We start from the raw sequence: 46,884 nt of genomic DNA on the forward strand, positions 1-46,884 counted from the left end.
GCATCGCCACCCGCTACGACAAGACCCCTGAGAGCTACATCGCCGGCCTCCACCTTCGTGGCGCGATGATTTGGATCAAAGACCTCACACGACCCACCCCTTGATCACAACCCAATACACGCCCTAGCCGTAAACGACACTACCGGCCAAGTCGGCCGGGAGCGCTACCTGCCCTTCGGCCAGCGGCGCGGCGGCGATGACCTGCCCTTCACCGATCGCGGATTCCTGGGCAAGACCGAGGACGGCTCCACCGGCTTGTCCTACCTACAGGCCCGCTACTACGACCCGGCCATCGCCAAGTTCATCAGTGCGGACCCCTGCTGGACCTGACCACACCCGAGTGGGCGAATCCGTACTCCTATGCGGGCAATGACCCCATCGGCCAGTCCGACCCCGACGGGCTGCGCCCCGACTGGTGCGGGGACGGATCGGGCCGCAAGGAATGCGCGACCACGATCCAGCAGAAGTTCGCCCAGCGCCAGCCGTTGACCAAGGCCGAGGTCGCCGAGCACGTCTACAACACCCACTACAGCAATCTCAGCAAGGAGCGTAAGCGCACGGTCTGGATGGCGTGGAAGGCCCAGACCGACCCGGACGCAGTCAACGCCTGGGTGAAGAAGACGCTCGCGGAGCGTAACGAGCAGGCCATGACCATGGTCAGGGACTTCCTCTGGGCGCTTTTTATCGACGACTACCCCGAATGCGCCCGTGGGGACGCCATCGCGTGCGCCGGCATCATTCCATGGGGCAAGGCGATCGGCCTTCCGGCCAAGGTGATCAGGAAGCTCGTCAGCAAGGCTGATGACACGGTGGACTCGGCGCGCAAATCCAGAAAGAATCCGAAGCCGACCGGGGATCACTACCTGCTGGGTCTGAGCGATCAAGGGCTGACCGGACTCGCCAAGAAGCTCGGCCTGAAGCACTTCATGAATCTCAACGCGGAAGAAGCCGCCAAGGCTTTCGAGGAGGCAGTGAAACGCGGCGCGAAGTTCACCTTCAACCTGGATGGCTTCGTACCAAAGGGAAAGACCGTGAAGCAGGCGATCGAGGAGGCCATGGAGGGGGCGGGAGAAATAGGACCCAGGTACGGCAATGTAACCAACTGGGAGCTCTATATACTGCATAAGTACGGGCGACTCGGTGAGGTGACCTTCATCCTCGACGGCAAGAAGGTGAAGAATCCGTTCCGATGAGCCAACGCGATCTGCCTCCTGCTCCCCGTCCCACGGGGAGCAGGAGGCAGCACGGAGGGGAACCATACGTGCAATTTGATATAGCTTACCCGGCGCGCAAATTCCGGCTGTGGAGTTATGTTCCTTCACACTCCAGACTGCTGCTGCGCAGCGGCCGGGAAACTTCCGGCACAACTCGTATAGATATTGCCTTCGGCGACGTCTCGGCCGTGAGTCTGCCCGTATCAATGGATGGCCTTACCATCGAGCAGCCTGATGCGCGATCGACTCGCACCGTGGCCGCACAACTCGGACCTCATGCGGACCTCGACAACTTGCTGATCGTACGCGGGCGCGGCTATCACGGATACGTCCTGGCAAGCCTGGTAGAAACAGACGAAGCTGACCGCCCTCTTTGGGAGCCGGACAAATGGGGAATTAGTTCGTCTGGCTGAAAGCAGCTGCACACCTAGAGCGAGGCCCCAAAGCGCAGACCTGCGGTGTTCCGATCAGATCCTCAGACGGAACCGCACCTGAAGAGCGGGACCGACGTGCGAGGCTCCCGCCGTGAGTATCGCGTTCACCAGGCAAACGCCCGACGAACGATGGACGGTAGGAGGTGCCGGCTGAGACGCCAATACACGCCGAGCAACAACCACATATGGCCCAAAAGGATACCGAACCCCATTCGCCTCGAGCTCTTCCAAACGGGTGCCGCAGATTCGAATCCTGCCGGGGACACTTGCCTAGATCGGCATATCAGGCCACCGACCTGCGGTCTCACAGCCGCGAGCCTTTTGTTTTGCGCCCTTGGCAGGCAGCCGGTGGTGCCCGCATGCAGCCGTAAGACCATGATCAGGAGATGCTCGGGATGATCTTGGCGAGACATTAGGCGGTGCGCCCCGTATGTAACGTGGGTGCACGCGTAGGCGAGTCCGTGGTACGCCACACCCCGGCCTCCCCAGGTAAGCCGTGTCCGCCGCCCTGTGGCGCCAGGCGGGGTGGATGGTCCTGGTCGGCGTAGGGTTGGCGTCCCGCGTGCCGAGGGCACTTCGCGGACTGTCCGACATCAGGGTTGCGCCCGTACGGCGGCGATGACGATCTCACCGCTGACGGCATGGACCGCGACCATGGGCGCCACCACGCTGTCCACAATCACCGTGGCCTGGCCAGCCGATCCGGATGTGTAGCTCACGCCGTCCACCACCGCGGCCTCCACAACGACCACCGGCCCCTCGGAGCCGTTCCTGCGGCCAGGCACGTGGATGAGCTGAACCCGTTCCCCTCGCTGCAGGTCATAGGGCGCCTGGCCCGGCTTGAGCGCCAGCCCCAGCCTCACAGCCCTTCCCGCGACCCCTCTGCCGTCACCACCCACAACCATCGGCCGGGTGAGCAACGTCCCCGCAGCACCGTGACCGTCGCCACGGCCGCCGCTACCTGATCACGCTGCGACCAGGACCAGTACGCAGCTCCGTCATCAGCGATACGCGCCTCCTGCAGCACACCGCGACTCAAGGGCTGCCCGGCGCTTACGCCCGGTGACACGAATGACGGACCTACGCTCCTCGGCGCGCATCACCAGCAGCGCCGTGGCCAGCGCACCACCGAGCACCAGCAGCACGGCGAGCGCGGCAAGCCCCGGACTGCGTTGACGGGGAGCACTGCGGCAGCCCACGGGAAGCGACTCCAGTCAGCACGCCCGCACCTCCAGTCCTCCACGAGAATGGGCCCCTTCGGGGCCCGGGGCTTAGAAAGTACGTGCTGAATCACACCAGCGCAGTGAGCCACCCTCAGGATCGACGTCCGGGCCGTAGCAGAATGCGGCCCGCTCAATGGAGCCGAAGAGCACTGAATCCAGAACGCATCCGCGCTTCGGCCGTGCCTGCAGGAGGATTGTCCGGCCGATCGTCGTCCGGTACTCCACGGCCACCTTGTTCATCATCGAGGCGATCACACAGCGCAACGTCTTTCCGGTCGCTGCTAATCTCCACATCCCGACTCAGCCGTACCCATCGTTCCATGGCTGTCCGGATGCCCACACGGCCCCGGATATCATCAGCGATGCAGTCAGCATTCCCGTTGCTATCACCACCCGGCGTGGCATCACCTCTCCCTTCCGGTCACGAGACCACGTTTTGTCACTATCTGCAATTGGCCACGACCGGAACGTAGCTACAGGTAAAGGCATGATCCGCTGACCAGCGGACACGCTGGTGATGGCCACCGTCAACGCGCTGAGGCTGACGCGAGTCGAGCTCCCACGTCACGATGGAATCGGGAAGCCGCCGTCACGCAGGATGTGGACGAGGTCGGTCACCAGGATCTCGGACGCGTCCGGCTTCAGCTCCCGCCACAATTTGACGAAGGGAGCAGCCTCAGCAGCATCGCATCCATTCAGGAACCCGGCTCACGCAGCCGTCGAGCAACGCTTTACGCAGCGCGCGGCCCGTCCTGGTCAGCTCGACCAACTCGCCGATGACGGTGCGATCGCCTTCCCGGCCTGAACTCCAGTTCAGCCCTCCCGCCACGCCCGCCGCCTGGAACAGGGACAGCAGCATGTGATCGAGCAACCGGTCATCGGCGAGCACCGAAGTCGCGTTGCTCATCCAATGCCGCTCGACGATCCGCAACACCCACCCGGACACGAACGCGTCGTTCTCCGGAGGCACAACGCCCGTTTCGATCACCAGCACCGCAGCCAGATCCCAAGCTCTCAGGCCACGGGTCGCCCCTCGCCGGCCGCCCAGATGCCGGACCTCTGCCCGCCTCCGACATGGTCTTCATCCCGTGGAGGGCGACGCCACGTTCGACTACATCGTGGCCTGGCGCACCGACCGTCTCATGACCATCGCCAGGGTCTCTCCCCACCACGCCACCCCGCCGGCTGGCGGCTGAGCATGAGCCGACCGCCTACCCGGGGGCCAGGATCTCCGGGAGAGCAGGGGCGCGAGCAGCAACCGCCGGTCAGTGGCGATAGCGAGTCGGGATAAACGTCCCGCGTGTAGAGCCGCCCTTTCCGCCGCCTTTGACTGGCCGACTCGGGCGGGCGAGCGGACTCGGACCGCGGCGAAGCCTCCCGGAGACCTCGCGGGGGTGAAGCCAGTGGTGCAACCGCTCGCTACGCCTGCCGGTCCGCTTCGACGAAGACCACGACATCCGTAAGCTATGTGGCTCAGGTATCGGATGCGACTTAAGGGGCATAAGTGACCGGCCTTTCCCGCAGAACCCTCCTCGCGGCGTCGCCGGCGGTGCTGATCGCCGGGCGGCCGGCACAGGCGGCGCCACCCGCCCCTGTGGTACGCACGTCGGGAACCGCGCCGACGCAACTGGCGGGGTACGACAACCTGCTCAAGAAGTTCGTGCTGGATCGCCAGATCAGGGCCGCGCAACTGGCCATCATGAAGAACGGCAAGATCCTGCTCGCGCGCGGCTACACCTACGACGACTACTCCAGGCTGCCCTCCGTCCCGTCGCCGACGTCGTTGTTCCGGATCGCCAGCCTGAGCAAGAACATCACCTCGGCCGCCGTCATGCGCCTGGTGCAGGACGGCAAGCTGAGCCTGTCGGCCAAGGTCACCCAGTTGCTCGGCCTCACCCCGGCCGACGCCCGGATGGAGCAGGTCACCGTGCTCCGCCTCATGCAGCACCTCGGCGGCTGGGACCGCGACGTCTCCAAGGACCAGCTCTGGCTGGACCACACCATCTCGGCCGCGCTCGACGTACCGCTGCCGATCGGGCACGACGACATCATCCGGTACGCCACCGCCCGCCCGCTCGACCACGCCCCGGGCACCAAGATGGTCTACAGCAACTACGGGTACCTGCTGCTCGGCCGGATCATCGAGAAGGTCTCGGGACAGCCCTACGAGACGTACGTCAAGACCAAGCTGCTCCAGCCGCTCGGCATCACCCGCATGAGGCTCGGCAAGAGCCTCAGGAGCGAGGCCGCGGCCGGCGAGGTCCGCTACGAGTCGCAGTACACGAACAAAACCGTGCTGGACACCTCCGGCACCGTCGTCCCGTACCCCTACGGCGGCTTCAACATGCCCAACCAGGACGCCAACGGCGGCTGGCTGGCCTCCGCCGTGGACCTGGTCCGCTGGACCCTCGCCTTCGACCGGCCGGGCACCGTGCTGAGCTCGTCCTCGATCGCCAAGCTGGTGGCCAAGCCGGAGATCGGCGCCAACGAGTACGGCACCTGGTACGGCGGCGGCTGGTGGTGCCGCCAGGTCACCGGCCACCTCAACACCTGGCACAACGGCTCGATGCCGGGCACGTACACGTACCTGGCGCGGCTGCAGAACGGGTTCAGTTACGCCCTGCTGCTCAACCGGCGCGAGGAGAGCGGGTCGCTCGACTACGACGGGATCGACGACGACATGAACAAGGTGACCGTGTCCTCCTGGCCCACCACCGACCTGACCTCGAAGTACTTCTGAGCTGCGCGATCACTTGTCTCGGTCCTCCCCGGAGAATGTGGGCTGATCATCGTCGGCACCCCACTTGCGAGAGGAAATCGAGAATGAAGAAGGCAGTAAAGGTCCTGGTCGCGACGGCTACGGTCGTCGGCACGCTGTCCGGTGGGACCGCCCAGGCCGCCGCCCTCGACGGCGCGAGCCAGGCCAAGGCGCAATCCCCATACCGCACCAGTCTCGCGTGCAAGGCGCCCAAGAAGGCGAAGAGCAATTACTCGTGGGGGGACGGGCGGAGCAGCGTCACGGTCTATTTCAACAACCATTGCGAGCACAAGGTGCATGCGAGATTGCACATCAAGAACTCGATCGGCGGAAACTTCACGAAGTGCCTGGTGACCAATGGCGGCACCAAGGGCAAGAAGAAGTTCCACATCGGACTCGCGAGCACCCTGACAAGGATCACGCTCGGCTGCGGCTGAGAGTGAGAGTCTGACGGCGGGTCGGCCACGTAGGAGGTTGACGACTACCGGCTGACCTCGTCTGACGCGGTGGCGACACAGTCCCGCACGAGGCGTCTCCACGGGTGTTGACGTGCAGGTGCAGGCGCCGATGCAGGTGGACGTGGTTGCGCATGATCCAGGGCGGGGAGGCAGGGCGCCACCTGGCGCACGTCGAGTCCGGGCGGATCGGCGCAGGCGGTCAGCTCGTCTCCGGCGACTTCACCGTGGCACGGCGACAGCGAAAAGAAGCCCTGGACACAGGGAAGACCCCGCTCCAGCCGTGGCTGGGCATCTCATCATGTGTCGCGATGACGGCCGTTACCTCGGCCACGTGCACGAGAACAGTTCGATGGCGAACGCCGGGGAGCGCGTTCCGGACGAGTCCGTCGCCGGTACGGCCCACGGCTGAGGTTCACCTTCACATTCCCCCGGCAGGGCGGGCGTGAGCGAGCGCTGCCGGCCAGGGAGCTGCACGACATCCTCGGCCACTCGGTGACCACGATGATGGTCGACGCCGAGGCCGGCGCGGGCACCCGGGACGACATTATTCGGGCGGCGCGGTATTCGGCCTGTTCCCCTGGGGGCCGTCCCGCTGGAGCACGCCTCGCCGCTGCCGGTGATCTGGTCGTCCTGAAGGGAGTTCTCCAGGAGGACCTCAAAGAATCGGACGCCTGGCGGGCGCAGGTAACTTTCACGGACGAGGCGCGAGGAGCGACCGTTCGCAGCGCGCCGACGACCGTTCGCCGCACTCCTGCCCGTCTGCGGCCGTACGTGCGGCCCGGCACTTTAACGTCCCCATCGCCAACGCCCCATTGCCGCGATCCGGTGGGCACCGGGCCGGGCGGCAGGCGTTCCCCTTCGTTCGTCTCGGTCGGCAAAGGAGTGGACAGTGCACGTCTTATGGTGGTGGAGATTACGGAGCGCGGCCATCGTCCCGGTGGCTCTCGTGGCTGCCCTCGCTGCGGCGAGCCTGGCCGCGCCGCAGGCGCGGGCGTCGGCGGGCACCAGCGCCCCCGGCCGCGCCTGCTCCGGCTACGTGGGGCTGACCTTCGACGACGGGCCCACCCCCGGCAACACCCCCGCCCTGCTCTCCGCCCTCAGAAACGCCGGGCTGCGCGCCACCATGTTCAACGTCGGCCAGAACGTGGAGGCGTACCCGGACCTGACGAGAGAGCAGGTCGCGGCCGGCATGTGGATCGGCGACCACAGCTGGGACCACCCCCACATGACGCAGCTCACCGCCGAGCAGCAGGACGCGCAGATCTCCCGGACTCAGGACGTCATCGCGCGGGTCACCGGCGCCACGCCCCGCCTGTTCCGCCCGCCCTACCTGGAGACCGACGACGGGCTGCGCGCGGTGGAGCTCCGGCACGGCCTCACCGAGATCAACGCCGACGTGGACTCCCAGGACTGGAACAACGCCACCGCCGACCAGATCGCGGCGAAGGCCGGACAGCTGCGGTCCGGCGACGTGATCCTCATGCACGACTGGCCCGCGAACACCGTCCAGGCCATCCCGCGAATCGCCGCTGACCTGCGCGAACGCGGCCTGTGCGCCGGGAGGATCTCGCCGGTCACCGGCCGGGCGGTCGCCCCCGGCAACACGTGCGCCGCCGCGTACCGGACGATCGCCGCCCGCGACGGCGCCTTCCGCGGCGAGGTCGTCGTGACCAACACCGGCACCACCCCGCTCGACGGCTGGCGCGTCACGCTGACCCTGCCCGCCGGGGTACGGATCAGCGCCCTGTGGAACGGCGTCGCCACCGGCGCCACGGGGACGGTGACCGTCACCGGTACCCACCACAACAGCGCCGTCGGGCCCGGCAGGTCCACCGCGTTCGGTCTCACCGGCACCGGGGACGGAACCGTCGCGGGCGCCACGTGCGCCGACCCGTCCGGCGACACCCTGGCCCGCGCCCGTACCGCCGGCCGGGTCGAGAACCTGGGCGACAGCGTGCGCTACACCTGGCCGGGCATCACCTTCGAGGGCCGCTTCCAGGGCACCGGGGTCGGGATCGAGCTGAACGACACCGCCAACGACTACGACGTCCAGATCGACGGTGCCGCCCCGGTCACGCTGCGGACACCCGGCAGGACCACGCACTGGGTGACCGGCCTCGGCGGCGGCGTGCACACCGTACGCCTCGTCAAGCGGACCGAGAGCCCGTGGACGCCCGGCGAGTTCGGCGGGTTCGTCGCCGCGCCCGGGGGCCGCGTCCTCGCCCCGCCCGCCGCCCGCACCCGGCAGATCGAGTTCATCGGCGACTCCTGGACCGCCGGCTACGGCAACATGTCGACCAGCCGCGACTGCTCGGCGAGCGGCGGGATCAACCCCAACTCCAACGCCGACCAGACCTTCGGCGCCCTCACCGCCCGCGCGCTGAACGCCGACCACCAGCTCACGGCCTGGTCCGGGATGGGCATGGTACGCAACTACAACGGCAGCAGCCCCGGCACCGACTTCCGCACGTACTACGACCGCACCCTCCAGGCGGCCGGCACCGCGGCCTGGCAGCCGCCCAAGACCTGGAGGCCGCAGGTCGTCGTGGTCGGCCTCGGCATCAACGACTTCTCCACCCCGCTCAACCCCGGCGAGCAGTGGGCCGACACCGCCGCGCTCGCCGCCGACTTCCGGGCCGCCTACCTGGATTTCCTGGCCAAGCTCCGCCTCCGGTACGGCCCCGGCACGTCCATCGTGCTGACCTACCCGACGATGTCCGGCACCCCGCTGGCGGACAGCGTCGAGCAGGTCGTCCGGGAGCGCAACAGCCAGGGCGACAGGCGGGTGTCGGCGCTCCACTACGACAACGACGCCCTCGGGTTCGACCTGCTCGGCTGCGACTGGCACCCGTCGCTGCACGACCACCGGCTTCTGGCAGGCGCGCTCGGCCGCTTCATCGGGACGCTGCCCGTGCGGTGGTGACGGTCCGGCCGTCCTGGTGGCGTTCCAGGACGGCCGCAACCCGCCCCAAGAGCCGTCGTCGGCCGCGTTGATCACGTGAACCGGGCGGGGAGCGAGGGCAGGCCGAGCCCGAACGGCAAGAGGAAGATCCTCACGACGGCAGGGCTGCTGGTCGCCGATGGCGGATGTCGCGGCGAAGGCGGCGTCTGAAACCCGCCAGCATGGTCGCCGTCGGTCGGGCGAGAGTCCGCGTGATGTACGGTGCGGTGCTCGATGCCGAGGGGTCTCGGATCGAGGTCGGGGAGGCGTCGGTGATCTGCGAGAACGCAGGTTGGGCGGGTCCGCGGTCGCCGGCGATCAGCCGGTGCTCGTCGGCGACCACGTCTTCGTGGGACCGCACGCCACGCTGCTGGGCTGCGAGGTCGGCAGGTGCAGCCATGTGGCGACCGCCGCGACCGTCCTGCTGCTGCTTCAGGAACAGCAGCGGGGCGCCGGCGTGACACCCGGCCTTCCAGGTCACGGGGTCGGCTCCCTCGGTGGTGGAGGAGAAGGTGACGGTGACGGGCTTGTCGCCCTGGTCGACGAGGTAAACGCCGCACTGCTGGACGCTCTTGCCCGGCTGCACCATGCCGTAGGGCACGGCGGATCGGCAGCCCTTGGGGCCGTTGCTGCCGATCGCGATGAGGGTGAGCTTGCGCAGGGTCTGTCCGCTCTCGGTACGCAGGGAGACCGCCTCGTCCATGCCCGGGTACAGCTTGGACGTGCCGTTGTTGCGGTACGAGAGCGTGACGAAGTACACCGTGGCGGCCTTCTGCCTGGCGTTCAGCTTGTAGTCGGCGAGCGCTCCGGCGCCGGCCTTGCGCACGCTCTTCAGCGTGACGGTCAGCGGCACGTCCTTGTCATTCGTGTCCTTCCACGTCACCTTGGCCGGCTTGCCCGCGGCCAGCACGCCGCCGCCGACCTCGCCGCCCTCCACCTTCCACGTCCTGGTGACGGACTCGTCACTGTAGGAGACGGTGGCGGGCTTGGCGTCCTCGGGCAGCATCACGACCCGGCACTCGGTCGCCGCCTGGCCGGCCGTCAAGGTTTTCGGAGCCCTCGTACCGACGCACGTCTCCAGCGGGCCGGTGCCGGGCGAGGCCAGGGGGTTGCCGCTGAAGAACGAGACGGCCTTGCCCGCGGTGCCGTCGGCGAGCGCCACGCGGAAGTTCCTGACGGCCATGGCGGGCTCGACCGTACCGGTACCGGCGTTGGCGATCGACACGGTGAGATAGTGCGGCACCATCCCGCGCATGTCGTCGTCGAGCCGCACCCCGTCGAGGTCGTCCACCGAACCCCGTGTGAGCAGGGTCGGGTTGAGCGTCAGCTGGTGCACCTTCTCGTCGCGGCCGGTGTAGCTCACCCGCCGCGGTGCGGTGTCGAGCGTCAGCGGCGTACCGGGGGACGCGGGCTTGTCCGCCGCCTTCGCCGTCTCCACCGCCTCCGGCTTCTCGCCGCCGGCACTCTCGCTGGTGCCGGCGCCTCCACAACCGGCCAGGAGCAGTGCGAGAACACCCGCCCCAGCGATGGTGCTGATCCGTCGGCTGACGCGCTGCACTACAAACCCCCGTCGTTCCTGACTCTCGTTGCAAAGGACCACCCTAGAGGTGACGCGCACCGCTCCTCCGACTGGTGCGGACACACGCCCGTGCTTGCTGAGCGTCCGCCGATGCCGGGCCGACGCCGCGGTTCGAGCCGCCACGCTCGGCGGCCAATCCGCTGCATCGGCGATGCTGTAACCAACGTCCGTGGTCAGTACAACCAGGCGCGCGGCTTCGGGGCCGGGGTGCCGGCCGTGGCTCCGGGCGGCGAAGCCGGCTCGGCGCCTGCGGCAGCGCAACCCGGACAGCTCAGCCGAGCGCCGACGGACTGGATCCGGCCGCCGGTCGGTCGGCCGGGCCGGCCGGTCGCCAGGGCTCAGGCCCCGGCGACCGGACCATCGTCCTCCTGCTGCCCTCCCGGGATCGCTCTCCCGTCCCGGCGTCAGCCGGGCCTCCGCCCCCCGGTGGTCAGCTGATCCAGACCGAGGCGTACACGCCGTCCTCGACGTTCACCTGCACCGGGCGCAGGCCGCGCGCCACCAGGCTGTCGAACCTGCGCTGGTAGGCGGAGGCGGAGGTGTCGATGTAGTGGTACCAGGGCTGGACACCGTCCTTGCGGTACACCGCGGCGAACCGCGTCCCTCCCGGGCCCACCGCGACGGCCGTCGGGCGGTATCCCTCGGCGGTGCGCTCGTTGAAGAACTTCTTGTGCCCGGCGGCCGACTTTCCGTACGAGTAGTACCATCCGCCTCCCTCGCTCTGCCGCCAGACCGCGACGTACCGGGGATCCGACGGCGTGCCGTACACATCAATCGAGACCGGTACGTACCCGTCCGCGTGGGCCTTCCGGTTGTGAGCGGCGAACTCAGCCCCGGTGAGCCCCATGCGGGAGAAGAACCGTTCGGAGCGCTTCTCCCACAGCGCGGCGAACGTCGCACGGCCGGCCGGACCCGTCGCGGACACCGATATCGGCTGATATCCCTGTGCGAGGTACTCGTCGAACCGCGTCTTGAACCCCGCTTCCGACAACCCGCTCCGAGAGATCCAGGCTGTGCCCCCGCCCTTGACCCAGACAGCCGCATACCTCGGTCCTTTCGAGACGCTCACCGTGATCGGCCGGTAACCCCGGCCGCGCAGGCTCTCGAACTGGGCCTGGTGCGTGCTTGGGCTCGCGCCGGAGTACGCGCGGAAGGCCACCCCCGTCGCGGCGTGCGCCGGCGCCGCGACGCCGCACCATCCCATGGCGACCGCGACCGCCGCCGCGAACATCGTCCTCACTCATGCCTCCTCAGACGGCCGACTTGTTCAGCACGGCTCATCCTTGTCACGCTTTGATTGATCACCACCGATCAGTCGTCTGATCAACGAGGCAGGGCGAATGGGCAGGCCAGAACGGAAACTCGATCCCGAGGGCGGGTTGATCGAACGCTTCGCGCACGACTTGCGCCAGTTGCGCGTCGCGGCGGGACAACCGACGTACCGGATCATGGGCTCGCGGGTCGGCTGCTCGCCGAGCAAGCTCTCAGAAGCCGCGAAGGGGCTCCGGCTGCCCAGCCTGTCGGCGGCCCTCGATTACGTACGCGCCTGCGGCGTGACGGACACCGCCGAGTGGGAGCGGCGCTGGCACGAGATCAACGACCAGGTCAAGCAGCATGCCCAGGCCGCCGGCGAACCCGCGCGCATCGAGCCGGACGCGGTGGACGCGACGGATGGGGTGGACGGGGCGGACGCGACCGACGCGACGGACGAAGTCCGTGGCCGGGAGCGCCGGCCACGCGTTCTCTGGAAGGTCGCGGCGGTCGCCGGTACGGCGCTGACGCTCCTCGCGGCCCACGCGGCGTTCATCTGGGCCTCGGGCGACGCCGTGCCGGACGCACCCACGCGGTGCCGTTCGCCGCACGCGACGGCGCGCGTGCCGATATCGATGCAACCGTGTGTCGCGGTGACCGACGGCGCCGTGGTCGCGTCCCTCGACCTGCGCGCGGTCCGAGCGGTCGACGGCGCGGTCGCCTATGTCTGGCTGCACAACGTCAAATCCCGCGCGCCGCTGGCGAAAACCCTCCGTACGTGCGAGTTCGGTGCGCTGGCAGCAGGGCAGGCGCGCGCATGCGGACCGTTCTCGCACGAAGTGCCGCCCGGCCGCTACACCACCGCGGTCGCGGTGGAGCTCGGCCCGCGCCAGAGCGAACCGCCGCTGTGGCGCCGCGGCGCCACAGGAACGCAGAGCCAACAGATCGACACCGCGCCCTGAACCGCCGATGAGCGCCGTCACGTCCTTCTCACAGCAGTTCCGGAAGGAGCTGATCGCCCGCTTCCCCGCTAGGTTCACCGCGTTGAAGCGGGCGCGGAAGCGGCTGCTGCGCAACCAACGTGTATCAACCAGCGGACTTCCTGCTCCACGAAGGCTGTACGTCGTCAGATGTCTCAGCGGCTCCCGGCGGCCAGCAGCAGGTTGGCGTTGACCCGGGCGAGGCCGGAGGTGTTCCTGCCGCCTTCGGTGTACCCGGCCTTGCGCTTCCATCGCCGCCCGTCGTAGTGCAACAGCGTGACCTCGGATGTCACGTCCTGCTCGTAGCCCACTGCCCACACGTCGTCCTCACCGACGGCGGCGACGCCGTACAGCGAGCCCTTCCACTTGGGCGGGTTGACCTGCGTCCAAAAGCTGCCGTTCCAGTGCAGGCCCCAGACGATCCACAAGTTCGGCTCGACAAGTGGAGCCGAACGAAACCGTCCTGGCCATGCATACCCCTACGAATATCGAACCCGGCCCGGCAGCCGGACCGCGCTCCCCGAACCGGCCGGTAATCGCGCTGTCCCTGCTCAGGAGCTCTCGCTGCTCAGAGCAGATCTGCCCCAGGCAGATCGTGTCGACGCCGGTCCGGATCGCCTCACAAGATGGACGCATGAGCGAAGAATCGAAACTTCCGCTGTTCAACCCACGAATCAGACGCGAACTCTATGAGCAGCGTGTTCTCGTTCTCGACGGCCCTCTCGACGACGACAATGGGACACTGCTGGCCACCCAGCTGATGGCACTCGCCACGCAGGATGCGTCGTCCGATATCGCCTTGTGGATTCATTCCCCAGGTGGCTCGGTCCCGTCGATGCTTGCGATCCGCGACATCATGCGCCTCATTCCCTGTGACGTATCGACCCTCGTCCTGGGTATCGCTTACAGCGCCGGGCAGTTCTTGCTGTCGTCGGGGGCCCGCGGGAAGCGCCGCGCTCTACCGCACTCACGCGTCCTGATGCACCAAGGCTCGGCGGGAATCGGTGGCACCGCGGTCGACATCGAACTGCAGGCCGGCGACCTTCGGCATACGCGCGACACGGTGCTCGGTCTGATTGCCGAGGACACAGGTCAGCCTGTCGAGCGCATATTCGAGGATTCTCTGCACGATCGTTGGTACACGGCACAGGAAGCGCTGGACTACGGCTTCATCGACGCCATCGTGCAGAACTTCGACGAAATCGCGCCACAAAACCGCCCACGGCTCGGATTCGGCGTCACCCAAGGAGTCGGCCAGTGACCACATATACGATCCCGAACGTCATCGCCTCGAACCCTCGTGGCGAGCGGATCATGGATGTCTACTCGCACCTGCTCACCGAGCGGATCGTCTACCTGGGCACGGCAATCGACGCGGGCGTCGCGAATGCGCTCATCGCGCAGCTGATTTTTCTGGACTCAGACAACCCCGAGGCGGAGATCCAGTTCTATATCAACTGCGAAGGCGGAGACCCGAGCGCGATGCTCGCGATCTACGACACCATGCGCCATATCCGCCCGCGGGTTTCGACGACCTGTGTGGGACAGGCCGTCGCGGTGGGTGCCGTACTTCTCGCCGCGGGCGCCGAAGGCAAACGTGCCGCTCTCCCACACGCGCGGATCATCCTGCACCAGCCGGCAGCCCAGGGGCGCGGAACGATCCCCGATCTCATCTTGCAGGCCGACGAGGTCGTACGTGTCCGGGCGGACATCGAGCGCATACTTTCACGGCACACCGGCCAGACGGTCGAGACCCTGCGCGCCGACACCGATCACGATCGCGTGTTCACCGCTACCGCGGCCTTGGAGTACGGGCTCCTCGATCAGATCATCGAGGAGCGTTCATAGGCCCGTGGACAACCCCGGCAAGCCGCGCTACGCGGCCAGAGCATACGCCGCCGAGCAGGTGGCACCTCTCGACGCGCCCTGCTGAGCAGGCCGCAAACTCTCGGCAACGGCAAGGGTCAGATCGACCAGGGTCACATCCAGCGCCCCGGCGACCGCGGCGATCATTTCGCTCGACGGCTCCTTGACGCCTCGTTCGATCTCGGAGAGATATTGCGGCGAGACTCCGGCGCGGCTTGCCGTCTCGCTCAACTTCTCGCCCCGCTCATGGCGAAGCCCTCTCAAGCGCTCACCGAGCACCTGCCGCCACAGCGGCTCGCGGGCCGGAGACGGCTCGGGGGCAGTCCGATTGATCGCTGGACGCGACGGCATGGATGAGGCCATACCTCACCATAGGTCGATGGCGCGTTCGAGTTCTGCCGGCTTCGCGCAGAGCAGAACCGTCTCCGCCTCCCCTTGCCCAGCCGGAGGCCATTCGCGCGCTCACCGAGCGGTCGTCGCGGCGGCGACCACTCGGTGAAGCCGAAGACCAGTTACGTGAGCACCGCTTGCGCAGGTGGTGTTCCTTCATGATGAGGATCCGGTCGAGTCCTGCCGGAGCTGAGCCGCCGAACGCAGCGAACCCAGATCAAACCCTGTGACCCACTATTCGGCTCGCCGGTGTGGCGGCTGCGGCACGGGCTGTTCCAAGGGATCGGCACACCCGGCGAGGTGTACGACGCGGCCCCGTACCTGGTGCCGTACCTGCTGGAGGTCGCGAGGATCGCGCGAGCCCCACCGCGGGCTGGTCGTGGACCTGATGACCGGCATCGCGTCGGCTCAGCCGCATCGTGACGTGTTCCGGGATCCTGCCTCCGGACCCGAGCCCGACCACGCGGCACCCGCGCGGGCGGCCATGACCGCCGACGTCGACGCGACACAAGCTGCCCGCTCAAATCCAAGTCGTCGCTGGTTTCGCGTGTCACCCCGGGCACCGTCCACGTGGGCAAACCACGCGGACAACTCCGGAACGGACGCCACCTTCAGAGCGCCGCCTCGGCTCTGATGTGATCGGCTGGAGCAGCGCCGAATCTGGGAGAAGCGCACCGACCGCCTTGGACCAGCCGCCACCGGCGGGAAGGAGCGCAAACAGTGGATTTCGGGGCCGGGCCGATAATGGGCCGATGAAGGTACGTATCGGGATAGCGCCGCCACCTGGAGACACCCCCGACCACCTCGCCGGGCTCGCGGAGCGGGCCGAGGCTCTCGGGATCGACTCGCTGTGGCTGTCGGAGATCGTCCACGGGCCGTCCGTCGAGCCCATCGTCGGCATGGCCTACACGCTGGCCGCCACCCGCCGGCTGAAGGTCGGCACGGGGGTGGCGATCCTGCCGGGCCGCCACCCGGTGCGGGTGGCCAAGCAACTCGCATCGCTGGCCGCGCTCGCCCCCAGGCGCGTGCTGCCGGCCTTCGGGCTGACGCCGGCCAGGCCCGCCGAACGGGAGGCGTTCCCTGTTCCGGGGCCACGCGGCGCGGTGTTCGACGAGTCGCTCGAACTGCTCAGATTGCTCCTGCGGCAGGAGAAGGTGACCTTCCGCGGCGAGTTCTTCACGGTGGAGAACGCCGAGGTCGGCCCGCTGCCGGCCAAGCCGCTCGACATCTGGGTCGGCGGCAGCGGGGAGCGCGCCCTGCGCCGCGCCGGCCGGCTCGCCGACGGCTGGCTGGCCAGCTTCCTCACCCCTGACCAGGCCGCCGCCGGCCGTACGGCGATCGCGGCACACGCGGCCGAGGCCGGCCGCGAGATCGAGGCCGACCACTACGGCATCAGCCTCGCGGTGGCCGCGACCGAGATCCCCGCCACCGCGATCAACGCCATCGCCCGGCGCAACCCCGGCGCAGACCCCGCCGAGATCGTCCCCGTCGGCTGGGCCGCCGCCCGCCACCTGATCGGGCGCTTCGTCGAAGCCGGGATCACCAAGTTCGTCGTACGGCCCGCCACGCCCGTGTCCTCGGCCGAGCGCTGGCTCGACGAGTTCGCCGACCACCTCATGCCGCTGCAGAACTGAGCACAACCCTGACCGTCGTGCTCTGAACTAGGGGCTTGCTGCATGATCGCAGCAGCGGCTGCGACCATCGCCCGGTGTCGCTGTCGCTTGTCCACCGGTCGGTGGAGGGCTTGTTCGACCTGCTGACAGTGCTTGTCCACCCAGGTGTGTCCAAAGACGTTGAGGTACTGGTGCTCAGCCACGAGAACAGGCACTCGGCCGTCAACGCGGTGGCCGGCCACTGAACCGCCCCGGCTTTGATGGAGACCTTGGTGTGCCCCGGGTCGGCGTGAACGCAGGATTCGTCGCACGGTCGCCTCACTGACCTGCATGCCGAGGCTGACCAGTTCGCCGTGGACCCGCCGATACCCCCACCTCGGGTTCTCTCGTGCCAGGCGTATAACCAACTCCCGGACCTCCTTGCTCATCGCAGGACGGCCGGCGCGGTGCGGGTAGGTCCACGAGCGTTTGATCAGACGCCGATGCGCGGCCAACAAGGTACCCGGGGTGACCAGCCGATGAGCTCGGGGCACCTCGGCAGGAAGCGGACCAACGCCGCCAAGAGCGCCCGATCGGCCCAGTCCGGCTTCGGCCGGGCGACCTGGCGCTTCCATGCGGCACCCGCATGCCGGAGCACCATGATCTCGACGTCCTCGAATGCCTGTCCACGCCCCGGCAACACGAGCCAGCCAAACACCCGAATCAAGGTCAGATACAGCAGACGAACAGACACAAGCCCCGATCTTGCCCTACCGCCTTCGGTGGTCAAACCCGCAGATCAAGCACCACGCGAGGAGTCATGAAACGGCACAGGGTCCGCGCTGGCCACTCTCCGCTCCCGGGACTACGCGTGGGCGTTCAGCTCGCGGGCGGTAATGTTCCTCGGCTGCTTCGCCGTCTCCTCGTTCGGCCTCTCCATCCTCAGCGACTACATCCGGCTGCCCGCCGGGCTGGCCCCGGCCGAGGCGCTGATGCTGCAGATCACGGTCCAGACGGCCTTCCTGGCCCTCGGGACGATCGTCGCGGGCCCGCTGGCGGACCGGGCTGAACCGGCACAAGCTGTTCGTGCTCATCTCCTCACTGACGCTCATGGTCCTGCGGGTGCGGAGCAGCCGGTAGAACCCCGTACGCGCCGCCTCCTCCGCCCCGAAGTGACGCGGAGGAGACGCGCGTCGCGGGTGAAGGTCAGCGGTGCAGCGTGAGCGGCAGGCTGCTCCACCCGTGCGCGATGAACGACGGCACGTGTCCCACCTCACTCGCGTCCACGGCCAGCTGAAGGTCAGGGAACCGGGCGAACAGGGCGGGCAGGGCGGCCAGCGCCTCCTGGCGGGCGAGCGGGGCCCCGATGCAGCGGTGCACGCCGATGCCGAAGGCCAGGTGCTCGGCGCTCTGCCTGGTCGGGTCGAACCGGTCGGCGTCCTCGCCGTGCTGGTCGGGGTCGTGCCCGGCCGCCAGGTAGCTGGTGATGATCGCGTCGCCCGCCTCGATCCGGACGCCGCCGATCTCGATCGGCTCGATGGCGAAGCGCAGCGGCAGGTTGGCGATCGACGGCGCCCAGCGCAGCGTCTCCTCGATCACCGCGTCCCAGGAGATCTCCCCGGCCAGCACCCGGCCGAGGTGGTCCGGATGGGTGAGCAGGGCGTGCACGGCATTGCCGATCAGGTTGACCGTGGTCTCGTGCCCGGCCGCGATCAGCAGCAGCAGGGTGTCGCACAGCTCGGTCTCGCTGAGCGAGTCACCGCTGTCACGGACGTTGATCAGTTCGGTGGTCAGGTCGTCACCCTGGTGCTCGCGCTTGTAGGCGACCAGGGCGGGCAGCACCGTGGCGATCTTGGCGGCCGTGGCCGCCGCCTGCTCCGGGGTGGCGGTGGTGTCCATGATGGCCTCCATGACCTGGGCCATCTCCTCCCGCATGTGCGCGGGAACGCCGAACAGCTCGCAGATCACCCGCATCGGCAGCGGGTGGGCGTAGGCGGCGCGCAGGTCGACGGGCTGACCGGGCGGCTGCGCGGCCATCGCGTCCAGCAGCTCCGCGACGATCTGCTCGACGATCGGCTGCATGGCCTTGCTGCGGCGCGCGGTGAAGCTGGGGGCGATCAGCTTGCGCAGCCGGCGGTGTTCGTCGCCGTACGCGCTCAGCATGTTGGACACGCCGATCCAGGTGATGATCCAGGACCAGCCCGGCGTGGCGAACGCCCGCTCCAGCTGCCCCCAGTGCCGCTTGTCCTTGCTCACCCGTGGATCGAGGATGAGCTGCTTGAGCAGGTCGTGCCGGGTGACCGCCCAGGCCGGGATGCCTCCGGCGAGCTCTACGAGGACCAGGGGGCCGAGGTCGCGTAGTCGCCGGACCTCCCCGGGGAGGTCGGTGCCGAAGGGGTCGAGGACGACGGGGGCTGAACTGCCCAAGGGGATTCTCCTGGCTGATCAGGTCGAATGGGAGTGAAACGCACCGGCAGATGCGCCAGCGCGCGGTGGAACGGGCCCGGCCGCCACGAGAGCTCCTCGCGCGGCACGGTCAGTTCCAGGTCACACAGGTGAGAGGTCAGGCGCTCGATCGCGGTCATCGCGATGATCATGGCCGGGTCGCTGGCCGGGCAGCGGTGCGCCCCGGCGCCGAAGCCCAGGTACGCGCCGCCGTCGGAACGCAGTTCCTCGGGCACGTTGGTGGGCTCGGTGTTGGCCGCGGCGTAGGAGACGAGGACCAGTTCGGCCGGCTGGATCCAGGTGCCGTGGAAGTGCACGGGCTGACGGACGAAATAGGGCCCGTAGTTCGACATGGCGGGCTCGGCGCGCAGGGCTTCCATCAGGGCGTCGTACGTGCCGAGCGCGCCGTTGGTCAGCGAGCTGTAGTAGCGGTCGTCGCTGACCATCCGGGAGATCGTGTTGGAGATCAGGTTGGCCGTGGGCTCGTACGCGGCGGCCATCACGAGCACGAGGGTCTCGGCCAGCTCGTTGGGCTGGAGCGCGGCCGGATGGTCGATGAACCAGGACGTCAGGTCGTCGCCCCGCTGGGCGTGCTTGGACTGGACCAGCTCGCCGATGTAGCGGCTGAACGCGTCGCTGCCCCGCTTGCCCCTCTCGCCGTCGGCCTCCATCAGGTCCGCCATGGCCTTGATCAGGCCGGCGCTGTCGGAGTCGGGCCGGCCGAAGAGCGAGTTGAAGATGCGGGCCGGGATGGGCTGGGCGAACTCGGAGACCAGGTCCGCCTCGCCCTTCGCGGCGAACTGGCTGATCAACGAGTCCGACACCTCGATCACCATCTGGCGCAGCCTGTGCGGCTGGACCAGGTCGAAGCAGTCGGAGATCACCTTACGGAACCGGGCGTGCTCGGCCCCGTCCGACATCAGCGCGTTCGGCCGGTAGCCGAGCATGGCGACGGGTCCCGCGGCCTCGGGGGTGTCGGGGAGCCGCGCCTGCCAGGCACTGCCGTTCTTGATCCAGACGCCGCCGACGTTGGTGAGCACGTCGAGCGCGGCCTGGTAGCCGATCACCAGGTGGGCCTCGATGCCGGGGGCGATCTCCACGGGCGCGACCGCGCCGTGCCGCCGGCGCAGCTCCGCGTAGACGGCCTGCGGGTCCCTGGCGTACTCCGGCCCGTAGAGGCGGCCCGCGTCGGGCATGTAGCGCAGAGTCATGACAGCACCAGCTCTCTGATGTGCTCCACCAGCGCGATCAGCGAGGCACGGGCGGAGACGGGGTCGCGTGCGTCGCACACCACCAGCGGCGTGCTCGGCTGGAGGTCCAGCGCCTGGCGCAGCACGTCCGGCGGGTAGTCCGGCGAGTCGGGGAAGTGGTTGACGGCCACCGCGTAACGCAGGCCGGCACTCTCCACCAGGTCGAGGACGGCGAAGCTGTCGTCGATCCTGCGGGTGTCGGCCAGCACCAGGACCCCCAGCGCGCCACGGACCAGCTCGTTCCACAAGACCTGGAACCGGGTCTGCCCCGGCGCGCCGAACAGGTACAGCACCACCCCGGGCATGGTGAGGCGGCCGAAGTCGATCGCGGTGGTCGTGGTCGTCTTCTCGTTCACCCCGGTGAGGTCGTCCACCAGCGTGCCCGCCTGGGTGAGCACCTCCTCGGTGTTGAGGGGCTTGATCTCCGAGAGAGCGCCCACCAGGGTCGTCTTGCCCACGCCGAACGGCCCGGCGATGACCAGCTTGACCGGTATGTGTTCGGTACTGATACGGCTTTCAGAGAGCGCGGAGGCCACTGAGCACCAACTCCAAGATCTCAATGTCGGGCAGATCGGTGGCCGGCGGATCGCGGGTCAGCAGCGTTCCGCTTCCGACCAGCCCTGCGACCAGCAACCGCACCACGCAGTACGGCAGGCCCAGGTGCGCGGCGCACTCGTACACCGACAGCGGCCCGTCCCGCAGCAGAGTCAGCAGATGAGACCCCGGGGGGTCGAGCCCGTTGGTGGCGGCGTCGGGCGCGATGTAGACCAGGGTCGTGCGCTCGACGTGGATGTGCTCGGGTACGGTCAGTCGCGCGGCGGCCATGTAGTCAGGGACGACCCGCCGCCGTTGTCGTCCGGAGGTCATGCCCGGACGCCTGGCGTCCTGGCCGCGCTGGCCTCGTCGAGAGCCTTGATCAGTTTCTGCACCTGGAGCTGCACCTCGTAGGCCAGCGTGCCGATGTTGACGCCGCCGGTGGCGGCGACCACGATGGCGGCGCGGTCGCCGGCCGGGGCAACGTAGTAGTAGCCGTTGCCGGCGGAGATGACGATGTCCACCACCTCGTCGTCGGCGCCGTTGCCGAGGCCCGCGCACAGGGCTCGCGCGGCCCCGAGCACGGAGCTGGTCATGGCGGCGGCCCGCTCGCCGCTCTCGGTGGTCACGTTGGCCGAGCCGCCGAGGATCAGCCCGTCACGGCTCAGCACCACGCCGCTGGCGACACCGGGCAGCGCGAGCAGGGGTGAAAGGACCCAGGACACGTCGAGGGGCAACGGGCGACCCTTGGCCTGGACCCTGCCGGAAGCGCTGTGAGCGTCCATGGAACGGTCATTTCCCTTCGGTTGCGTCGTGCTGCTCGGTGGGGAGCGCTTCGCGGCGACCCGCTTCGGCTCCGGCCTGGAAGTCGCCCCATCGTTTCTGGGCCTCTTCCGGGGTGGTGAGCAACCTGCCGCCCGTACCGCCGGAACCGCTGCCCGTGGTGGCCGGCGGAGGGCTGGTGTCACGCGGCTGCTGGCGGCGGCGCTGTGGCAGCGGCGCCAGTTCCTCCGCCGACCGCTGCAGGGGCGCCGTGACGGGCTGAGACCGTGCCGAAGAGGTGGCCGGCTCGGGCCGCGCGGCTGAGGCGACCGGCTCGGGCCGGGGGGCCGCCGTCGGCTCCCGACGGGCGGTGGGAACGGACACGGGCTCCGGCCGGGCGGCCAAGGCGGCGGGAATGGGATCCCGGCGGATGGCCGTGGCGGCGGTCGGGGCGGCCGCGCGCACCGGCTCGGGCGCGAGCACCGACGGCCGGCTGTCCTCCGGCATCTCCACCAGCAGCGCGGTGGGGATGTTCAGCACGGCCTGCACCCCGCCGAAGGCGCTCTTCTTGACCGTGACCTGCATGCCGTAGTGCGCGACCTGGCGGCCGATCGCCGCCCAGCCGGTGCGGGGCGGGTTGCCCAGGTCGACCAGGCGGACCGGATGGTTGCCGCTGAGCAGGCGGCTTGCGCGGGCGTACTGGTCCTCGTTGAGGCCGACGCCGGCGTCGTCGATGACGATGGCGGCGCCGTTGTTGGTCTCGTGCACGGCGATGGTCACCTTGAGCGTGCCGTGGGAGTGGTGCACCGCGTTGGCCAGCAGCTCGGCGGTGATGAACAGGATCGACTCCGCGGCGCGGGCGGCGACCCCGATCCGGCGGCGCAGGTGGTTGGCCGGGCCCTCGATGCGCAGCTCGAAGTTCTCCACCCGCGAGACGGCGCCCACCACCAGGTCCACCAGGTAGGTGTCGTCACGCGACAGGCCGGGGGTGGCGCCGCAGGCGATGCCGGTGACCTGCATCCGGCGGATGATCAGCTCGTTGAACATGTCGAGTCCCAGCACCTCGCGCAGCAGCGCCGTGTGCTCGTCGCCGCTGTAACGCTGCTGCACGCCGGCGAGCAGGTCCTGGGCGCGCAGGGCCTGGCTCTGCACGCGGGACATGGCGCCTCTGATGACGGCCTGGGCGCTCTCGTCGATGCGTTCGGCCTCCTCGCGGATGCCGCGGGCGAGGGCGTCGAGGACGGCGCGGTGCTGCCGGTCGATGTCCGTGCCGGCGAGCGCCTGGTTCTGCATGCCGGGCACGATCACGTGCGGGGCGCGCAGGTGGGACAGCAGGGCGGGGATCCGCTTGTTGATCAGATGGTCGGTCTCGGCGCGTACGAGGTCGTGCTGGGCGCGGGCGTCGCGCACCTGGTCCGCGTTCTCCTGGACCTTGCGCTCCGCCTGAAGCAGGCGCTGGCTCCAGGCACTGGACTCTCGGGTCAGGCGGTCCTGTACCTGACGGTTCTGCGCGAGTTGCCCGCGGGCCTGGGCGAGCCGGCCGCGTACGCGCAGGTAGAGGATCAGGACGCCCGCGAGGGCGAGCACGAGGACGGCGATGCCGATCACCGTCGGGACGCTGAAGGAGTCTGGCGGCATGAAAGTCCTGGGGTCGGGGGGTGTCGTCGGGATCTGTCGACCGCCGCGAAAGGCACGCGCTAGCGGTGAGTGCCGGTCCCGTCCGGTGGCCGGTCGGGGCCGCGCCGATCTGGCGCGTGCCCTTCGGCGTCGTCGGCGTCGCTGGAAGCCTGGTGCGGCTCTGCCCGGTGCGGCTTCGCCTGGTACGGCTCCGCCTGGCGTGGCTCTGCCTGATTCGGCTGTGCCTGATACGGCTCCGCCTGAGGCATCGCGACGCCGAACGACGACATGGGAATCCTCGTCTCACTAGAACGACGGCCCAATCGGGTGACCAGTATTCCGCTTAAGTCGCGTTAGTCAACTGTGTGTAGTTCCGCCACTCCGCTCACAGCACCTCGGCGGACGGGTGCGGCGCTCCGCCCCGCATGCGCCACCCGCTCACGACCTGCGCCTCCTCGCCAGGCGGGCACGACCGGACGCCAACTGCCAACCTGACCGGATGTTGTGGCACCAGTTCGCGAAACCCCGCCGCGGAAGACGCCCTCGGGGCTGTGCGCCGCCGGCGCCGCCTCGATCGCGCCGTGCAGAGTGGCGTCGTCGGGCAGCCGGAGGCGATGCTCGTCCGGCTCGTCGTAGAAGGACAGATCGAGCCGGGCCGACCGGTGCCGGCGGCGCCGGCCGCGGCGGCCTTCACCTGCTCTCGGTCTCGTCCTGGAAGATACGGTCAAGGGCGTGCTGCTACGGGTCCCGGATGCCTTCACCGGACCAGAGCTGGAGGCGGCAGCCCGCATGACCGAGGTGAGTGGGGATCCTCGATGGGCCGAAGCTGTAGGGCAGGCCAGGACCGGGGCGGTGATCCAGTATGTGGCCGGTGGGCCGGCACTGATCGGGCGCTACCAGAATGCCTCCCCCGCGGCCCAAGCCCTGTTGCACGCGGCCATGGACGCCCGCCGACTCGGTCACTGGGTGGCGCTGCCCCGGCTCTTGCTAGAACAGGCCGCCGCCGGCCTACCTGAGTGACGACCAGCGGGACCCGCTGGCCGATGACTGGCTGGAACAGGCCTTCATCTACCTGACCGACCCCCGGTCCTGCCGGGGAGCCTTGCCACCCTTGACCCGCATCCGGTCCCGCGCCGGCATCAGTAGCGCCCGACTCGAGCGCGAAGAACCGTCCTACCGGCTGGCGGACTATTGGGAACAACACGGCACCCGCACGCGCCGCCTGATCTGTCCACCGGCGGAATTCTGGGATGCCGCCACCCGGCATGCCGCCACCGCTGACGATCATGTCGCCCTGGCCCAGGCCGCCTTTGACCGAGTCCGCTTTCGGGATGCTTTCGACCTCTGGCAATGGCCTGCTGATGCCGGCGACACCTGGGCACTGCGGATGTTGGTCTGGCTGCGGGAGAAGGCAGGAAACCTGGAGGAGACCGAACGTCTCATCCGCGCCGCCGCCGACATGCTGGACCGCTCGACCGCCGACCCCGAGCACGCCCGGACATTTCCCGTTGACGGTCACCGGCAGCGGCTCACCGGCGCGTTCCAGCAGAGTGGCGGCCGCGCTCAGCAGGCGCGGCAGCGAGCGATCAGGGCTAGTCATGGCCCTTCCTCTCACAGCGCGTGTGATGGCCAAGCGGAGCGAGCAACTGCACCGGACGGTAGTGTGCGGGGCGAGTGTGATCCCAAACGCGCGTTTCTGACGCCGGTATTGGCAAGCGGTCCGGCACGGGACCATGGTCGACAATGGCCCCGCCCGGGCGCTCACCGCAGCGCCGAACCCCGCCGCCTTGACGGGGCTGTCATGCGGCCCCCGCGCGGGAAGGCCGATGCCGCGCTGCACGTGTTGGCCTCCGGCGAGCCCTTCCCGCGTGGGGTCGGCCCGCACGAAATGACGGCTTCTGTCCGCCGGGCGGGGCGGCGCGAGACGCGCCTTGCCACACATACCGAACGCCTGACGGCCTTCCGCCGCTCCGCTCCGAGGGGCGCGACTTGCGAGCCTGGTGCGCGGGCGGAGGCACGAGAGCGGTTGCGGTGCCACCGCTCCGCCGCCCAGCAGGCTCAGCCGCCTTCAGCCACCCCCGCCCCCGGCGCGGCGGCGACGTCTCCAACCCCACACCGCGCATCCGGAAAGCGCCCGCTCATGACCACGGATACGGCCGTGCCGGGCCCCTGTGGCTGGCGGGACGAATATTACGGTCCTTGGTGATTCTCGACCCAGAGTAGCGGAGATATCACGCTAGCCCGCGCGTGGTCGGGGCTCGTGTGTCCCAACTGCTCGACGCCTGCAAGGGCGGCCGTTCCTCGCTGACTCGCGCCGCCGTCTCCGCCGAACGGCGGCGGCATGCACGTGGTTGTTCCCGCCTCGCGGAAACATCGACGCGGGAGTTCAGCGGCCCAAGGAATAAGGAGAAGACCATGGCCGACCCGATTCTGCTGTGGAACAAAGTCGCCCTCGAAGCCGACCGTGTCAGTCACACCAACGGACAAGGAGAGCAGACCGGCCCTACGCGCAGCTCGCGCTCGCTGGCGATCGTACATCTGGCGATGTACGACGCGTTTGCCGGGATCACCAACGATTCGGCGCAGTTGCCGCGCTACATCAACGATCCGCCGTCCCCCGGAGGAGCGACGCCGGAGGCCCTGAGCGTAGCCGTCGCGGCGGCGGCGTACACGGCACTCGTGAAGCTCTATCCGAGCCAGAAGCCGTTCTTCGATGGCATCTTCGAAGGAGAGGGCGATCCCGCTTCCACCGCACACAAATTCGGCGAGGCGGTTGGACGGGCGATTCTCGCCGACCGCGAGATGGACCCCGGCGCCGGCGGCGACTACAAGCCTTCACCACTGCCGGGCAAGCACCGCCCCGACCCCGACAACGCGGGACAAGGCTTCTACGCGCCCCACTACGGGGCAGCGTCGAAAGGCTTCGGCATCACAGCGCGCCACGAGCTCGCGGCTCCGCCCTTCGAAAGCAATGCCTACCTCGACGCGGTCAAGGAAGTCCGAGGGAAGGGCATCGCCCCCGAACTCGCCGGGACGCTTCCCGGACATCTCGACAAGCGCACACCTGACGAGACGGTCGTCGGGATCTACTGGGGCTATGACGGCGCGTTGGAGATCGGGACGCCGCCGCGCCTCTACAATCAGATCGTCCGTAAAGTTGCGATCGCGCAGAACAACACGCCCGCCGCCAATGCCCGGCTCTTCGCGTTCGTGAACGTCGCCATGGCGGACGCGGGTATCCTCGCGTGGGACCAGAAGTACATACACAATTTCTGGCGGCCGGTGGTCGGCATCCGGGAGCACGATGCGTTCTTCGGGCCTGCGGCGCCTCAGGCCGGCCATGACATCAGCAACGACGCTGACCCGCAGTGGCGGCCGCTCGGTGCTCAGAACACGAACCGGATGGGTTCGAAGGATTTCACGCCGAACTTCCCGGCGTACCCGTCCGGCCATGCGACGTTCGGCGCCGCGGCATTCCATGTCACCCGTCTCTTCTACGGTCAGGGCGGGACGCTCGAGGGCACTGGCAGCAACCTTCTGAAGAAGGACACGCTCTTCAACGGTCTCGATTTCGTCTCCGACGAGCTCAACGGCATCAGCGTCGACGTCCACGGCACCGTCCGGCCGCGCCATCGCCGTAACTTTCCCGACGGTCTGTGGCAGATGATCCTCGAGAACGGCATCAGCCGCGTGTTCCTGGGTGTGCACTGGGTGTTCGACGCGTTTCTCAAAGACACAGTCTCGGCGATCAAAGAAAAGACCGGCGGCAAATATACGGGCGGCGTACCGCTCGGCCTTCTGATCGCGGAAGACGTATTCAACTTCGGTGACTGCAAGGCGCCGAAGAAGTCCACCGTCCCGCCAAGAACGCCCGTTGAGGCCCCGGCTGTGATGGAGGGTGCCGAAACCTTCTCCAGCACGTTCCGTCCCGACATACAGGCCCGGTAGCACCAAGGTCGTGGCACGGCAGGCCTCCGGTTTCCGGCCGGTCGGCCGTATCGCGGCGCCGGCTGTTTCCCCATCCGGTGGCGTGATCCGCCGCCGGTTCGAGGCTTCGCCTGGGTTGGGAATGCGCCGCCCGGATCACTGAACACTTTCATCCTGCGTAGCGGCCTTCTTCGATGAGGTGCAGGACGAGGATGGTCTGCACGATCGTGGTGGCACGGTGTGGGCAGCAGCGCAGGTGGGTCAGGACCTTCCAGGTCTTCAAGGTGGCGACGGCGCGTTCCCCGCGGGTGCGGGTGCGAGCGTGCGCGCGGTTGACCGAGCGCTGATGGCGCGACAGCGTCGCCTACGCCGACGACCTTGAGGCCGACCACCACCTGGTCCGGCATCGCCCGCGCCTGCCAGGACATCGCCCTGCCCGAGACACCGGCCGAGACGCGGGCTGAGACGCGGGCTGAGACGCGGGCCGAGCCCGCCCTTCCGTAGCCGCGCGCTCTCACCGGCCCGGCCGCTGCCCAGGGCCGGCGCTCATCCGAACGGTGATCTTCCCAGCGGATTTCTCCCGGTGACCGCAGACGACGTGACCGCAGACGGCAACGTCGCCTTCGCCCGGCTGCGGCACGCGCTGCGGGAAACGCCTCCAAGGTCGCCCTCGGCTCCGCAACCGACCGGCCGCGTCAACCCTGCGTCTCTGCCCAGGCGAACTCCGGGCAAATGCCACGCTTGATGAGATCCTGACCGGCGATCTTCAGCTCGAACATGGCCGGCACGTTCGGCTCCACCCCCGACGTCCAGCAGGACTCCAGGTCGGCCAGCAGCCGGGTCAGAATCTTCCGGAACTTCAGAGAGAGGCCCGGTTCCGCCGTCGAGTGCTGGAAGTGGAAGACCTCGGGCAAGGTGACGGGCGCGCCGTCGAAACTCCAGCGACCATCGACCTTGATCAGCCGCTTGCCCACGTACAGCTCTTTGAACAGGTAGTAGTGGGCGTGGCTCGTTCTCTCACCGGTGGGCGAGTCGGGCGAGTCGGGTACGCCTTCCCCCTCGCTCTTGATCCGGTCGATCGTTTCGATCGCGTCGGCGACGGTCCGGATCGGCGGCGCGAAGGGGACGCTCACCGCGTGGGCGTCCGGATAGATGTCGGGACAGGTCTCCCGGAACGTCTCGATGATCGTGTCGTAGAAGGCGCCGATCGTGGGCGGCGGCAGCCTTTCCATGCGGTCGACCGGGGGGAAATCCGGGTGCTCAATCTGCATGAACACCGCGAGCTGATCCTTGACCAGTGGTTTCAGGTCGACCGCCATCGGCTGGGGGATGCCGCCGGGGAGTTCGTGCACCGGGTAGTCGGGGAGAAAGCCCGGGTAGGTCACCGACGGCGTACCGCCGATCGCCGTCAGCAGGTTCCCCGCCAGCGCGAAGTGGTACATCTCCTGGCTGACCACCTTGTGCACGACGCCCTCGGTACGGTCGGGATCACGCTTGACCGACCATTGCGCGCACAGGTAAGGCGGAATGGTGGCGAACTCCAGCTGCATCGCGAGCTGCAACGCGCCCTTGAGATCATCCAGGCAGAGGATGCGCGCCTCGACGTACTCCCTGAGCGCCTTCACCCGGGGAGTTCCCGTCATCGCTTGCTTCATGTCACAACCCGAGCTTCCTGAGTTCTTCCTCGACGATCGATTTGGCTTCGGGCGAGACGCCCGGAAAGGCCTGGAGCGGCACGTTGCCGATATAACCGATGGCCTGGAATCCGATGTCGGAGGTGAAATAGCCGCCGACCACCAGATAGCGAATCCTGACGAAGAAGGCCCGGTTGTCGGTCGCGTCGTCAGGAGACGCGATGACATCGACGATCTTCCGCCGCATGGCGTCGTCGAGTTCGAGGAAACCGGCCCCGAAGCGGCGCTGCGACTCCTCGTCGACCATCAAGAGGCCGCTATGGATGACCATTCGGTGTTTCTGCTGGGTCTCGTACGGAGCGCTGACCCAGTCGTCGATGAAGTCGACGATTCCCATCTCGCTCGGCGCCGGATAGTCGGCGGTGCCCGGCAGGATGATGTCACCAAGCACCGCGATCAGGGCCCGCTGGTGCTCCGACAGCGTGCGCGGCCACGGCGTGTACGGGGTGACGAGGTTGGGATCGGTGCCGTAACCCTGCGGCGCGGCACGGCCGCCGGGCACCCCGTCCCGGTACATCGTCTCCCGCCACTCCCAGCTCACCGGAGCGGCGAGGTCATCGGTGGTCACAACGCACCTTCCTTCATCAGATCGAAGATCCGGGCCGAGCCGCGCGCGGCGATGGCCATGATCGTGAGCGTCGGGCCCTTGTCCGGGCATGACACGAACGAGGCACCGTCGAGGACGAACACGTTCCGCGCCTCCCAGCACTGGTTGTAGGAGTCGACCACCGAGTTCTCCGGGGAGGTTCCCATGCGCGCGCCGCCGACCTCATGAACCGCCCCGCCAGGCCGCGGCATCCTGAACGGGGCGGGATCCGGCGCCCCTCCCAGCAGCGTGAACACTTTGTCGAAGGTGACCTGCATGTGCTTGGCCAGCTGGATCTCCGACTCCCCCCACTTCCAATGAAAACGCAGCACTGGAACGCCCCATTTATCCCTGACCTTGGGGTCGAGATCGCAGAACGAGTCTTCGTTCGGGATCATCTCGCCCTCGCCGATCAGGGTGATGAAGGTGCCGTACTTCTTCCGGACCTCGGTGCGCAGTGCATCGCCGTAGGTCTTGCTCGCGGCGGGGACGTAGCCGCCGACGCTCATGGTGGGCATCCTGCGTCCGCCTCGTGGTTCGATGCGATACCCGCGCGGGAAACCGAGCCCCGGCGACGAGTGCAGCCACCACGGTACGTAGATATGTGGCGTGAAGATGCCGTCGTCATTCTGCGGCGGAATATTCTCCAGCATGGGAATCCGCGAGTCGCGGTTGAACTCCACGCTGTCCATGAGATATTTGCCGACGAGCCCCGAGCCGTTGCCGATGCCGTTGGGGAAGACATCGCTTCGCGAATTGAGCAGGATGCGAACGGACGCGAGCGTTCCCGCCGCCAGCACAACCACCCTTCCTCGCACCGGATGCTCCATCCCGGTCAGGCGGTCGTTGTAGCGGACGCCCGTCGCGCGTCCGGTCTCGTCAACGTCGATCCGCGACACCACGGCGTTGCACACGACGGTGAGATTGCCGGTGGCCCGGGCGGGCGGAATGAGCACGGTCGTGCTCTGGAAGTTGGATCGGCTGGAGCATCCGCGGGTGCACGGCGTCGCGTAGAGACAGGCCGCACGGCCGTTCAACGGCCGGGTGAGAACGGCCGAGCGTATCGCCGCCACCTTCATGCCCACCCGTTCGAACGCTCGCGTGAGGGCGATCTCGTGCACGCGCGGCGGCGGAGGCTGGAGATGGACCCCCGGCGGCGAGTCGGGGACGTTCTCGATCCCGTGCGGTAGCCCGGTCACGCCGATGAGGCGCTCGACGTGGTCGTACCAGGGTGCCAGATCGGTGTATTCGATGGGCCAGTCGAAACCGAGCCCGTCTCGCGTCTTCGGTTTGAAGTCATAAGGACCGTAGCGCAGGGCGATTCGGCCCCAATGATTGGTACGGCCTCCCAGCATCCTCGGCCGCCACCAGTAGAATTCGAGATCCTTGTCGGTCTCGGGCGCGTTGGTGTAGGGCTCGCCGTCGATCTCCGGGCCCCCGTCAATGGTCGCGTCGTAGAACCCGTTCGGCTTGTCCGGAGTCAGGACGGACCGCAGCGGGGCGATCTCCTGTGTCTGGAACATCGGCGTCTCGGTTCCGGGATCATAGTCCCGGCCCGCCTCCAGCATCAGGACGCGAAGGCCCTTCTTGCACAGTTCGTGGGCCGCCATTCCCCCGGCCGCGCCCGAACCGACGACAATGACGTCGAATCTCGTTGCGTCAGACATGCCACCCTGCCCCACCCGATCCATTCTGCGGAGAAATTCCCGAGCCCGCCAGAATTCATGCGTAATCATTGTTTTGCCGTTCACGGGACGGCGACCCACTTTCGGAGCCGCCGCGGCGGGAATAATGCAAGGCTTACGAGAGGTTCCCGCGGGCGCTAGTACGGCAGCCGCCATTTGTCATGTGAGCTGGGATGATGTGCGACTGGTCGGTACCGTCTTCTGACGGGATTCCCAGACAACGAAAGCAGCCGCTCGTGATCATGTCTGTGTGACGAGAACAAGATCCAAAGCGGCTGCTGCACTCATCGCAGAGGCCAGGCGTGTGCAACGGAACCAGGGCTGGGCACGTCGTCGGTCGATCAGGGAGTAGGCGCGGAAGCCGGGCCCTGCCGGGGGCGTAGGTGCCGGGGAGCTTCAGCGGGCGGCTGCAGGGGACGCCGTCCAACTCCAGGTGGCGGCTCACGGCCAAAGCCGGACCAGAGTACGAGGTCGCCGCCGAACCGGTGCACCAAGCGCGTGGTCGTGGATGCGATGCGATGCATTGAACAGTTGCATGGCAACCAATACATCCGTATAGATTCTTGTACGTGCGACCAATATCTGAAGAAGACCTGACCACGCGCGCCCGCATCCGCGACGCCGCGATGGCGTTGTTCGCCGAGCAAGGGGTCAAGGCCACCACGATCCGCGGGATCGCCGAGACCGCCAGAGTCTCGCCAGGCCTGGTGCAGCACCACTTCGGCACCAAGGAAGCGCTGAGACAGGCTTGTGACGAGTACGTCCTCAGCTACATGCGTGAGCAGGTCAACGTAGGCGTCACCGACCGAAACCTGGACAAGCCCGAGTTCATCGAGAACGTGCACCGCACCGCACCGCCCCTGATGAAGTACCTCGGCCGCGCGCTCGTGGACGGCTCGCCCGCGGCCGCCGCCATGTTCGACGAACTCGTCAACGTGACGGAGGAGCATCTCGCCCGCGGCGAGCACTCCGAGGCCGACCACCGCGCCCGCGCGACCGTACTGACGGCGATGAAGCTGGGCATCACCGTGCTGCACGAGCACGTCTCCCGAGCCCTCGGCACAGACCTGTACGCCCCGCAGGCCGCAGTGCGCGTCGGTAAGGCCCAGCTCGACCTGATCAGACCGGAATTCCTCGGCCGCGAGCTGTTCGACCAGGCGCGGACGGGCCTGGAGAAAGTCGAGGGACAACAATGAACGCCGCGGTGCACATTGACGGCCTGGTCAAGACCTTCGGCCGGACCAGGGCACTGGACGAGCTCGACCTCACCGTCGCAACCGGCGAGGTGCACGGCTTCCTCGGCCCCAACGGCGCGGGCAAGACCACGACGATCCGTATCCTGCTGGGTCAGATGCGCGCCGACGGCGGCCGGATCACGTTACTCGGCGGCGATCCCTGGCACGACGCCACGCAACTGCACCGAAGGCTCGCCTACGTGCCCGGCGACGTCACCCTGTGGCCCTCGCTGACCGGCGGCGAGGTCATCGACCTGCTCGGCAGGGTACGTGGCGGCCTCGACCCGAAACGCCGCGCCGAGTTGCTGGAGCGCTTCGAGCTCGACCCGCGCAAGAAGTGCCGCACCTACTCCAAGGGCAACCGGCAGAAGGTGGCGCTGGTGGCCGCCTTCGCCTCCGATGTCGAACTGCTGGTGCTGGATGAGCCGACCTCGGGCCTCGACCCGCTGATGGAGGCGGTCTTCAACGAGTGCGTCATGCAGGAGAAGCGCAACGGCCGCACCGTGCTGCTGTCCAGCCACATCCTGTCGGAGGTGGAGACGCTGTGCGACCGCGTCAGCATCATCCGCGCCGGCCGTACCGTCGAGACCGGCAGCCTGGCCGACCTGCGCCACCTCACCCGCACCTCGGTGACGGCCGAGCTGATCGGGCCCGCGCCGGGCCTGGCCGCCCTGCCCGGCGTACACGACGTGACCATGGACGGCGCGCGGCTGCGCTGCCAGGTGGACGCTGACGCGCTCACCGCGGTGCTCGCCGAGCTGGCCGCGGCGGGCGTACGCACCTTGGTCACGCAGCCGCCGACGCTGGAGGAGCTGTTCCTGCGCCACTACGAGGGAGCCGCCAGATGACCGGCGCCTGGACCCAGATCCGGCTCATCCTGCGCCGGGACCGGGTGCTGCTGCCGGTGTGGATCGCGATCACGGCGCTGCTGCCGGCGAGCATCGCCTCTGCCACCACAGACCTGTACGCCGACCAGGCCGCCCGCGACGCCTTCGCGGCGGCTTCGGCGAGCAATCCCGCGCAGCTGGCCATGCGAGGCCCCATCCACGACGCGAGCGTCGGCGGCCTGACCGCCTGGACGCTCGGCTCCTCCCTCGCGCTGATCGGAGGGCTGATCAGCATCTTGCTGGTGATCAGGCACACCCGGCTCGAGGAAGAGACCGGCCGGCGCGAGCTGCTGTCCTCGGGCGTCATCGGCCGTCACGCCCCACTGGCCGCCGCACTCACGGTCGTGCTGACCGCCAACCTGCTGCTGGGCCTGTTGTCGGTGCCCGCCCTGGTCGCGGGCGGGCTGCCCGCGGGGTCTTCGCTGCTGTTCGGCCTGTCCACCGCCGCGGGCGGCTGGGCGTTCGCCGCCGTCGCCGGCATCACAGCGCAGCTCACCACGTCCTCCGGCACGGCGCGCGGCATCGCGATCGCCCTCGGTGGCCTGCTGTTCGCGCTGCGCTCGCTGGCCGACACCGGCGGTGCCGGCTGGCTGGCCTGGCTGTCACCGTTCGGCTGGGTCCGGCTGACCAGACCCTACGCCGACGACCGGTGGTGGGTGCTGGGGCTGATCGCGGTGTTCGTCGCCGCCCTGGCGGCGGTCGCGTTCGCCCTGTCCACGCGCCGTGACGTGGCCGGCGGCCTGATCCCCGCCCGCCCCGGACCCGCTACCGGGACGCTGCCGGGCGCGTTCGGCCTGGCCGCCCGGCTGCACCGGAGCACACTCGCGGGCTTCGCGATCGGTTTCGGTGCGCTCGGCGCCCTGCTCGGCGTGGCGGCCCGCGGGCTGGACGCCCAGTTGGACACCCCGCAGTTCCAGCAGCTGGCCGCGACCATCGGCGGCGCCGGCGCACCGATCTCGGATGTGTTCTTCACCTTCGTGATGTACGTGCTCAGCCAGCTCGTCGCCGGGGCGGCGCTGGTGTCGGCGCTGCGCGCCCGCGGCGAGGAGGCGGCGGGCCGGGCCGAGCTGCTGCTGTCCACCCCCATCGGCCGGCTGCGCTGGGCACTGAGCCACCTGCTGTTCGCCTTCCTGAGCCCGGTGCTGCTGCTGAGCGCGCTGGGCGCGGCGGCGGGGCTCACCTACGACGGCGACGTGGCGCGCGTCACCGGGGCCACGCTGGCCTACCTGCCCGCGGTCTGGACCGTGATCGGGCTCGCCGCCCTGCTGTTCGGCCTGCTGCCACGGCTGGCGACCGCCGTGAGCTGGACCGCCCTCGGCCTCTTCCTGGTCGTGGACCTGCTGGCGGAGTTCAAGCTGGCCACAGGGATCGTCCTGGACCTCTCGCCGTTCGTGCACGTGCCGGCGATGTTGCTGGGCGGCTCCTCGTCACCGGTGGCGCCCCTGCTGGGGCTGACCGTGCTGTCCGTCACCCTGGGCGCGGCGGGGCTGGCGTTCCTGCGCCGCCGCGACCTGATGCCCTTCGGCTGAAGCGGCTCAGCAAGGCGCTGATGACCGACATCGATCGGGCGCACGGAATCTTCAGGCGGGGCGGCGGCGCCGGTGGTAGGCGTAGGCCAGGGCGAGCACGGTCGGGCCCCACAGCGCGAGCGGGGTGATGCAGACCATGGCCAGCGCCTGCCACCAGCCGTTCTCGTACGCCATACGCTCGGAGAAGCCGAGCCAGGTGAGCACCATCCACACCGAGACCACGCTCAGCACCAGTCCACCGGTCACGGCAGGAACGACCGCCGCCATCGGTGGCACGCGGCGGCCGCCGATGACCGGGATCCAACTCGGAACCACCTCGCCCCACCGGCGCACCAGACCGATGCTGAGCAGCGCCGCCAATTCCGTGAGCACACTGAGCCCGAACACGTACGGGATGGTGATCCACAACGGCGACACAGGCGCGTCGTCGAGCTGACCCATCTCGAAGTGAAAGGCGAACGGCAACCTCCACAGGCACGAAGGCAGCAGCAGCCAGGGAAGCGCGTAGGCGGCACGCAGCGCCCAGCGGGGGACGGGCTGTTCGGTGTCACTGGCGGCTGGAGCCTTGTGCAGCAGGTTGATCGTCATCGTCGCCTCCTGGCTTCTAGGGTCGGGACCCAGACTGCGCTCACGCGGGCAGGAAGACATCTGCCGATCGGCCGATTCGCCGGCGCGGGCCGCTGCCCTAAGGTGCCGCCATGAGGTTCCTTGCAGGCGGGCTGGTGGCAGCCGGTGCGTTCGCGCTCGCACTCGCCCTCCGGCCGCTCCCCAGCCCGCTCGTCGTCGTGCCCGCGATGCTCACGGCCACGGCCATGTCGCTTGTCTGGTGGCCGCGGGCACGTCCTCGCACCGCGGCGATCACGGCGGGCGCCGGTGTGCTCGGCGCGACGTGCACGCTCGTCTGGCTGGCCGATCCGGGCGTCGCCGGTGGTCCGTCGACCTACGTTCACACGGTCGCCGTGCTGACGCTCATCACGCTGACCGTGCGCTGGGCCGCCGTGCGGCAGGCAGTCCCGGCGGTGGGGGTGGCCGCGATCTCCGAAGCGCTGCTGGCGATGCAGATCACTCAGCCGCCGCCCTCGGGCTTCGACGCGGTCGCCCTCACCCTCTTCTGGTCCGTCGGCACGGCGGGCGCGGTCGGTCTCGGCGCCTATCTCCGCACCCTCGACCGGCGCCGGGTCGACGCGGTCAGGCAGGCCCGCCGTACCCAGCGCGTGCAACTGGCCCGCGACCTGCACGACTTCGTCGCCCACGACGTCAGCGCCATGGTCCTCCAGGCCCAGGCGGCGCAGATCCTGCTCGACCGCGATCCGTCCGAGGCCGCGGCGGCACTGCGGGCGATCGAGGAGGACGGCGCGCGGGCGCTGGCGTCAATGGACCGGACCGTGCGCATGCTGCGCGAGCTGGAGGGCGAAAGTGCCTCCGCCGAGCCGCTGCCCGGGCTCGACGGCCTGCCCGATCTGGTACGGCGTTTCGCCGACGCGGGCTTCCCCGGCACCGAGCTGCGTATCGAACCCTCCGGCCCGGTGCCGCGCGAGGTCGCGACCACGATCTACCGCATCGTCGTCGAAGCGCTCACCAACGTCAGAAAGCACGCGCCGGCCGGGTCCAGCGTGGCCATTCAGGTAACCGACGAGACGGGGGCGGTCGTCGTGACCGTGGCCGACCATGCACGCGACCAGGCCCCGCCGCGCCTGCCGTCCGCCGAACGCACCGGCGTCGGCCTGGCCGGGCTGGCCGAGCGGGTGCAGGCACTGGGCGGCGAGTTCACCTCCGGCCGCGCCGCCGGCGGCAGCTGGGTCGTGAAGGCGGTGTTCCCATGACCATCCGGGTTCTGATCGCCGACGACCAGCCGGCCATCCGGCGCAGCTTCCGCACCATTCTCGATGTCCAGCCGGACCTGGAGGTGGCGGGCGAGGCGCCGGACGGCGTGACCGCGCTCGACCTCGCCGAGGAGCTGCGGCCGGACGTGGTCGTCGCCGACATCCGCATGCCGCGCATGGACGGGCTCGAACTCACCCGGCGCCTGGCCGGCCCCGAGGCGGCGGCGCCGATGCGAGTGATCGTCGTGACCACCTACGACCTCGACGAGTACGTGCACGCCGCGCTCCGCGCAGGAGCCTGCGGCTTCCTGCTCAAACACGCGGGGCCGGTGCTCCTCGTGGAGGGCATCAGAGCGGCAGCCGCAGGCGACGCCTTGATCAGCCCCTCGGTGACCGTGCGCCTGCTGCGCCACCTCACCCCGTCACCCGCCCGCACCGGCGTGCCCGGCGAACAGCCGCTGAGCGACCGCGAGCTGGAGATCGTCAAGCTGGTCGCCGCAGGCAAGTCCAACCCCGAGATCGGCGCCGAGCTGTTCATCTCGGCCGGCACCGCCAAGACCCACGTGGCCAACGTCCAGCGCAAGCTCGGGGTGCGTAACCGCGTAGGCATCGCCGCCTGGGCCTGGGAACACGGCCACGCATGAACCCAAGCGAGCGCCTCGGTTTGAGTGGGCAGGGCGCTCGGTACTCCGCCGTGCCGAGCACGGTGGAGGAAGTGGCGTCTCCTATTTGCCGGATTCCTAGCGTGTCGCGGCCAGCCATCGGCTGACAGCGGCCATCGCTGTCCCCTCGCTGTCGGCGTCGATGCGGGCGGCGAGGTCGGCGATCGTGACCTGGCGCAGGACGTCCGCCCAGGCCTCCTCGGCCGCGGCCATGGCGCGAGCGATCGCGCACGGCCGCTCGCATCGCTCGGCCGGAAGGGCGAGCGGGCCTCGCTGCCGGATCTCCGTGCACCGGTAGGCGGGCTCGCCACCGTCGATGGCTTGCACAACCTCCAGCGCCGAGATCTGGGCGGCGGGCCGAGTCAGCTCATATCCGCCCACTTGCCCGGCCGTGGAGTGCACGATGCCCGCGCGCGACAGCGCCTGCAAGTGCTTGGCCAGGTAGGCGGGAGGGGTGCCGTGCAGTTCGGCGAGCCGTGCCGCGGGGATGGGCTCGCGGCCCTGGCTGAGAGTGACACAGCTGTGCAGCGCCCACTCCACCCCGTTGGACAACTTCATGGTCACCAGCCTACCCAACTCGGACGCCGATTGTCCGAGTTGTGATAGAACTCGGACAGAGCTTGTCCGAGATCATAGGGAGTGTCCATGATGTTGACCTCTTCGCCACCCGACAAGCAGGTGCTCGGGGCGGCAGGACTGGCGATGTTCGTGGCGGCGGCCAACCTGCGGCCGGCGATCGCCGCGGTCTCGCCGCTGGTGGACCGCATCCGCGCCGACCTGGATCTGACCGCGACCGGCGTGGCCCTGCTGACGACCGTTCCCACGCTGGCCATGGGGTTGTGCGCGCCGCTGGCCGCCGTGGCGGGCCGCCGGTTAGGGCTCCATCGCGGGGTGCTGCTCGGCCTGCTCGTCATCGCCGTGGCCACCGCCGCCCGCCTCGCCGGCGGGTCCACCTGGCTCCAACTGAGCTGCGCGGCGGTCGTCGGGGCCGGCATCGCCATCGCCCAGACGCTGCTGCCGGCCATCGTCAAGAGCCGCTTCGCCGACCGGGCCGGCCTGGCCACCGGTATCTACACCGCCGGGCTCGGCGCGGGCGGTGCCGTCGCGGCCGGAGTCAGCACGCCGCTGGCCGACTTCCTCGGCTCCTGGCCGGGGGCGCTGGCCTCCTGGTCGGTGCTCGCGCTGGCCGGGGCGGTGGCGTGGGCGGCATCCCGGCGTTCCCTGGCTCTGGACCGGGTGGCGGCCCCCGCGGGGCCGCTCACCACGGGGCTGCCCTGGCGTAGCGGGGTGGCCTGGCGGGTGACCGCGCTATCGGCGGTCAACTCCGCCCTGTACTACTGTGAACTGGCCTGGATCGTGCCCCTGCTTCAAGAGAACGGGCTCGGAGCCGGAGCCGGGACGTTGCTCACCGTGATGATCGGCATCCAGGTGGTCGCGATGCTGGCCGTCCCGGCCGTGCTCGGCGAACAGCGCGACCTGCGCGTGGGGCTCGCGCTGACGGCGGCGCTGACCGCGCTCGGCTTCGCCGGCCTGGCTCTCGCCCCCGGAACGGTGACCTGGCTGTGGATCCTCGCCTTGGGCGTCGGGCACGGCGGCCTGTTCACCCTGGTGCTGACGGTGCCGGTGGCGGTCAGCCGTGACTCCGCCGAGGCGGGCAGGATCAGCGCGATGGCCTTCTTCGTCGGATACGGCTGCGCCGCCCTGGCCCCCATGCTCGTGGGCATCCTGCGCGACGCCACGGCCGGTTTCCGCCTCGCCTTCATCCTCCTGGCCGCAGCGGCCACGCTGACCATCGCGCCCATCACGCGGCTCCAGAAGGCGGCGCCTTCATGACACGGCTCAACCCCGCTGAAATCATCGCCCTGTACCGCCGCTGCTACGCCGACCCGCCCTGGTCGGAAACCCCCGAACAACTCGACACCTACCCCGATCGCTTGTCGAAAGCCCTGGAACATCCCTTCTTCAGGGCGTGGGTCGAACGCGACCACGAAGGGAGGCTGCTCGGCATCTGCTACGGCTGGCCGACCCCCGCCGATCTGTCGGGCAGCCGGATCTACGACCTGCTCAAGAGCTCCTTCGGCGCACCCGCCGTCTCCAGGATGACCTCGGGCTCCTTCGAGGTCGTCGAGCTGTTCGTCCACCCCGAGGCCCGCGGGAAAGGAATCGCCTCCGCGTTGCTGTCCCAGGCCGTCGCCGGCTGGCCCAAGGCCTGGCTGATCACCTCTCCGCAAGCACCCGCCGCCCGGCTGTATCACCGCCTGGGCTGGCGGGAGGCCGGTCCGCTCGTGGGCCTGGGTGAGCCGCCGCTCTGGCTGTTCACACTCGAAGGCGATCAGCGGATCGCACGGGAGCAATAAGCTGGCGTCAAGACCGTGATCACCGGCATCCGGATGCCGCGCATGAACTTCATCCTGGAGCGGTGGGTGCGGTCCTGCCGACACGAGCACATACCGAGCACATCAGCCCTTCAACCCCGTGTTATCCCCATCGCTCGTGCGCACATCACCGCAGGTCAGGATGCCTCCTCAGACATACAGAGCAGTCTTCGAACGGCGACCATCGGAGTGCACAGTCGATGGCACAAGACTTCCTACGCTGGCGCTACCGAAGCGCGAGACGCCGCGTTCTGGACATATTGAGCAAAGCGTTAGCATCGCGACGCTTCGATAAGTCAAGCGTTGGCGATCAGCATGAACGAACATAAATACTAGATCAAGCATCATCTCGACTCGTCTCGAAGCCGCAGTCTCGGATTTACGAGGACGCAGGCCATCGGATTAGAAGCAAGATCGTTAAGTGTCGCGCCGTGCCATTAGCTGATGGTTCGTACCGCCTCAGCGCGATTGGTGTATCAGGTGGTGTAGAAACCTCCCGTCACCCCAAGGTGCCCGGTTCTTGCGGTCGCTGGATGAGCTGTCATTCGGACGAAGTGGGTGGAACAGGCAGCCACTGTTCGTGGACGAGTTCGAGTTGCGCCCGCGCCACGACGACGAGCAGGGCGGAGCACCCGACTACGCGGTGCTGTGGACGGAACGACTGTGGATGATCGAATTGAAGACCGAGAGTTCAAGCCACCGGCGAGACCAACTTTCCGGTTACTACGCGTTCATGTGGTGGCGTGCCTGGACCGGTCGGTGGATGAGGTGATGGCGTGGTTCGCCGGGCTGGCTGCCGATTCGACTGTGGACCCGGGGGTCAGGCTGGCGGCCGTGGTGCAGCGGGCCCGCTGCGCCCCGGAACAGATCGGCGAGGACGTCGTCCCGACCGCGATTGGCCTGGGACCCATTCATAGCTGTCGGTCAGCAGCGCCCGTAGGCTCGGCAGCGCAGCCATACAAGGGGGGCCGATCCCCCCAGCACATCCGCTCGGATCGCCGGGAGTGCGGGTGCCGCCGCGGGACCGAACGCCGCCGCGGGTCCATGGCGCGGTGGCGCTCTGGGAGGTCGGTGGTGAGGCGGAGGTGCGGGTTGTTCTGGAAATCCTGCTCCAGGCATCAGGGTCGGCGGAGGGCCAGCGTCCCCATCGCCTCCACGATCAGCAATCGCTCGACCAGCCCCGCCTCGGCCGACAGCCGATGGCGAAGCACCTCCCCGGCCCGATCCGCGTCATCGAGGAACAGCCCCAGACCCAGATCACTGACCGCGGCCTCCGACGCTCACGTGCGGCACGCTGCGGTTGGCGCGCTGTGGGCGGTCAGCGGCGACCAGGAGGAGGTGATGCCGCTCCTTCATGATCTGCTTGGAAGCAGCGTCTCCTTTTGGAAGACACTGGCAGAGACGCCTGTACGTGTTGTTCGTGATGGAGGTGGCGACGCGGCACGTACACGTCCTGGGCGTGACCACCAACCCCACCCGCGCGTGGACGGCCCAGCAGGCCCGCAACCTGCTCATGAACCTCGGGCGGAGGACCGGCTCGTTTCGGTTCCTCATCCGTGATCGGGACGCCACGTTCACCGCCGTCTTCGATGAGATCTTCGCCGGAGAGGATGTCACGGTGATGAAGACGCCGCCGCGGACGCCCCGAGCCAACGGCTACGCCGAGCGCTGGGTGCGCACCGTCAGAGCTGAATGCACCGACCGGATGCTGATCTACGACGAACGCCACCTTCGATCGGTCCTGGAGGAGTACGCCGAGCATGACAACGCGTATCGCCCGCACGGAGTCCCGCCAACAACGCCCACCCGATCAGGACGAGCAAGTTGCGGTACCGCTGGAAGGCCGGATCCAGCGCTGGATGGTGCTCAGCGGAGCGATCAACGAGTACCACCGAGCAGCCTGGCCGACCCGACGAGACACCAGCTCAGACCACGCGTACGAGTTTGAAGCGGTACAGGCTCGATCGCGGGTCCCGGCTCACTGCCACAGTCTGGTGAGGATGGCCAGGATCGTGGCGACGACGGCCCCGATCACCGACCCCACGCCCCCTCCGATGCTGGCCACGATGAGGGCGTCCTTGTTGCGGGCGAAGAAGTCCGGCTGTTCCTGCTCGGGACGGTTCCCGATCACGGCGTGCGTGATGAGGCGACGCAGCAGGAACCGGCAGCCCCAGACCAGGGCGACGCTCGCCAGGCCGGCGGCGGGCACGTGCCACCACACGAGCTCTATCCTGGCTACCAGCGTGACGAGCAGGCCGACCACGGCGGCGAGGCCGACCACGGCGGCCTGCGTCACCGTCGTATGCCTGAGCACGAACTTGGTCCAGCGGCGGACGCGTGGGCGGCAGAGGTCGATGATCTCCTGCGCCGCCTCCACGACCTCGGCCGAGCCGGTGGCGTAGCGGAGCTCGGCCCGCTCCCGGGTGAACTCCACCGACAGCGCCGGCGTTATTTCTCCGTGCTGGTGCACGCATATGCTGACGTCCCTTAATTCCGGTGCCGTCGCACCCGCCAGCTCAACGAAGCCCTCGGCCTTCGAGAAGGCGAACCACTCGCCGGCCGAGTCCCTGGCCATGACGCTCGTGCGGCCGAGCCGGGAAGCGGCGCGGACGATCTTCATGAGCGTCGTCTGATCGACGGACAGAGGGCCGAGAGTGCAGGGCTTCTCATTCGGCTCACGGGAAAGTCTCTTTATGTACATTCCATATGTTCTTTGGTGACGGCCGCGCCTTTGCGGCTGGATCGAGTATTCTCCGCTGCTTATGGGTATCTGTGATATCGCCCTTGTCTGCCCTGCCCATTGAAGGCGGTGCGAAAGTGGACAAATTCCACCCGGCAAAAGCGACGTGGCAGCGCAGTCGTTACTGCGGTGCAACCGGAGCATGTGTGGAAGTGGCGATGCTCGACGACGGCACTGTCGCGATGCGATCGTCAAATCAGCCGGACCACTGTCTGATCCTCTCGAGGGCCGAGTGGATCTCATTCGTTCGGGGAATCCGCGACGGTCACTCCTTCGCCATGTTCTCGATGAACGAGGCCGAGTCTTCGGGTGACAACGCGATCGCCTGAAGGTCGGCGAAGGCCCGGTCGTACGCGTCGGTGCCGGCGGGCGTGTCGAGCAGATGAGAGCCGTTGAGGTGTTCGAGGTAGACCACTTTGGGCTCTTCCGGATCCGGGAAGCCCAGCATGATGAAGGCGCGGCCCTCGGCCGGGTGGAGCCCGGTCGTCGCGGGGACGACCTGTAAGGAGACCTCGCTGTGCGCCCCGGCCTCCACCAGCCACCGGAGCTGCTCGCGCATCACGCTGCCGTCACCGATCTTCTTTCGCAGGGCGTTCTCCTCGATGACGGCGTGGAAGGCGGGCGAGCCGGGGCGTCTCAGGAGTGACTGGCGCTCTTGGCGGAACCTGATGCGCTGCGCGGCAACGTCGGCGGGAACCCGGTGGGCTGCCATGACCGCCCGCATATAGGGCTCGGTCTGCAGCAGACCCGGAATCAGAAAGGTCTGGTAGTCGCATATCAACGTGGCCCGGTCTTCCAGCTCGACGAAGAACTCGTAGTCGGGGCCCACGACGTCCGCGTATTCGTGCCACCATTTCGGCTTGCTCTCCCGGCTGCTCCTGGCAAGGTCGAGCAGCGCGGAGCGGCGGGCGTCCGGCACTCCGTAGAGGCCGAGGATCTCGCGGATCTCCAGCGGGCGGACCGCCACCTGGCCGTTCTCGAACCGGCTCACTTTCGCGGAGGAGCATTCCAGGTGGGCCGCCACGTCCTCGATCGTCAAGCCGGCGGTCTCGCGCGACCTGCGCAGCAAAGCTCCCACTCGACGGCGAAACATCGCCCTGCTGTCCGTCTCCATGCTCTGCGTGCCCCCTGGCAAGCGTGCCGAATATGCTCGATCGACAAGCTAGTGCAACATGTCCCTATATGCAACGACTTGCACGGCGTTATACAGCCGTCACAGCACCGAGGTAATCAAAGCCTTGTATTGTGATATTTCCGTCATTTATCTTCATTAGTGTTGGGCCTTAATTTGGGGGCGCATGCGCTGGGCCGACCGCGCGATGACGGGTGGCTGTGTCGCTCGAATATTGAGTTACGTCGCCTGAGCTGCGGTTAGGCGGCGTGGTGGTATTCGTGGATCGTGCCTGCGCCGAGAGGTTTTCGGCGGATGGATCGCGGGCCGTTGAGGTCGGTCACGTCGTGGCCGGGCTGCGTTGCGACGTCCGGAGGACGTTCGCGCTACCAGATGGCGTTCATCCTCGGCGTCCATGGCAGCGTGGTGATGGCCCTGTGCGGTGCCAAACTCGTCCATGGCATCTGACCGGGCCTTCTTTCCTCAGCGCTCGTGTTCCTACACCTGCTGTATCTGCTGATGGTCCGGTTGTTCGGCTGGTTGACGCTACTCTCGCGGGGCGACACCTCCAAGGACGTAGAGATCCTGGTGCGGCGTCATGAGGGCGCCGTCCCGCGTCGTCAAGTCGCCCGGCCACGACCGGACTGGGCCGACCGGGCGCTGCTGGCCGCGCTGGTGCGACTGCTGCCCACACGGCTTCGCCTCCATCGGATCGTGACACCGGGCACCTTGCTGGCCTGGCACCGCCGCCTGGTCGGCCAACGCTGGACCTACCCCAACACAGCCGGACGTCCACCGATACCGGACGAGCTGCATGATCTGGTGATTCGGCTGGCCAGAGAAAATCCCCGATGGGGCACCGGCGGATCCAGGGCGAACTGCTCGGCCTCGGCCATCGAATCGGGGAGGGCACCATCCGCCGGATCCTCGCCGCGGCTGGCCTCGGTCCAGCGCCACGTCAGGCGTCACCGAACTGGCGACAGCTCCTTACTTCGCAAGCCTCCGGCATCTTGGCTTGCGACTTCCTGCACGTCGACACCGTGTTCCTCAAACGACTGTACGTCTTCTTCGTCATGGAGATCGAGACACGCCGTGTACACCTGCTGGGCGTCACCTCCAACCCGACGGGCGCATGGACGACCCAGCAAGCCCGGAACCTGCTGATGGACCTGGGTGAACGCGCCGGCGCCTTCAGGTTTCTCATCCGGGACCGTGACGGCAAGTTCCCCCGCATGTTCGATGAGACGTTCGCCGCCGCTAGCGTGCGGGTCGTCAAGACGCCCGTCCGGTCCCCACGAGCGAACGCGTTCGCGAACGATTCGCGGGAACACACCCTCCGTCCTCCGCTGCACGACCCCAGCGAAGTGATCGACGTAGCCACCCGGATCCACCGCCGGAGGACCGTCACTGGGCTGATTGGCGAGTACCGCAGAACAGCCGGACCGTCCGGCAAACGGCCGGCTCAGCAGCAGTATCCGCGTTCTGGCACCGCACAGGTTCCGCTGCGCACCATCCCGAACCCGGGACGGATTGCCGACCTGAACATATGTCGGCGAGACCGAACTCGGCGGGAGTCCTCCACGAGTACTCGCATGCTGCTTGAGCTGCATGGATGTAGTTTTCGGCAGGCGCATGGTCGATCGCCACCCTGCTGGATGCCACCCACGTGCCCAGCCACAGCGACAAGGCGGGCGCGGCAGCGATCTGCTCCTGTGCCTGACCGACCCGCCGCCCCAGGCCGAACCTAGAACCCTGCGCCACCGACTGCCGCACACCGCCGTACGCCTGACTCGCGGCCAACCCAACCGGAAGATCAGCCGAGAGCGATCAAGGTCGGGGGTTGGCCGATGATGTCGAAGGGGTTTTGACACGCTGCGTGAATGCTCCTTCAGCTTACTTGAGGATGATGTCCTTCAATTCAGCCAGAGTTTCGATTCGATAGGCAGCCTGCGCGAAGTCATTTGATTTGGTGAAGTCATTGTGGACAACAGCACAGTCAATACCGGCCGCCACGGCCGACTTCAGCCCTCTGGATGAATCCTCAACGACCAGTGTTTCTCCTTTGGTAGCTCCGAACCGCCTCAGGCCGATCAGGTACGGATCCGGATGCGGCTTGGCGAGCTCGTAATCCTCACGAACAACGACGAAATCCATGAATTGCTTGATCTGGCGCTTCTCGTGGATAAGTTCGAAATCCGCACGTTTGGCGGTTGTCACGATGGCCATCCGGACGTGTTTTGACAGTTCGGCCAGAGCTTCAACGACGCCTTCAATCTCGATGGATTCTGTTCTCAGGCATTCTTGATAGTAATCATTACGGACCTGACGCTGCCTGCTGATGGTCTGTTCGTCGATGCCGGCCGCCCTGGCTTGGGCCCAGGTGCCCAATCCCTGGCTCATCTCCCGAAGGTACTGGTCCATGTCCAGGGTCAAGCCGATGTCCGCGAGGGCGCGTTCCCCGGCTTTGTAGTACCAGAATTCGGTGTCCACCAAAACACCATCATGATCGAAGAGTATGTACTTTTTCACTGTCTCGATCCTTTCCGGCAGCCGCGGCGACGCGGCGACCAGGTGCGTTGACCTGGAACTGGTCCATCACTGCTCGCATCCGGCCGCGCGCTGGCTCGCGAGGCTAACGTGTGCACCTCTTCGATGACCACCAGCACCGGCGGCCGCGGCCGGCCGTTCTTGCCGATGGGTTCGCCGCGAGCGACCGCGATCACCCTGTCCAACAGGGCTTGCAGTAGGAAGGAGATGGCGATGTTGCGGCAGCCAGGTGCGGGCGCAGAACCACCCGGCGATCAGTAGGAGGAGAATCGTGCCGATCGCAGGCAGAGGCTCGATCGGCACGATGCCGACAGCGGCCCAGCCGCCTGCACCTGCGAGAGTGAGCAGTCCGAGTGTCGCCCGCGCTTTCGTCCCGAAGGGAGTGGCAAGCTCCCGGCGGTAGCTCCACAGCGTGCCTTTCCTGCGGCGCGTGGCGGCCTTGCCTGCCCGGTGCCGGATAAGCCATGCGATCTTCTCGACCCCGACTCGGGGCTCGCCGTAGACCTCCGTGAGCTCGTCGCGCAGGCTCCGGCGTATGCCTTCCGTTTCGGCTTCCCGCTGGTCGCGGTCCATGCCGGGAGGAACGTACTCGGCGAAATAGTGGTTGATCCGGTGCTCCGCCTTCTTCGCGAAATTGCCCCGCTCCACCTTGGTCTTGCGTTTAGGGCGTGTATTTGGTTGTGATCAATCTGCGGGATCCGCCCTCGTTTCGGGGTCCGATCCGGTAGATCGTTTTGCGTGACGCGAGTGCAATTGACGGATGTGGAGTGGGAGTTCATCGAGCCCTAC

At 68.1% G+C, this 46,884-nt stretch carries 45 protein-coding genes and 2 pseudogenes; 23 read left to right on the forward strand and 24 right to left on the reverse strand.

Annotation, left to right across the window (positions count from 1 at the left end):
- Positions 1-168: 168 nt before the first annotated feature.
- Positions 169-330: an RHS repeat-associated core domain-containing protein gene (locus tag ACBJ32_RS57625; protein WP_375134128.1), complete on the forward strand. Its 162-nt coding sequence runs from the start codon at positions 169-171 to the stop codon at positions 328-330.
- A gap of 155 nt (positions 331-485) precedes the next feature.
- The gene (locus ACBJ32_RS57630) at positions 486-1,193 is read left to right on the forward strand and encodes a hypothetical protein (RefSeq protein WP_375134091.1); all 708 of its coding nucleotides are present in this window, start codon (positions 486-488) and stop codon (positions 1,191-1,193) included.
- A gap of 1,048 nt (positions 1,194-2,241) precedes the next feature.
- Here the strand turns inward: ACBJ32_RS57630 and ACBJ32_RS57635 are convergent.
- A complete protein-coding gene (locus ACBJ32_RS57635) occupies positions 2,242-2,511 on the reverse strand; it encodes a hypothetical protein (RefSeq protein ID WP_375134092.1) in 270 nt (89 codons plus the stop codon).
- 592 nt (positions 2,512-3,103) lie between these two features.
- Here ACBJ32_RS57635 and ACBJ32_RS57640 point away from each other — a divergent pair.
- Positions 3,104-3,370, forward strand: coding sequence for a hypothetical protein (locus ACBJ32_RS57640; protein ID WP_375134093.1), 267 nt, complete (start codon positions 3,104-3,106; stop codon positions 3,368-3,370).
- Between the two features lie 177 nt (positions 3,371-3,547).
- Here the strand turns inward: ACBJ32_RS57640 and ACBJ32_RS57645 are convergent, their stop codons facing one another.
- Entirely contained in the window at positions 3,548-3,865 is a 318-nt protein-coding gene (locus tag ACBJ32_RS57645) for a hypothetical protein (protein ID WP_375134094.1), read from the reverse strand.
- A gap of 510 nt (positions 3,866-4,375) precedes the next feature.
- Between ACBJ32_RS57645 and ACBJ32_RS57650 the strand changes: the two genes are divergently transcribed.
- The 3 genes from ACBJ32_RS57650 (at position 4,376) to ACBJ32_RS57660 (ending at position 9,010) form a co-directional block, all read left to right on the forward strand.
- Complete coding sequence (locus ACBJ32_RS57650; RefSeq protein WP_375134095.1) at positions 4,376-5,611, forward strand: serine hydrolase domain-containing protein; 1,236 nt, start codon at positions 4,376-4,378, stop codon at positions 5,609-5,611.
- An 83-nt stretch (positions 5,612-5,694) separates the two neighbouring features.
- A complete protein-coding gene (locus ACBJ32_RS57655) occupies positions 5,695-6,066 on the forward strand; it encodes a hypothetical protein (RefSeq protein ID WP_375134096.1) in 372 nt (123 codons plus the stop codon).
- Positions 6,067-7,033: 967 nt separating this feature from the next.
- Positions 7,034-9,010 (forward strand): polysaccharide deacetylase family protein, encoded by a 1,977-nt coding sequence (locus ACBJ32_RS57660; protein WP_375134097.1) that lies wholly within the window; start codon positions 7,034-7,036, stop codon positions 9,008-9,010.
- Between the two features lie 130 nt (positions 9,011-9,140).
- On the opposite strand, the gene ACBJ32_RS57665 is transcribed toward ACBJ32_RS57660, so the two are convergent.
- Positions 9,141-10,466, reverse strand: a complete 1,326-nt coding sequence (locus ACBJ32_RS57665; RefSeq protein ID WP_375134098.1) for a hypothetical protein — start codon at positions 10,464-10,466, stop codon at positions 9,141-9,143.
- Positions 10,467-11,037: 571 nt separating this feature from the next.
- Entirely contained in the window at positions 11,038-11,838 is an 801-nt protein-coding gene (locus ACBJ32_RS57670; protein WP_375134129.1) for a hypothetical protein, read from the reverse strand.
- A 109-nt stretch (positions 11,839-11,947) separates the two neighbouring features.
- Between ACBJ32_RS57670 and ACBJ32_RS57675 the strand changes: the two genes are divergently transcribed.
- On the forward strand, positions 11,948-12,820 hold the full coding sequence (locus tag ACBJ32_RS57675; RefSeq protein WP_375134099.1) for a helix-turn-helix domain-containing protein: 873 nt from the start codon (positions 11,948-11,950) through the stop codon (positions 12,818-12,820).
- A gap of 173 nt (positions 12,821-12,993) precedes the next feature.
- Here the strand turns inward: ACBJ32_RS57675 and ACBJ32_RS57680 are convergent, their stop codons facing one another.
- The gene (locus ACBJ32_RS57680; protein ID WP_375134100.1) at positions 12,994-13,266 is read right to left on the reverse strand and encodes a hypothetical protein; all 273 of its coding nucleotides are present in this window, start codon (positions 13,264-13,266) and stop codon (positions 12,994-12,996) included.
- Positions 13,267-13,472: 206 nt separating this feature from the next.
- Here ACBJ32_RS57680 and ACBJ32_RS57685 point away from each other — a divergent pair, with 206 nt between their 5' ends.
- Positions 13,473-14,099 (forward strand): ClpP family protease, encoded by a 627-nt coding sequence (locus tag ACBJ32_RS57685; protein WP_375134101.1) that lies wholly within the window; start codon positions 13,473-13,475, stop codon positions 14,097-14,099.
- Positions 14,096-14,686 carry a ClpP family protease gene (locus ACBJ32_RS57690; protein ID WP_375134102.1) on the forward strand — a complete coding sequence of 197 codons (591 nt, stop codon included), beginning with the start codon at positions 14,096-14,098 and terminating at the stop codon, positions 14,684-14,686. The genes ACBJ32_RS57685 and ACBJ32_RS57690 overlap by 4 nt, the downstream gene beginning before the upstream one ends.
- A gap of 27 nt (positions 14,687-14,713) precedes the next feature.
- Here ACBJ32_RS57690 and ACBJ32_RS57695 read toward each other — a convergent pair whose 3' ends face one another.
- Entirely contained in the window at positions 14,714-15,067 is a 354-nt protein-coding gene (locus ACBJ32_RS57695) for a helix-turn-helix transcriptional regulator (protein WP_185101836.1), read from the reverse strand.
- Positions 15,068-15,846: 779 nt separating this feature from the next.
- On the opposite strand from ACBJ32_RS57695, the gene ACBJ32_RS57700 reads away from it, so the two are divergent.
- Both ACBJ32_RS57700 and ACBJ32_RS57705 read left to right on the forward strand, forming a co-directional pair.
- Positions 15,847-16,728 carry a TIGR03854 family LLM class F420-dependent oxidoreductase gene (locus ACBJ32_RS57700; RefSeq protein WP_375134103.1) on the forward strand — a complete coding sequence of 294 codons (882 nt, stop codon included), beginning with the start codon at positions 15,847-15,849 and terminating at the stop codon, positions 16,726-16,728.
- A gap of 35 nt (positions 16,729-16,763) precedes the next feature.
- A complete protein-coding gene (locus tag ACBJ32_RS57705) occupies positions 16,764-16,952 on the forward strand; it encodes a hypothetical protein (RefSeq protein WP_375134130.1) in 189 nt (62 codons plus the stop codon).
- A 63-nt stretch (positions 16,953-17,015) separates the two neighbouring features.
- On the opposite strand, the pseudogene ACBJ32_RS57710 reads toward ACBJ32_RS57705, so the two are convergent.
- The 8 genes and pseudogenes from ACBJ32_RS57710 to ACBJ32_RS57745 form a co-directional block, all read right to left on the reverse strand.
- A pseudogene (locus ACBJ32_RS57710) lies at positions 17,016-17,240 on the reverse strand (helix-turn-helix domain-containing protein); the annotation flags it as partial.
- Entirely contained in the window at positions 17,180-17,440 is a 261-nt protein-coding gene (locus tag ACBJ32_RS57715) for a hypothetical protein (RefSeq protein ID WP_375134131.1), read from the reverse strand. The pseudogene ACBJ32_RS57710 and the gene ACBJ32_RS57715, both read right to left, overlap by 61 nt.
- Positions 17,441-17,892: 452 nt before the next feature.
- The gene (locus ACBJ32_RS57720; RefSeq protein ID WP_375134104.1) at positions 17,893-19,113 is read right to left on the reverse strand and encodes a cytochrome P450; all 1,221 of its coding nucleotides are present in this window, start codon (positions 19,111-19,113) and stop codon (positions 17,893-17,895) included.
- Complete coding sequence (locus ACBJ32_RS57725; protein WP_375134105.1) at positions 19,017-20,342, reverse strand: cytochrome P450; 1,326 nt, start codon at positions 20,340-20,342, stop codon at positions 19,017-19,019. Before ACBJ32_RS57725 ends, ACBJ32_RS57720 begins: the two co-directional genes overlap by 97 nt.
- Positions 20,339-20,917: an ATP/GTP-binding protein gene (locus ACBJ32_RS57730; RefSeq protein ID WP_375134106.1), complete on the reverse strand. Its 579-nt coding sequence runs from the start codon at positions 20,915-20,917 to the stop codon at positions 20,339-20,341. Before ACBJ32_RS57730 ends, ACBJ32_RS57725 begins: the two co-directional genes overlap by 4 nt.
- Positions 20,898-21,248 carry a DUF742 domain-containing protein gene (locus ACBJ32_RS57735; protein ID WP_375134107.1) on the reverse strand — a complete coding sequence of 117 codons (351 nt, stop codon included), beginning with the start codon at positions 21,246-21,248 and terminating at the stop codon, positions 20,898-20,900. The genes ACBJ32_RS57730 and ACBJ32_RS57735 overlap by 20 nt, the downstream gene beginning before the upstream one ends.
- The gene (locus tag ACBJ32_RS57740) at positions 21,245-21,700 is read right to left on the reverse strand and encodes a roadblock/LC7 domain-containing protein (RefSeq protein WP_375134108.1); all 456 of its coding nucleotides are present in this window, start codon (positions 21,698-21,700) and stop codon (positions 21,245-21,247) included. Before ACBJ32_RS57740 ends, ACBJ32_RS57735 begins: the two co-directional genes overlap by 4 nt.
- Positions 21,701-21,707: 7 nt before the next feature.
- Positions 21,708-23,315: a hypothetical protein gene (locus tag ACBJ32_RS57745; protein WP_375134109.1), complete on the reverse strand. Its 1,608-nt coding sequence runs from the start codon at positions 23,313-23,315 to the stop codon at positions 21,708-21,710.
- A 2,394-nt stretch (positions 23,316-25,709) separates the two neighbouring features.
- Here ACBJ32_RS57745 and ACBJ32_RS57750 point away from each other — a divergent pair.
- Positions 25,710-27,242, forward strand: coding sequence for a hypothetical protein (locus ACBJ32_RS57750; protein WP_375134110.1), 1,533 nt, complete (start codon positions 25,710-25,712; stop codon positions 27,240-27,242).
- Between the two features lie 148 nt (positions 27,243-27,390).
- Here ACBJ32_RS57750 and ACBJ32_RS57755 read toward each other — a convergent pair.
- A pseudogene (locus ACBJ32_RS57755) lies at positions 27,391-27,579 on the reverse strand (transposase family protein); the annotation flags it as partial.
- 20 nt (positions 27,580-27,599) lie between these two features.
- Here ACBJ32_RS57755 and ACBJ32_RS57760 point away from each other — a divergent pair.
- Complete coding sequence (locus ACBJ32_RS57760; RefSeq protein WP_375134111.1) at positions 27,600-27,725, forward strand: hypothetical protein; 126 nt, start codon at positions 27,600-27,602, stop codon at positions 27,723-27,725.
- 191 nt (positions 27,726-27,916) lie between these two features.
- Here ACBJ32_RS57760 and ACBJ32_RS57765 read toward each other — a convergent pair whose 3' ends face one another.
- The 3 genes from ACBJ32_RS57765 to ACBJ32_RS57775 are packed head-to-tail and all read right to left on the reverse strand — an operon-like array spanning position 27,917 to position 31,168.
- Complete coding sequence (locus tag ACBJ32_RS57765; protein ID WP_375134112.1) at positions 27,917-28,876, reverse strand: ferritin-like protein; 960 nt, start codon at positions 28,874-28,876, stop codon at positions 27,917-27,919.
- Between the two features lies 1 nt (position 28,877).
- Positions 28,878-29,483 (reverse strand): gluconate 2-dehydrogenase subunit 3 family protein, encoded by a 606-nt coding sequence (locus ACBJ32_RS57770; protein ID WP_375134113.1) that lies wholly within the window; start codon positions 29,481-29,483, stop codon positions 28,878-28,880.
- Positions 29,480-31,168: a GMC oxidoreductase gene (locus ACBJ32_RS57775; protein WP_375134114.1), complete on the reverse strand. Its 1,689-nt coding sequence runs from the start codon at positions 31,166-31,168 to the stop codon at positions 29,480-29,482. Before ACBJ32_RS57775 ends, ACBJ32_RS57770 begins: the two co-directional genes overlap by 4 nt.
- A gap of 587 nt (positions 31,169-31,755) precedes the next feature.
- Here ACBJ32_RS57775 and ACBJ32_RS57780 point away from each other — a divergent pair.
- Genes ACBJ32_RS57780 through ACBJ32_RS57790 form a run of 3 tightly spaced genes read left to right on the forward strand, consistent with a single transcriptional unit; the run spans position 31,756 to position 34,837 of the window.
- Positions 31,756-32,382, forward strand: coding sequence for a TetR/AcrR family transcriptional regulator (locus ACBJ32_RS57780; RefSeq protein WP_375134115.1), 627 nt, complete (start codon positions 31,756-31,758; stop codon positions 32,380-32,382).
- Complete coding sequence (locus ACBJ32_RS57785) at positions 32,379-33,269, forward strand: ATP-binding cassette domain-containing protein (RefSeq protein WP_375134116.1); 891 nt, start codon at positions 32,379-32,381, stop codon at positions 33,267-33,269. Before ACBJ32_RS57780 ends, ACBJ32_RS57785 begins: the two co-directional genes overlap by 4 nt.
- The gene (locus tag ACBJ32_RS57790) at positions 33,266-34,837 is read left to right on the forward strand and encodes an ABC transporter permease (RefSeq protein WP_375134117.1); all 1,572 of its coding nucleotides are present in this window, start codon (positions 33,266-33,268) and stop codon (positions 34,835-34,837) included. The genes ACBJ32_RS57785 and ACBJ32_RS57790 overlap by 4 nt, the downstream gene beginning before the upstream one ends.
- Positions 34,838-34,888: 51 nt before the next feature.
- Here ACBJ32_RS57790 and ACBJ32_RS57795 read toward each other — a convergent pair whose 3' ends face one another.
- Positions 34,889-35,425, reverse strand: coding sequence for a hypothetical protein (locus tag ACBJ32_RS57795; protein WP_375134118.1), 537 nt, complete (start codon positions 35,423-35,425; stop codon positions 34,889-34,891).
- A 110-nt stretch (positions 35,426-35,535) separates the two neighbouring features.
- Here ACBJ32_RS57795 and ACBJ32_RS57800 point away from each other — a divergent pair, with 110 nt between their 5' ends.
- Both ACBJ32_RS57800 and ACBJ32_RS57805 read left to right on the forward strand, forming a co-directional pair.
- Positions 35,536-36,660 (forward strand): sensor histidine kinase, encoded by a 1,125-nt coding sequence (locus ACBJ32_RS57800; protein WP_375134119.1) that lies wholly within the window; start codon positions 35,536-35,538, stop codon positions 36,658-36,660.
- Complete coding sequence (locus tag ACBJ32_RS57805) at positions 36,657-37,304, forward strand: response regulator transcription factor (protein ID WP_357895962.1); 648 nt, start codon at positions 36,657-36,659, stop codon at positions 37,302-37,304. Before ACBJ32_RS57800 ends, ACBJ32_RS57805 begins: the two co-directional genes overlap by 4 nt.
- Positions 37,305-37,400: 96 nt before the next feature.
- On the opposite strand, the gene ACBJ32_RS57810 is transcribed toward ACBJ32_RS57805, so the two are convergent.
- Complete coding sequence (locus ACBJ32_RS57810) at positions 37,401-37,880, reverse strand: RrF2 family transcriptional regulator (RefSeq protein ID WP_375134120.1); 480 nt, start codon at positions 37,878-37,880, stop codon at positions 37,401-37,403.
- 87 nt (positions 37,881-37,967) lie between these two features.
- Here ACBJ32_RS57810 and ACBJ32_RS57815 point away from each other — a divergent pair, with 87 nt between their 5' ends.
- The 4 genes from ACBJ32_RS57815 (at position 37,968) to ACBJ32_RS57830 (ending at position 41,645) form a co-directional block, all read left to right on the forward strand.
- Positions 37,968-39,155 carry a CynX/NimT family MFS transporter gene (locus ACBJ32_RS57815; RefSeq protein WP_375134121.1) on the forward strand — a complete coding sequence of 396 codons (1,188 nt, stop codon included), beginning with the start codon at positions 37,968-37,970 and terminating at the stop codon, positions 39,153-39,155.
- Positions 39,152-39,679, forward strand: coding sequence for a GNAT family N-acetyltransferase (locus ACBJ32_RS57820; protein WP_357895969.1), 528 nt, complete (start codon positions 39,152-39,154; stop codon positions 39,677-39,679). The genes ACBJ32_RS57815 and ACBJ32_RS57820 overlap by 4 nt, the downstream gene beginning before the upstream one ends.
- A 598-nt stretch (positions 39,680-40,277) precedes the next feature.
- On the forward strand, positions 40,278-40,469 hold the full coding sequence (locus ACBJ32_RS57825) for a hypothetical protein (protein WP_357895972.1): 192 nt from the start codon (positions 40,278-40,280) through the stop codon (positions 40,467-40,469).
- 687 nt (positions 40,470-41,156) lie between these two features.
- Complete coding sequence (locus tag ACBJ32_RS57830) at positions 41,157-41,645, forward strand: integrase core domain-containing protein (RefSeq protein ID WP_375134122.1); 489 nt, start codon at positions 41,157-41,159, stop codon at positions 41,643-41,645.
- A 30-nt stretch (positions 41,646-41,675) separates the two neighbouring features.
- On the opposite strand, the gene ACBJ32_RS57835 is transcribed toward ACBJ32_RS57830, so the two are convergent.
- Entirely contained in the window at positions 41,676-42,317 is a 642-nt protein-coding gene (locus ACBJ32_RS57835) for a hypothetical protein (RefSeq protein WP_375134123.1), read from the reverse strand.
- 86 nt (positions 42,318-42,403) lie between these two features.
- Between ACBJ32_RS57835 and ACBJ32_RS57840 the strand changes: the two genes are divergently transcribed.
- On the forward strand, positions 42,404-42,766 hold the full coding sequence (locus ACBJ32_RS57840; RefSeq protein ID WP_375134124.1) for a DUF397 domain-containing protein: 363 nt from the start codon (positions 42,404-42,406) through the stop codon (positions 42,764-42,766).
- Here ACBJ32_RS57840 and ACBJ32_RS57845 read toward each other — a convergent pair.
- The 3 genes from ACBJ32_RS57845 to ACBJ32_RS57855 all read right to left on the reverse strand — a co-directional run bounded on the left by ACBJ32_RS57845 (position 42,703) and on the right by ACBJ32_RS57855 (position 46,743).
- Positions 42,703-43,551: a helix-turn-helix domain-containing protein gene (locus ACBJ32_RS57845; RefSeq protein WP_375134125.1), complete on the reverse strand. Its 849-nt coding sequence runs from the start codon at positions 43,549-43,551 to the stop codon at positions 42,703-42,705. The two genes, ACBJ32_RS57840 and ACBJ32_RS57845, sit on opposite strands and share 64 nt — an antisense overlap.
- Before the next feature lie 1,890 nt (positions 43,552-45,441).
- On the reverse strand, positions 45,442-46,077 hold the full coding sequence (locus tag ACBJ32_RS57850) for an HAD family hydrolase (RefSeq protein ID WP_375134126.1): 636 nt from the start codon (positions 46,075-46,077) through the stop codon (positions 45,442-45,444).
- A gap of 66 nt (positions 46,078-46,143) precedes the next feature.
- Positions 46,144-46,743: a hypothetical protein gene (locus tag ACBJ32_RS57855; RefSeq protein WP_375134127.1), complete on the reverse strand. Its 600-nt coding sequence runs from the start codon at positions 46,741-46,743 to the stop codon at positions 46,144-46,146.
- Positions 46,744-46,884: the final 141 nt, after the last annotated feature.

Origin of the sequence: Nonomuraea sp. GTA35 (genome assembly GCF_041950525.1) — a bacterium.
Lineage (GTDB): Bacteria > Actinomycetota > Actinomycetes > Streptosporangiales > Streptosporangiaceae > Nonomuraea.

Bases quoted from the DNA above. Each gene is read 5' to 3' on its own strand.
- ACBJ32_RS57840 (WP_375134124.1), top strand. From the start codon at position 42,404: ATGTTCTTTGGTGACGGCCGCGCCTTTGCGGCTGGATCGAGTATTCTC.
- ACBJ32_RS57685 (WP_375134101.1), top strand. From the start codon at position 13,473: ATGAGCGAAGAATCGAAACTTCCGCTGTTCAACCCACGAATCAGACGC.
- ACBJ32_RS57750 (WP_375134110.1), top strand. From the start codon at position 25,710: ATGGCCGACCCGATTCTGCTGTGGAACAAAGTCGCCCTCGAAGCCGAC.
- ACBJ32_RS57745 (WP_375134109.1), bottom strand. From the start codon at position 23,315: ATGCCGCCAGACTCCTTCAGCGTCCCGACGGTGATCGGCATCGCCGTC.
- ACBJ32_RS57795 (WP_375134118.1), bottom strand. From the start codon at position 35,425: ATGACGATCAACCTGCTGCACAAGGCTCCAGCCGCCAGTGACACCGAA.
- ACBJ32_RS57735 (WP_375134107.1), bottom strand. From the start codon at position 21,248: ATGACCTCCGGACGACAACGGCGGCGGGTCGTCCCTGACTACATGGCC.
- ACBJ32_RS57790 (WP_375134117.1), top strand. From the start codon at position 33,266: ATGACCGGCGCCTGGACCCAGATCCGGCTCATCCTGCGCCGGGACCGG.
- ACBJ32_RS57765 (WP_375134112.1), bottom strand. From the start codon at position 28,876: ATGAAGCAAGCGATGACGGGAACTCCCCGGGTGAAGGCGCTCAGGGAG.
- ACBJ32_RS57775 (WP_375134114.1), bottom strand. From the start codon at position 31,168: ATGTCTGACGCAACGAGATTCGACGTCATTGTCGTCGGTTCGGGCGCG.
- ACBJ32_RS57675 (WP_375134099.1), top strand. From the start codon at position 11,948: ATGGGCAGGCCAGAACGGAAACTCGATCCCGAGGGCGGGTTGATCGAA.
- ACBJ32_RS57655 (WP_375134096.1), top strand. From the start codon at position 5,695: ATGAAGAAGGCAGTAAAGGTCCTGGTCGCGACGGCTACGGTCGTCGGC.
- ACBJ32_RS57695 (WP_185101836.1), bottom strand. From the start codon at position 15,067: ATGGCCTCATCCATGCCGTCGCGTCCAGCGATCAATCGGACTGCCCCC.
- ACBJ32_RS57800 (WP_375134119.1), top strand. From the start codon at position 35,536: ATGAGGTTCCTTGCAGGCGGGCTGGTGGCAGCCGGTGCGTTCGCGCTC.
- ACBJ32_RS57700 (WP_375134103.1), top strand. From the start codon at position 15,847: ATGAAGGTACGTATCGGGATAGCGCCGCCACCTGGAGACACCCCCGAC.
- ACBJ32_RS57805 (WP_357895962.1), top strand. From the start codon at position 36,657: ATGACCATCCGGGTTCTGATCGCCGACGACCAGCCGGCCATCCGGCGC.
- ACBJ32_RS57740 (WP_375134108.1), bottom strand. From the start codon at position 21,700: ATGGACGCTCACAGCGCTTCCGGCAGGGTCCAGGCCAAGGGTCGCCCG.
- ACBJ32_RS57820 (WP_357895969.1), top strand. From the start codon at position 39,152: ATGACACGGCTCAACCCCGCTGAAATCATCGCCCTGTACCGCCGCTGC.
- ACBJ32_RS57835 (WP_375134123.1), bottom strand. From the start codon at position 42,317: ATGAAGATCGTCCGCGCCGCTTCCCGGCTCGGCCGCACGAGCGTCATG.
- ACBJ32_RS57785 (WP_375134116.1), top strand. From the start codon at position 32,379: ATGAACGCCGCGGTGCACATTGACGGCCTGGTCAAGACCTTCGGCCGG.
- ACBJ32_RS57810 (WP_375134120.1), bottom strand. From the start codon at position 37,880: ATGAAGTTGTCCAACGGGGTGGAGTGGGCGCTGCACAGCTGTGTCACT.
- ACBJ32_RS57845 (WP_375134125.1), bottom strand. From the start codon at position 43,551: ATGGAGACGGACAGCAGGGCGATGTTTCGCCGTCGAGTGGGAGCTTTG.
- ACBJ32_RS57670 (WP_375134129.1), bottom strand. From the start codon at position 11,838: ATGTTCGCGGCGGCGGTCGCGGTCGCCATGGGATGGTGCGGCGTCGCG.
- ACBJ32_RS57815 (WP_375134121.1), top strand. From the start codon at position 37,968: ATGATGTTGACCTCTTCGCCACCCGACAAGCAGGTGCTCGGGGCGGCA.
- ACBJ32_RS57725 (WP_375134105.1), bottom strand. From the start codon at position 20,342: ATGACTCTGCGCTACATGCCCGACGCGGGCCGCCTCTACGGGCCGGAG.